Raw genomic sequence first — 57,010 nt, 5'->3', positions numbered from 1 at the left:
GCATAGTCTGAATAGATTTCAGGGAAATGATTTGGGAGGATAAATGAAGATTACTTTTATGGGTGCCGCCAAGACTGTTACCGGCTCCTGCTACATAATTGAGACTGATAATGTCAGATTCGCCGTGGATTGCGGCCTTCATCAGGGTAACGCGGAAGTTGAAAAACGCAACCGGGGGATAGCTGATTACGACCCCAAGAATCTTGACTTTATTCTGATCACCCATGCCCATATTGACCATACTGGTTTGCTTCCGGCTGCGGTACGGGCTGGCTTTGACGGCCCCATCTACATGACCATCCCCACCCGCGATTTGCTTGATATCATGTTGCTGGATAGTGCTTACATTCAAGAAATGGAAACAGAGTGGGCCAACCGTAAGAGACTGCGCAAGGGCATGGCTCCCATTTCTCCTATTTATCAGCAGGATGATGCACTTAAAACTGTGCCGCTCATGCGAACTGTGCAGTATGGAGCCAGTTTCGATCCTGCGGAAGGTGTTACAGTAAATTTTAAGGACGCGGGACACATTCTCGGGTCTGCATTTATTGAATTGTGGATTAAGGAAGGCGGCGAGACCACTAAAGTTGTATTTTCCGGGGATCTTGGTCATAAGGACCAGCTCATTGTGCGCAATCCCAGCATCATTGAAAAGGCCGATTACCTGCTCATGGAATCCACCTATGGAGACCGTAACCATAAGGATTCCTCCAACAGTCTTGATGAACTTGCCGAGGCTATCGCCTGGAGTTACGAGCAGGGCGGCAAGGTTGTTATCCCGGCCTTTGCGGTGGAGCGTTCACAGCAGCTCATCTACACTTTGCACCTGCTTTACAAGGATGGCAGACTTCCGGCGGACATGCCTGTATACTTGGACAGTCCGCTTGCTATCAAAGCTACTGAAATTTTTAGGAATCATCCGGAATTTTTCGACCTTGATACCAAGGAATTGATGCATAACGGTGATGATCCGCTTTCCCTGCCTAATTTAAAATTTACCCTTACAACTGAAGAGTCGCAGGCAATCAACGAGACAGAAGGTCCGGCAATCGTTATTTCCGCTAGCGGCATGGCTAACGCAGGGCGCATCAAACACCATTTGCGTCACAATATCTGGCGTAAAAACTCAAGTGTGGTATTTGTTGGTTATCAGGGCGTGGGTACTCCGGGCCGTAGATTGGTCAACGGTGCGGACAACATCACAATTTTTGGCGAAAAGCTGGCTGTGGAGGCGAAAATCTTCACTATCAACGGTTTTTCCGGCCATGCTGGGCAGGATGAGATGATTGACTGGCTGAAACACTTTGACAGCCCGTCCATGAAAGTCATATTGACCCACGGCGAACCTAAAGGTCAAAAAGTACTGGCCGGACGCATCAAGCAGGAACTCGGGTACAAGGTGCATATTGCCGATTACCAGGAAGAACTCATGCTTGTACCCGGTGGCGAAATGCAGCCCGTGGTCAAGGGCAAGCCCGCGAAGCCGGAAATCGATTGGGATTTTCTGCTTAATGATTCGGAAAAGCTTTTTACCGAATTCAGGGGCAGGCTGGATAAAGTGCAGTCACAATCTTTTCTCAGTCAGACTGAGTTGCGGGATAGGCTGCTTGAAATTAACCGTCAGGTTATTGAACTAATTTCGGAATTATAAAAGATATGAGACTTATAAGCGGCAAATACGGTGGCCGGGTAATCAAGACCGCCAGCGGTCCCGGTTACCGTCCGGCAACATCCAAGGTCAGGCAGGCCATTTTTTCCATGCTCGAATCAAGGGGCGTGGACTGGGATGGATTGCGCGTGGCAGATATGTTCGCCGGAAGCGGGAGCCTTGCCATTGAGGCCCTTAGCCGGGGTGCGGAATTCGCTTTTTTTGTGGAAAAAAACGTGCGCGCCGCTGCCTTGATCAGTACCAATTTAAAGGATCTGGGAGCTTCCCCCAAAGAGTACAAGGTTTTTAAAACGGATTTGTTCAAAGTACTCGGTAAAGCCCCGGATAAACCGTACGATATTATTTTCATCGACCCTCCTTACGGATACGATTTGCTGCCCAAGGCCCTTGATGCGGCTCTTGAGAACGGCTGGCTTTCCGAGGACGGGTTTGTGTTGGCGGAAGTGGAGGACAAGGTTGAACCTCCCGAGTCGGAACATGTGGACCGCCTCGATCTGCTGGTAAACAAACTCTATGGTCAGACAAGGATATTATTATGGCAGAAGTAAAGCCAGTTACAGCAGTATTTCCCGGAACTTTTGATCCTTTTACCCGTGGTCATTTTTCATTGGTCATGCGTGGGATCAAAACATTTCATAAAGTCATTGTTGCCGTGGCAGGCAGCACGTCCAAGAACTGTAAGTTCTCCCTTGAGGAAAGAGTGGACATGGCTGAGCGTATTTTTGCGCACCATCCGCAGGTGGAAGTGGATTCCTTTGACGGGCTGCTGGTCCATTATGTGGAACAGAGTCCTGCCAATGTGATCATGCGCGGATTGCGCGCGGTTTCTGATTTCGAGTACGAATTTCAGATGGCACTCATGAACCGCCGCCTTGATAATGATATCCAAACCATCTTTTTAATGACCGATTACAAGTGGATGTACCTGAGTTCTACCATAATCAAGGATGTGGCAGTGAACGGCGGGGACATCAAAGGTCTTGTGCCGCGTCAGATTTATGATGAAGTCCTCGAAAGGCTTGTTCCTTCGGAAAATAGATAATGGAAAAGCGTAGGCCAGTTGTATGCATCCTCGGTCCTACCGGGGCCGGAAAGACCGCCACTTCATTGGGGATGGCCCGGAAATTCCCGGTGCGGGTGATCAATTTTGATTCCCGGCAGGTCTATGCAGATTTTCCGGTGATTACCGCTCAGCCCAGCCCGGAAGAACGGGCTGTCTGTGCGCATGAACTGTACGGTTTTCTGCCCACCACTGAGAGCATCAATGCTGCCGGATTCGTTGATCTTGCCAAGGAGTGTATCGAAGCCGCTCCGCAGAACGAGCTTCCAGTGCTGGTTGGCGGGACAGGCATGTATCTGCAAAGTTTGACGTCCGGTCTCGCACCTATCCCTGATATCCCGGATGAGATTCGGGAACGCATCCGCAAACGTGCTGAGGAAGAAGGCGGGCCAGCCCTTTACGCCGAGCTGGAAAAAGTGGACCCGGAATATTGCAAGCGCACCCATCCCAACAACCGCCAACGTAATGCCCGTGCTCTTGAGGTTTACGAGGCCACTGGAAAGCCTTTTACTTGGTGGCATAACCGTGAAGTTCCGCCTTCTCCATATAATTTTTTGAAGATCGGCATCAAGGTTGATCTTGACGAGCTGACCCCGCTGCTGAGCTTGCGCATCGAAAAGATGCTGGAGGCCGGAGCAGTGGATGAGGCGCGCAGGGCATGGGAAATCTGCCCGGATGAAAATGCACCGGGCTGGACCGGGATCGGTTGTATTGAGCTGATGCGTTTTATCAAGGGCGAGATCGACATGGATGAGACCGTCCGTCTTTGGGCTAAGAATACCCGGGCTTATGCCAAACGACAGCTTACATGGTTCAAGCGGGAGCAGGATATTCATTGGTTTGCACCTGACGAGCATGATAAGGCTGTTAGATTTGTAGAGCAGTGGCTTGCGGATTGAGTCCGGGAAGGGTAAGTAATCCCAGAACAGATAATTACGCTAAAACGGAATACATATGAAAAAATATATACTTTTCACTCTACTTGTTCTGCTGGTTACGGTTTCTTCTGCGTCCGCGCAGACAGCAGATAATGGTAATGGTTTCGGCGGGTTGGTTGAAAAATCCGACGGGACCATCGTTAACTGGGGAGATGGTTTTATTGCCGCTTCCTCAGAAATCAAGTTGCTGCCGGATAGTATTGACCCGGTGCGCAGCAAGGCTCTTGCCGTACGGCAAGGAGCTGTTGACTCCCGCAAAGGGTTGCTGGATGTTGTCCTTTCCCTGCCGCTGGATAGCCGCCGTAAGGTTTCCTCAATTATCAAGAATGATCTTAAGGCCTTGAATTCCCTACGCGGGTATGTGCAGAATTCCCTGCTTGATACTGCCCTTGACGGCAACGCGACTGTGGTGGTTACTTCTTCCCTGAATCTGCGCAACGGCCTTTCTTCGATCATAATTCCGCCGACCCTTTCTTTTCAGACCGGAATTCCGCCGACCATTTCCGGTGAGCGCGGTGAAACCGGAGCAGAACTGCAAGCTCTTGAAAGTGAGGAAAACGGCTATATTGATAGCACCGTATATAGCGGTGTTGTTATCGACGCCAGAAGACTTAACTGCAAACCTGTGTTGCTTCCCCTTATTTATGACGGCAGGGGAGTGGGCGTGTACGGTCCCTTCGCGGTCAGCAGGGAATCTGTTCTCAAGCGCGGACTTGTGACCTATATGGTCGATGATAAATCTGAGAACCTGCGTTCGCGGGTTGGAAATTTCCCTTTGACGATCAAAGCCCTTAATACTCATGGTCCTTCCCGGAGCAATTTTGTGCTTTCTCTTGATGATGCGGCCAAAGTCAGAGCCGTTCTTAAGCGTAAGATCGTGAGTGAGAATTGCGCAGTGGTTATTCTTGTGGATGATCCTCATGCGGACATTAAGACTGCTGATGTTGATGAATCTGTTGACATGGAGCAGCCGCAGGAATCTCCTGCTAGAGCAGAAGAGAGCGACATTCAGGAAGGCTCTTTGGATGAAAATTCCGCAGTTCAGAATCAACAGCGATAAATTTACCGGAGCGATAAAGTTGAATTTTTCAGATAAGATAAAGCCGTTTGTTTTAGCCGCCTGCGTTGCTGTGCTGCTTTTTTCCGCCCTGCCTGCCCACGCTGTGAAGGTGCAGATTTTCAAGCCTGTTGATCCTGAAAAGGAAGTTTCACAGCGGACCTTGCGTCAGGAAGCTGTGACTGAAGCTTTTGCGCAAGCCTTGTTTGCTGAAGCCTCTCGGATGCTTCCCGGAACCATGCCCGCAGAAAGGACCGAGGCTGTTAAAAAAGCATTTGGCAAATACTATGAGGAATACATTAACGGCTACAAGGACATGAACGTCAAGCTGGCCGAAGACGGTGTTTCCGTATCCATCAACGTGAGTGTGAACCGCAAGAGCCTGCGTTCGGCCATGAAAAAGATGGGACTCTTCTCAGCTGCTGAAGTTCCTGTGCAAATTAATGTTTCCAACGAAAAGTATACTCTTAATGAGGAACGTCAATTAAAGCAGAATGAGCAAATCAACGAGCTGATTGCTCTTTATGGATTGGTTAATGCTACGGTGGCTGACAGCAATGGAACTGTGGCTGTTCTTTCTGTGCGCCATGCTTCCAAAAAACGCTGGTCCGGAGATCTGCAATCTTCCCGTGGAAAGTGGTTTGCTTCCGGAAGTAGTATGGAGCGGGTCTGGCGTGAACTTTTGGGTAAATATTTCGGTTCCGAGAATATCGAAGCCCTCATGAACCCCAAGGCTGTGCTGGTTGTCAGCGGCTGGTTCAATCCCGATGGAGTCCGCGAGTTCGGACGTAAGCTTAAATCATGGGATTCCGCTGTGCAGGAAGTAAACTTGCTTGATGTGGAAATGAAGCCCACTGCTGTTTCTGCAAGTTGGTCTCTTGAAGTTTCCGACCAGTGGGTGCTTCGGGGATACCTTAATGATTACCTGCCTCCCCGCGGGCTGACTTTCAGTCTGGAGGGACTTGAGGAGGCTAAATAAAAAGGAAGGACCGTGCAGAGTCGGAGAATCTGGACTATACCTAATCTCATAACCATTTTCAGGATATTGCTGACGCCGGGGTTTGTGATCGCTTACCTCGACAGTAATTTCCTTGCAGCATGGCTGTTGTTTATGGTTGCCGGGATTTCGGATGGTCTGGATGGTTTTCTGGCTCGGGTCATGAAACAGCGCACCGAATTCGGGGCCATGATTGATCCTCTTGCTGATAAAATCTTGCTGGTAACTTCCTTTCTTTGTCTTTCCGCGCAAGGATTCATTCCCGTCTGGCTGACCGTGCTTGCTGTCTCCCGTGATCTGATTATCGTCGGCGGTTTGTTTCTGCTTAAATTTTACGGTGTGGAAGTGGAGAAGAGGATTGATCCTCTTTGGACCAGTAAAATAACTACTGCGTTGCAATTGCTGGTCGTTTTTTCTGTGCTTTCGGGGTTGGCCTTCGGTCTGGATGTGAGTTTTATGCATCCTGAGCTGGTAATTCTCACCGCTGTATTCACTTTTATTTCCGGTGCCATTTATCTCAGACGGGGGCTGCTTATGTTTGCAGAAGAAGTGGAGAAAGGGGCATAATAAAACCCCGGCTCGCAAAGCAAACCGGGGATCTTGCAGGTATGGACCTGCTAAAAAATCAAGCTGACAGCAGAAGCTTAGGCTTCTTTATCTTTATCCTTATTTGACGGTGTTACGTCAATTTCTTCAGATTCGCTGCTTGCCTTTTTAAAATTCTGAATTGCGCGGCCCAGTCCACTTCCTACTTCAGGAAGTTTTTTAGCTCCGAAAATCAGGATGATGATACCCAAAATTAAAAGAATCTCTGTTATACCTAAACCGAACATTTTAATCCTCCAATGCTAGATAGTAGTGAACTTTTACACGGGCCTTGCTCTTTGGTCAAGAATGTCTTCTTATCTCGGAACGACACGTAAAATTTATATTTTTGATCTTTACAAAGCCGTGATGCGTACATAATTCTTCCTTTGAATGTTGAACAGTTTCAGGCCGCTGGCCGTGTATCCCGGAGGGAAGTCTTTTGGCTAAGGTAACTAAAATGCCGGGCCGCATGTGCCGGTTTTATAAGAATGGAAGGTGCCTCTTTGAGGAGAAGCTCAACCCCGGATATAATCGGCAGTACCGTTGCAGGGTCATGATTGATCTGGAAGGAGAGTATGATAAACTTCTGCTACAGGCCGAAAATTTCAATCTTGATGCAAAGGCTTTCGGGGATCTTTGGGAACAAAGGATAGAAGAACACTTGAAATTCACAGTGGTGTGTCGCAATATGGTCCCGTGCGAGGAAGAGGACGGTTCCTTTTGTTCCGCGATACATGATAGGGTCTGCCTGTTTGAGTTGCCTGAATGCGAGGGCGTATGCAGTCGTTTCAAGCCGCGTAAGGAATAGAATTTTAGATAAAAAGGAGTTCTGCCGTGTTGATATATTTTCCGCAAATGCATGAAGAATTGGTCGAAGAAAAGGTTGAGGGTGCTTTGATTTTCGATCCGGGTATCGACCGGGAGCAGGCTGGCGAAGTTCCTGCTTTTCGTCCAGAAGATCTTCCCGTGGAACCCGGGACCTGCAAGCGTATGGTTGATGATTTCATCAGCTACGGTGAAAGTCTTGGTGATATGTTCAAATTTATCGCTAATCCCCAGTCCAATGACAAAGACCAGTTCGGAGAGCGGACCTCCGCTATTCATACTGAACTAGCTTCCCGTATTGCCCCAGACGTAGAAGATAAGAGCGATGAAGAAGCACGGATTCAGAATCAGGTCGTGCTTGCTCTTTGTTATGCTTACGAAGAAAAACATATTGAGCTTGGTTCCCTCGAGCAGAACCTCAATGAGAAATGGGCCGGCTTCGGTGAGAGTCTCGGTCTGGATGTGGATAGCGAGGATGACCGCAAGGCCATGGCACTCGGTGGTTTGATGGCTAACCTGCCCGGTATGGGCGGTGGTGATTTGCAGTTGCCGTGGCAGAAAGTGCTTGAAGGGTTCGCTCTGCTGCTGCCGGAGAATTCCGTGCTGGTCACCGGGGATGTGGATGCTGTCTCCCTCTGGCGGGACCGCGATATCGAATTTTATGAAAAAGAAGGATTGTTGGCGGAAAAGGCTCTGGTGCTCCGCGAAAAGGCGTGGAAGCTGCTGGATCTTTCCGGACTGCCCGAAGACAAGCCGTGGCTTGACCGGGAGTTTACCGTAGTCCTTAATGCTAAAGAAGACGATTAAGGAGAAATCCGATGGAATCTATACATATCAGTCCGGTAACCCCTCCAGAGGTGTTTAAGAAAATTAAAGGCGTAATTTTTGATTGCGACGGAGTCTTGATCAATTCCTTTGAATCCAATAAGTGGTACTACAACAAGTTCAAGGAAAAATTCGGCCTTGAACCCCTGAGCGCTGACGAAGAGAAGTTCGTTCATGCCCACACCCATGCAGAATCATTAAAGCATATCCTGCCTGAAGAGACTCACGAACAGGCCTTTGAGTTCTGTTCCGATCCGTTGCTTAAAGAAGGCATCAATTACATTCAGGTTGAAGAAGGATTGACTCGTTTATTGGAGTGGCTGAGAACTCATAATATTCGTATGGGTATCAACACAAATCGCACTGATACCTTGCCTCTGGTTCTGAATATGTTTGATATAGAGGGCTTTTTCTCGCCCATGGTTACCTCGACCACACTACCCAACAGTAAGCCGCACCCTGAAGGCGTCCATTACATTCTTGATAAATGGAATATGAAGCCTGATGAAGTTGTATATATCGGCGATACCTGGGTTGATGAGAGTTGCGCCGAGCGTGCCGGGGTTGAATTTTGGGCTTACCGTAGTCCGACGCTTAGTGCCCGTTTTCATGTGGACAGCTACTGGACACTTTGTAATCTTTTGGAAAAGGCTCGTAATGATGTTTGGTCTGGCTGCGGTTGCGGTCAGCAAAAGTTTATTTAAATCAGTGTGAAGGAGCAGGGCGGCATGTCGTCAGGCCCTGCTTTCCCTGCTTTCCCCTGCGATTGGTGTTCTTATATTTAATAGAATTTAGGTAAATTTGGAAAAACAGTTGATTCTTGAATCCTGCTGTGCCAATTTATAGTCAAGATCGGAAGCCATCGCTTCTGATCCAGCCCGTTAGGAGTATGTTAAATGGATTACGTGATTCTTGCCGTGGCGAAGGTTCTTTCGCTTGTTCTTAATCTCTATATGTGGGTGGTTATCATTTCCGTCTTGATTACTTGGGTCAATCCTGATCCCTACAATCCCATTGTCAAATTTTTGCGCAGCGTAACAGAGCCTGTTTTCGCCAAAGTGCGGCAGTATCTTCCCTTTGTAAATATTGGTGGATTTGATCTTTCACCCATTGTTGTTCTTCTGGCTATCCAGATGATCGACATTGCTCTGGTGGGCAACCTCACCAGACTCGCTTATGGTATGTAGATGCCGGAGGTGGGCATGAGTCTTTCAAAAATCGACTTACTTAATAAGAAGTTCTCTAAATCCTTATTCGGGTACTCCAAGAGCGAAGTGGACCAACTGATGGCTGAGCTTGCGGATGTTCTGGGTACCGCTGCTGATGAAAAAAAGCAGCTTCAGAAAATGGTTTCCCGGAGAGAGAATACTATCATCGAGTTTCGCCAGAGGGAAGAAACCCTGCGCGATACCCTGATGACCACCCAGAAGATGGTGGACGACCTCAAAGCCACTGCAAGAAAAGAGGCCGAGCTTATCCTCAACGAAGCCCATTCAAGGGCGGAGGTGATTTTGCAGCAGGCCCATAACAGGCTGGCTCAGATCCACGAGGATATTAATGAGTTGAAAAGGCAGAGAACCCGTTTTGAGGTTGAGCTGAAAGCTCTCCTTGAATCACATCTCAAGACTTTGGAGATCGGTGATCCCGAAGTTGAGAAGGTTGAAGCCATCGAGTCTAAACTTAAATTCTTCAAAAAAGCCAAGTGAACGAAGTTATTACTGAACTCCCCTCTTACATCAGACCCTGCGGACGTGGTTCGTGGAGGGTCTCCGTATGGGTGCAGCCCGGTGCCAAAAATGAAGGTGTTACCGGAGAGTATCAGGACAGTGTGCGTGTGCGTATAAACGCGCCTGCTGTGGATAACAAAGCAAACAAGGCTCTTGCCACTTTTGTCGCGACCCGTCTGGGTCTCAAAAAGCGTAATATTTCCATTGCATCAGGACATACCAACCGTAAAAAGGTTTTACTGGTGGAGTCCGATGTTGAACCGCGCTGGGAAGGGATAATTCCCGCCAGCGCCTGAGTTGCAAACCATTGCAAAAAGGAGTTTCAAATGGAACAGAGAGACATTGATCTGATCGAGCAGCTAGTGGGCCAGGACAGCGAAATTAACGCTCTATGGAATCAGCACACCGAATTTAAGAAACTCATCGATAAAATGGAAGCTAAGAACTTCCTGAGTGAGACTGAAACTCAGGAAGTTAAAGAATTGAAGAAGAAAAAACTCGCTGGAAAGACAAAGCTGCAAGCTTTGCTCGACAAGCATAAATAAGGGAGGGTAGCCATGGAGCTCACCGGAGCTCAGATATTTCTTGAATGTCTGAAAAAGGAGGGTGTGGACGTCGTATTCGGATTCCCAGGTGGAGCCGTTATTGATATTTACGACGAATTGCCCAATTATCCGTTTAAGCACATACTTGTAAGGCACGAACAGGGTGCAATCCATGCTGCGGACGGCTATGCACGCGCCACCGGCGATGTAGGAGTCTGCCTCGTGACATCAGGTCCCGGAGCGACCAACACTGTTACCGGCATAGCAACGGCGTACATGGATTCAATTCCGGTGGTTATTTTCACCGGGCAGGTTCCCACCCCGCTTATCGGAAACGATGCGTTTCAGGAAGTGGATATTGTAGGAATTACCCGTCCCTGCACGAAGCATAATTACTTGGTAAAGGACATTAAAGACCTTGCCTATACTGTCCGACAGGCTTTTTATCTGGCCCGTACAGGACGTCCCGGCCCGGTTCTTGTTGACTTGCCCAAGGACATTATGCAGCAGAAATTCGAGTTCGAATGGCCTGAAGATGTGTCGCTACGGAGCTATAGCCCGAACCTGACACCGCATGCGCGTCAGATTAAAAAAGTCGCAAAATTGATCGAAGGCGCAGAAAGGCCCTTGATTTATGCTGGCGGAGGGGTTATCAGCTCTGGAGCTGAGGATGAATTGACATGGCTCGCCAAGAGCCTGAACATTCCGGTGACCGCTACCCTTATGGGGCTGGGCGCCTTTCCCGGAGATGATCCCCTTTGGTTGGGGATGCTGGGAATGCACGGCACCTACGCCGCAAACATGGCAATAAATAACGCGGACCTCGTCCTGGCAATCGGGGCGAGGTTCGATGACCGTGTTACCGGTAAGGTCAGCACATTTGCCCCTAAAGCCACTCTTGTTCACATCGATATTGACCCCACTTCAATTCAAAAGAACGTAGCCGTACACGTGCCTCTGGTCGCTGACTGTAAAAGCGCACTGTCTGCATTAAAGAGTGAAATGGAACCGAATCTTGATTCCATCGACTGGGAAGTAGCCCACGCCGTATGGGTCAGACAGGTTCAGGAATGGTCCGAAACTCATCCTCTGCGTTATAAAAAGAGCGATACCGATTACATCAAGCCTCAGCGTGTCGTGGAGAAAGTCTACGAGATCAGCAAGGGCGAAGCTATTGTCGCCACTGAAGTGGGTCAGAACCAGATGTGGGCCGCACAGTTTTATAAGTTTAAACGCTCCAAATCTTTCCTTTCATCAGGTGGTCTTGGTACCATGGGCTTCGGTTTTCCCGCAGCCATAGGTGCTCAGATGGCCTTCCCGGACAAACTAGTGGTGAATATTGCCGGTGACGGTTCTATTCAGATGAATATTCAGGAAATGATGACGGCTGTCTGCAACAACCTTCCCGTAAAAATTGTTATTTTGAATAACGGCTACCTCGGAATGGTCCGCCAGTGGCAGGAGCTTTTTTACAATTGCAACTACAGTGAAACTTGTATGGATGCCCAGCCGGACTTCGTAAAACTTGCCGAAGCATACGGAGCCGCCGGTTACAGGGTTACTGAAGAAAAAGACCTCGAACCGATACTCAAGGAAGCTTTCTCCAACGGAAAGCCCACCATCATCGATGTCCGTGTAGATCCGGAGGAGAACGTGTATCCCATGGTTCCCGCCGGTGCTTCATTAACCGAAATGCTGCTCGTTTAGGAGGAAGTAATGAGACATACTTTATCCGTGACAGTTGAAAACGAGCCCGGGGTTCTTTCCAGAGTTGCAGGACTGTTCAGTGGGCGAGGATTCAACATTGAGTCACTCAACGTTGCTCCCACCCTTGAGGAGGGAGTTTCCCACATGACCATCATAACCAACGGCGACGAACATATTGTGGAGCAGATTGTAAAGCAGCTTCGCAAACTGGTCACTGTTATCAAGGTTGTGGATCTCATCGAGCATAGCTCGGTGGAACGGGAAATGGTACTGATCAAGGTTAATGCCGAAGATGCCAAGCGTGCTGAAATTCTACGTATTGTAGATATTTTCCGCTGCAAGGTTGTTGATGTCAGCGTGGACGAACTGTCCATTGAAGTCACTGGCGATCACGGCAAAATTGAAGCTTTGATCAACCTGCTGGGTCGGTTCGGTATCAAGGAAGTCGCCCGCACAGGCACCGTAGCCATGAAGCGTGCTCTGCAAGTTTAGGTAAAAAAAATTTCATCAACATTTCGGCACAGGAGTGCTCTCCGGCTGGCTTTTTTTCAAGGCGAGCCGCCGGGAAACTATTCGCGAGTTTCGTGTCCGAATTAAAGATAAAAATCAGGAGAAAGCAATGAAAGTTTATTATGAAAATGACGCTGATCTGGGTCTGCTCAAAGACAAGACAGTTGCCATCATTGGTTACGGTAGCCAGGGCCACGCCCACGCACAGAACCTTCGTGATTCCGGTATTAAAGTTGTTGTAGGTCAGCGTCCCGGCGGCGCAAACTACGAGCTTGCCAAGGAACACGGTTTCGAACCTGTCAGTGCTGCTGAAGCTGCTGCTCAGGCCGACCTTATCATGATCCTTCTGCCCGATCAGGTTCAGGCGGACGTATACAAGAACGATATCGCACCCAACCTGAAGCCCGGCAACGTTCTTGCTTTCGGTCACGGTTTTAATATTCACTTCGAACAGATCGCCGCTCCTGCGGACGTTGATGTTATCATGGCTGCTCCCAAGGGCCCCGGTCATCTCGTACGCCGCACCTACACTGAAGGCGGAGCTGTTCCCGCAATCATCGCTGTTGATCAGGATGCTTCCGGTAAAGCTTTTGACATCGCTCTTGCTTACGCAAAAGGTATCGGCGCGACCCGTTCCGGCGTATTGCAGACCACTTTCCGTGAAGAAACTGAAACTGACCTTTTCGGTGAGCAGGCAGTTCTTTGCGGCGGTCTTTCCGAGCTGATCAAGGCCGGTTTTGAAACTCTCGTAGAAGCTGGTTACAAGCCTGAAATCGCTTACTTTGAGTGTCTGCATGAGTGCAAACTGATCATCGACCTTATTTATGAAGGTGGTCTTGCCAAGATGCGTGATTCCATCTCCGATACTGCTGAGTACGGTGACCTTACTCGCGGTCCTCGCGTTATCAATGAGGAAAGCCGCAAGGAAATGAAGAAGATCCTCAAGGAAATCCAGCAGGGTGAATTCGCAAAAGAATTTATTGTGGAAACCAAGTCCGGTAATGCGCACTTCAGTGCCATGCGCCGTATTGGCAGAGAACACCAGATTGAACAGGTTGGTGGTGAACTCCGCAAAATGATGAGCTGGCTTAAGAAATAGCAGTTCGCTTCATATAAGCACCTAATGGCCCGTGTCGAAAAGGATTTTTCTTTCCCCTTTTTTGCACGGGCCTATTGCTCTTTTATCTTTATCGGGTTATGGGGCTAATAGGTTACCGGATTTCAGCCGAATATCGTAGATTGTCTTTAAGGTATTTAGTTGATTGCTTGACTCTCAGCGGGTTTCTGAGTGCAGCGTTTGTCGTTACGAATTTTTGTTCGCGGGCGGCTAGTCTGGTTTGTTTTAAGTTTTAACGCTTTTATGGAGTTTTGAGAAATGTCGAAAAACATTTACGTGGGTAATCTTCCCTGGAGTGCTTCCGAGGAAGATGTTAGGGCAGCTTTTGAAGAGTTTGGTGAAGTAGTTTCTGTTAAACTCATCAATGATCGTGAAACAGGCCGCCCCCGCGGATTCGGTTTTGTTGAAATGGAAGACAATGGTGCAATTAAAGCTATTGAAAGCCTTGATGGTACTGACTTCGGTGGCCGTAACTTGAAAGTTAATGAAGCCCGTCCGAGGGAAGAGCGTCCCAGACGCTGGTAATTTGTAGCAATTTGGTATAAAGCCCCTTTGGGCAGGTGAAAACAGCTAGTTCTCACCAAAGCCATTTTGTACCTAAAGACAGTCTTGATATTTCCGTTATTCGGGAAAATCGAAAATTAAGCCCGCTGTCGCAGTTGCGTATGCGGGCTTTTTTTATGAACATACAATAGTAAGAGGAAAAATTTTGGCTAAAGAAGAAGGAATTGCAGTTAATGGCACCGTGGAAGAAGCTCTCCCTAACGCAATGTTTCGCGTAGAGCTTGAAAACGGTCATGAGGTTCTGGCTCACATCTCCGGCAAGATGCGTAAATTCCGCATCAGGGTTATGCCCGGCGACAAGGTGACAGTAGAGCTTTCCCCTTATGATCTTACTCGCGGCAGAATTACTTACCGTCCCCGGTAGTAATTACCCGAGATTTCACGATACCTGTATCGATGGAATACCCCATGCGGGGTCGGTCCTTCTGTAACCGGCCCCGTGGGATGGTGGTATATTCCATTTTTAACGCTGGGCTATTTTTATGTCCACCAGCGGTGTTCCGTCTATGGCTTCCATAGGACGGACTTTTATTTTGCAGCCGTCAATGGCGGTGATGGTTACCGGGTGCAACCCTATTGGATTGGGCCTGTCCGGGGAACGGGTGGAAAATACACCTCGTTTCGGCCGCGACTCATCGCCGCGCGGATGTACTCTCTGGCAGTTGCGGTCTGCTTCGTGCAACCATGTGAACAGCTGTATTTTTGCTCCTGTTTTCAGTCCATCTAGCGAATCTCTGTATTCTTCCCTGATTTCCACTGATGCTTCAACACCGCCTTCGTTGCCTTGCTTGGGGGCGTCGGCTCTGTCCTTGATGGTTGAGCGGATGTAGCCGATTATTTTTAAATCTGTTTTCATGGGCAATCTTCTGGTTGTTAAATGTTGATCCTGCGTATGTGTTAGTTTTTTTATTTTTCTATGTCCAGAGAGGACAAAAAGAAAAGCGGGTAACCTGACAATCAGGTTACCCGCTTTTTTAATACTATATATGTATGGCTTACAAGAACCAGTCTACAGCCAGCAGTCCGGTGATGGACATGGTGATGGTGTAGGGCAGTGCCAGCATAACCATTCTACCGTAAGAAAGCCTGATGACCGGGGCCACTGCGCTGGTCAGCAGGAAGAGGAATGCAGCCTGACCGTTAGGAGTGGCAACAGAAGGAATGTTGGTTCCGGTGTTGATGGCAACGGCAAGCTTATCGAACTGGTGCATGGCGGCCTGAACCTGAGCGCCTGCTGCCTGCGGCAGTGTGGCGATGATGTCCCCGCGTACAGCGTGGGGATCAGTCAGCTTATCCATAAGAGCCTGTCCGGTCATGCCGATACCGGGGATGGCATCAAGTACGTGTACAAAATGCATCTTGGTTTCGGAGATGTAGACAGTCGCTACGAATACGTTGTCAGAGATGGCAGAGAGTATGCCGTTTGCAGCGTAGTAGGCCATGAGCTGGGCCTGACCCTGCATGCTGAGCACGTACGATATAATCGGCTTGAAGAGCTCTTGAGAGTGGATAACAGCAACGACAGCGAAGAAGACCACCAGCAGTGCGGTGAAAGGCAGAGCCTCTTCAAATGCGGGGCCGATGCGGCTTTCTTCGATAACGCCGGTGAAAGCAGTCAGCAGTACAATAATTGAAAGTCCGACAATACCTACTGCGGCAAGGTGGAAGGCTAGAGCAAGAATCAGCCAGACGCCGATGAGGGCCTGAATTATCAGTTTAACTTTACCGGCCTGTCCCTGTTTTTCTTCCTGACGCATGGCTTCTTCAAAAAGAAAGGAGCGGATGTTGCCGGGGAGGGTGAATCCGTAACCGCAGATTTTGAACTGTTCAGTCAGAAGGCAGGTCAGCATGCCGATTACAAAAACAGGCATGGTTACAGGGGCTACTTTCACGGCGAAGGGGATGAAGTGCCAGCCCATTTCACTGCCGATAAGCAGGTTCTGGGGCTCACCAACGAGGGTACATACACCGCCCAGTGCAGTACCCACAGCGCCATGCATCATTAGGTTACGCAAGAACCCGCGGAATTCTTTGAGCTCTTCGCGGTTCTTTTCTTTGAGATGCAGGTCGGAATCAAGGCTGTGTGAACCTTTATCCGCGCCGCTTGAAACATACTTGTGGTAAACGCTGTAAAAGCCTAATGCCACAGCCATGATAACAGCTGTAACGGTTAACGCGTCAAGAAATGCGGATAAGAATGCTCCTGCAAAGCAAAACAGTAGGGATATAAGCTTTTTGGAGCGTACGTTGACCAGAATGCGGGTAAAGGTGAATTGCAGGAAGTCCTTCATAAAATAAATGCCGGCAACCATAAAGATTAGCAGCAGGATAACTTCGAAGTTATGATGCGCTTCGTGGTAGATGGTTTCCGGGGTGGTCAGTCCGATAAGCACAGCTTCCATAGCCAGCAGCCCGCCTGCCGGAAGAGGATAGCATTTAAGTGCCATGGTTAGGGTAAAGATAAATTCAGCAATGAGAACCCAGCCTGCAACGAAAGGTCCTAGGGTTGCCATGATTATCGGGTTGATGATCAGGAAGACCAGAATAGTCAGTTTGTACCACATCGGGGCATGGCCCAGAAAGGTATTCACAAATGTCTTTGCCAATGACTGTGTCATAACTTCTCTCCATTCGTTTAGATCTGTAAAACAATGAATACTGAAGTCTAAATCCCGGCAAATCCCGTATCTGTGGTGTAGTTTTATGGCTCTCGGGAAATGCGTAAAGCGTAAAGCCGGGCTGAGGCGCAGCGCGGGGCCTTTGTTGACGATAGGCCGGGCGGGGGCACAGGGCTCAGTATGTATAGGTGGACGTAATTCCACTATCCTTCGGCGGGTTTATATGCCTCTGTTGAATCGTTGTCCAGTTGTGAAGTGTTAAATCATAGTATTATATGATTTTTGGTTTATAATCGGGAAAAAATTCACATTCAATTGGAATGACAGACTTTGTTTCGCATTCAGGGTTCTGTAAGGAGAATGTATGTTTTGTACTTAATGCATGACACCTGCTTTTATAAGGTGTTAGGATCATAATCCGAACTATTCAATGTCGGGAGGTAGTATGGATTTTGAAAGTTTTTTGAGCCTTCTTGCTATTGTGGCAGTTATTTGGGTTGTGTTTAAATTTAAGAAAAAGAATTCTCGGAGAGGAGGTCGTAAAAATGGTTATGACGATGACTATTATGAGAACGACCAGGGTGATAATAATTCCGGGGATAGCGATTCAGGCAGTGATGATTGATTCTTTTGTGAATAGTTAGAGGTGGATTCAAGTGAGAGTTATTTGTTCTGTAGTTGTACTTGTATTTTGTTTTGTTACTTCTGCTCCGGCATCCTCCCTTGAGGAAGTCTGGGGTGAAGTTCATCCTCTGCTTTCAGATGCCGTATCTGAACTTGATATCCGGGCCGATGTGCCGGATTCATCGTGGAACCCTCTGGAAGCTGATAAAGAGAGTGTTGACGGTAAGATCAATGATTTGCTGGATGAATGTATTGAAGTGCTCGGTATTTCGGGTATGTCGGAAACAAAGGATGCTATCCGCAAATTGCAGGAGGATTCCAGTTATTGTCGTGAGCGGGTTGCAGAACTGAAGACCGAGCGTCTTGCCGCGCCCAAGAATGTGAAGAAGTGGGAAGTATGGAAAAAAGATGCTGATTCCATTGATGCGGAAATCAAAGAACTTGAAATCCGCGAAGAGGAAAATGATAAACGTATTGAAGGACTCGTCGATCAACTGCTTAGCGAAATGCAGGCTATGGGCATGAAGGTTGACCGGGAGCAGGTTGAAACTCTTGTCTACAGCGTTACCGGAGATGATGATGTTAGGCTTGTTTCCGTTTTCAACAATGTAAAGCTCATCACTACCGAATTGCAGCGGCTTACTGCCGAAGCTAACGAAAATATTGAAATGGCCAAACGTTATTACGGCATGCATACCTTGCTGCTGCGTATTCTACTCAACCTTTATGATAATTATGAGCAGAAGGTTGACGATGTCTATCAAGTCCGCATGGCTGAGATTATCGGCAAGCAGGAGGAGTTGATCCAAAGGACTATTGAGAAGATCAATAGCGAGCCTGCCAAGTACCGGGGGATATACAAGACAAATTTAGCTGCACAGGGACTGACTGTTAGGACTGCTAAGATGTACGCTGGCTATCTTCGCAAAAATAGGGAGCGCATCGCGGATGCTAAATCTGATATTTCAAATGAGTATGAGGTTGCCTTGAATACTTATGAGACCGTTCAGGGGGCACATAGCCTAATCTCGTTGATGCGGGACGCCAATGCCATGCTGGACCGTATATCGGAATTGCAAACACCTGAACTGATTGTTTTCCAGAATATTGAAATGAAGACTGAATTCAGGAAGCTTACGAACAAGCTTAATTCTTTGAATTGATTATGGCGAAGTAGAGATTAAAGTATATATTCGTTTTTATTCAAGAGTGTCCTTTAGAATTTCATAGCCGTCGGCCATCATTGTGGGGATGAACTGGATGATTTCGTATTCTGCTACTCCTTCTCGTTTGAAGGGATCTTCATTGATAGCTTTTTCAAGTTCTTCAAGGGTAATATTTCTCGCGAGAATTACTCCGCCAGTGCGTGGAACTTTGCGGCCTGAAGTGATGAAAACACCCTTTGCATAATATTTTTCAAGGAATTTGATGTGCTCTTCCAGTAAAGCGTCAATCTCTTCCAATGGTTTTATGTAACGCAAATTGAGTATGTACATAGCTATTGCTCTCTGTAGTTTGGGATGGTAGTAGTTAGATTTGTAATTGTTTTGATACTTTTTTGCAATTTTTTGGATTGATATTGTTTTTGCCGTAATGTTGCAATAGGGGAACGGGGTAATAGTGTAAGCTGTTCAGGAGCAGAGTATGATTTTGTCTCAGGAAAGGGTCGGGGACTTTGTCATTCTGCGTGTTGGTGAAAGCAGGGTTGATGCAACCAATTCTTCTGTGTTGCAGGAACGAGTTTCATCATTGGTTGGTGAAGGGGAGTACAAGTTTGTGCTGGACCTGTCATCTGTTCTTTTTATGGATTCCTGCGGTCTTGCCGGGTTGATCCCTGCTGCGCATGATGTCCCTGTAGGCGGGCGGTTTTTGCTTACAGGGCTGCATCCCAAAGTGGAGCAAGTCTTCAGACTTACCAAGCTCGATACCATTTTCGATATATACCCTTCCGTTGAAAAGGCCTTGATATCTTAAACCGCATGGGGTGCGGGGCTTGACTATGTCTTGCTGATTGTTAGATTACAGGGCGAAATCAAATTGCCAATAATTTTTTATATGGAGGATATACCATGCCGTCTTTTGATATTGTAAGCCAGATCGATGCACAGGAAGTCGATAACGCTGTGAACAATGTGCTCAAGGAAGTTGATACCCGCTACGATTTTCGCGGAGTGAATACTGAGATTACTCTTAGCAAGAAGACAAATACTATCAGTATCGTTACTGGTGATGAAATGAAAATCAAGGCCGTGAAGGACATGATGATCACTCATTTTACCAGACGTAAAGTCGATCCCAGATCTCTTGAGTTCGGTAAGTTTGAGCCTACTTCCAACGGACAGCTCAAGCAGGAGATCAAACTTAAAGAAGGTATCGATAAAGATACAGCCAAGAAGATCGTGAAGATGATTAAAGGCGCAAAAATGAAAGTGCAGGCAGCCATTCAGGACGATCAGGTCCGCGTCACCGGTAAAAAACTGGATGATTTGCAGTCTGTAATTTCTCTGGTCAAGGATTCCGACTTTGATATGCCGTTTCAGTTTGTGAACATGAAGAATTAAAAAAATATAGTCTGAAGAAAATTGAACTCAGAAACCCCATCCTGAAATTTATTTCAGGATGGGGTTTCTTTGTTAGTTCTTTTTACAATGCTCTTCATAGCTGGTCACTGTTTCCATGATTTCCCGGCAGGTGTGTTCCCCTTGCCTGCGGACCAGTTCGGGGGCTGAGTTGCTGGCGATAAGCCTGTCCAGCTCTACTTTTTCGGGGTAGTCATCAAGACATTCCTCTTCCACGGTTAACTTGTCGGGAATAACTTCAGGTTGTTCCTGAATTCTATAGCCCACTGAACTGCATAAGTGGTTCAGGGCAGCTATTACCAATTCCCTTTCACCTTCTTCCTCAAGTTTGCTGAAAAGCAGATGCAGCCTGTCCAGTGGATTGCGCTGATGGTCTTCATGCTGTGGGGATGAGCAATAGCGGTTGATTTGGCTCTGGCCTCTGGAAAAAATTTTTTGGATGCAGGTTGGGCCAAGTATTTCACGGGAACATTGCATCATTTCCCACGTTTTGGTGGCTGTATTTGTTTTCTTTGGTTTCATGCGAAAGACCTTTATTTTAGTTGGTTAGCTTGCGTTTGTTAGTAAAGATGTACTTAGGTCACTACGCGTGGGGTGAACGGGCTTCTTTTTCCCCTCGCTTTTACCAGACAATGATTTCATTATAAAAATCGTGGATAAATATTGTTTTCCTGTGGTATACATAAAACTAGGTGTTTTTCAATATGGATACGCGAAAGCAATCGTATCAGCAGGAGGGACGGCATGAAAAGTGACAAGTATAACTTCTGGGAATGTTTCTATTTTTTTAAAGAGGTTTGACTCCGTTTGGCGATTATCTTATTATTTCAGGGTTGTCCTATAAATAGATGCATATGTGCATGAAATGCGAAGATAAATTTTAAATTGTGTTGCATAAGTTGTGTAATATAATATAGTTAGTAACTATATAAGTTAAATAGAGTTGATTCAATTTTTTCCGGCATTGTCAGGAAAGGGTTGAGGGTTCTTTTTTCAGAAACTGCCCGGACATAGGGAATCGGGCAAAATGGTGTAACATACATTTTTTAAGGAGAGTGACATGAGGAAATCAATACTGCTTCTCATCGCCATGGTCTGCTTTTTTATTGCGCCTTCCATGGCTCTCGCTACCGACCTTCCAAGGGTCATGATTGTCGGGGAAGATGCTGATCCTGATACTGTTCCCCGTAATTCAAGGGTGTTCAAACGGGTTATTAATGCCATTTCTAACGAGATGGTTAATCTCGGTTTTGATGTGAAAGACGAAACCGCGCTGACTCACACTACTCATGCTCAGGGTCGAACCAGACGTAATGATGCTGAGCTTATCCAGATTGCCAAGGATGCCGGTATTGATGTTCTTTGTATTTTCAGCATCTACCCTAATGCCAAGGCCAATCAGAACAGTGTAAGGGTTACCGCCCGTATCGAAGGCCGTCTCCTTTCCGTATGGGACGGTTCCAGAATGGGTAACTTTGAATCCGAACCTCAGCAATACCAGCTTGTTCCCAGACCATACAGCCGCAATGATGTTCTTGAGGCAGTAGGTAAGCTTTCCAAAATCATCGGTTCTGACGTTGGCGCAGTGCTTGCCGATCGTCTTGACCAGTACCATCCTGAAGGTGGTGGCTCTGATTCCGGCGGCGGTTCGGGCAGCGGTTCCGGTATCGGCTCCAGCGGGCGTCTCCTTGAGTGGACTCTCGTTTTTGACGGTTTCAGTGATGACGACATGCTCGACGTTGAAGACTACATCACTATCTTTACCGGTTACGACAGCCACAGACCTAAGTCTAATGCTCTGAATACTTCTTCCCACCATGAAATGTGGTACAAGACCTCCATTGATTCTTCTCACCTGAAGCGCAATATGGTTCGCATGCTCAGAAAGCTGAACATGAAGGGACGTGTCTACATTTCCGGTAACGAAGTGAAGATCGTTAAGCAGCACCGCGTTAAGCAGCGCAGAAAGCAGAGCAATACTGATTGGTAGACTCTCTGTCATAAAAAAATGAGGTCTGTATGTCCTTAGCTAAACTGTACTCTCAGGTGGTTACCATTTCGCTTGCAATATTGCTGGCTGCCTCCTCGGCGTTTGCCGTGGAGGCTACCGGCGAGGGAATTGACCGTCATCAGGCGTTGAATTCCGCTTTACGTACTGCGGTTGAAATGCAGATCGGCACGGCTTTGGCTTCTGATTCCCTTGTGGAGTCCGGGGTGTTGGTTCGTGACGAGATTGCCAGCCATTCGAAAGGGTACATCTCCTCTTATAAGGTGTTGAAGGAAGGAACCACTGCTGACGGGTACAGCATCACTATTGATGCCGTGGTCGACAGCAAGCTCATGTATTCCGATTACACCACCCTTGCCATCCTGCAAAAAATGTCCGGCCTGCCGAGGCTGCTCATTTTCGGTTCCGGGACCGGATTTAATTCCGTTCCCCAGCAATCCATGAAAGAACTTGTGCATGCTGTTTCGCGTACTTTCGGGAATAAATTCCAGTTTGAGGTAATCGACTGGCCCCTTTCCCGTGCAAAGTTCGGTGAAATTGAAGGTTCCATGAACCTCAAAAAGGCTGCCAAGTTCAACAGCCTGCTTCAGGCCGATTATGTTGTCACTGTGGAGCTTGAGCTTCCCAGAGATGCTAACCCGGTCATGCATCTGACCTGCGTTAGAATCTCCGACGGTCTCAAGATCGGTGAAGTTCGTAGGCCTATTGAAAAGTATGTGAGTCTTTCCGGTAAACCTGCTGAAGTCTACAGCCGTGCTGTGGAAGCTGCCGAGCCTGAAACCTACTGGGCTTCGGTGCGGATTGCCCGGGAATTGCTTGAGCGTATGGAATCCGAACTGGATCGTGGTAAGGGGTTCCGTTACACCTTGACCTTTCTTGGTTTTCCCGAACTTTCTCATGTGGGCGCCGCCCTTGAGGATGTTCCCGGTTTTGTGCGTAAAGAAGTAAAGCGTCAGAGCGGGATGAACATGGAAGTGGTTTACTGGTCCACTTTGCGTTCTGAAAATCTGCTTAAGCGGGTTTCCACTGCACTTAAAAATGTAGGGGTGGAAAAGTTTCAGAGCAAGATGGACGGAAGAAACCTTAAATTCCGCTGGCAGAATCCTGAAGGGTTCTAATCGTATGCAAGGAGGATAACCGGATGAAAAGATATGTAATATTTCTAACGGGCCTGCTTTTAATTCTCTCCCTTGCGGGATGCGGAAAAAAAGTAAAACCCATGTCCATTGAAGACAACCCGGCCCATCACTATCTGATGGGTATGGAGCTTATAGATCAGGGCATGCCTGAGAAGGCGTTTGTCCGTTTTGAAAGAGCAGTTGCTCTTGATGATGAATATGCTCCTGCCATTGCCGGTAAGGCTCTTGTTTACGCTATGCGTGCCGAGAGTGAGAGTGATGATGAATACAGTGCTGTTGATGCTGAACGGGCCATTGACCAATTTGATAAGGCCGTGCGTGAAGCAAGACGCGATAAATCACATAAATTCAGCGCTTATGTGACCGGTATCCGGGTTTATACTCATATCGCCACCCGTGGCTGGTTGCAGAGGGCTGAAGATCTCTACGCAGACGCCAAGCTGATGATCAAATATGTAGTGGAAGAGGATCTTCCTTACTACAGACAGACCGAGGCCGTTCATTACTTTATGGGCGAGGCCTATTTTAAGGGTGGCGAGTTCCGCAAGTCCGAGGATGTACTTGGCGTAGTGCTTTCCGCTTCTCCGGGGAAGTGGCATGACAAGGCTAACGCACTTTACAACCGTGCCCAGAAAATCTTGCGGGCCATGAGTAATTACACTCTGACCGATGTAGCCAAGAAGATTGCGGTTAAGGAAGAAGTTGACCGTGCTGACGTAGCTGCATTGCTGGTGGATGAACTCCATCTGGACAGGCTTTTTGCCGGACGCATTCCCGTTCCCGGAAATGATAAGAAGGCTGAATTTACTCCTGCCGATGTTGTAGGCCATATGTTCGAGCCGGAAATTATGACCGTTCTCAAGTGGCATGTCCGGGGGCTTGAGCCTACTTATGATGAGCAGACACGGGCGTATCTCTTCCATCCCAAGAAGCCCATGACCCGCAAGGAATTGGCTTTTGTTCTGGAAGATGTACTCATCAAGCTGACCGGTGATGAAGCTATGTCCACCCAGCATATGGGGCAAAAAAGATCTCTCTACCCTGATGTGGAAGCCACTGACGCATGGTACAACGCTATTGTTACCGTGGTTAACCGCAACCTGATGGAGACCGATTTGTCCGGTGCTTTCCGTCCTGATTCCAATATGGATGGTGCGGATTTGATTCTTTCTCTGATGCGTCTGCGTAACATCATGAATATCTATTAACAGTGGAGGATAAAGTGAAAAAATTATTACTCGCCCTGACTGCGGTAGTGCTTTTTGCCGGCTCCGCTGTTGCCGGGGAAAAGGTTGTTGAGGTTGTTAATCAGGATGAAGTATTCCAGAAGGGATACATTCAGGTAATCGGTGAGTCCGAAGCAGGGCAGAGTCGTTACCGGGCTAAACGTGCTGCCGAAGTTGTGGCCCAGAGAAGGATGCTTGAAATCTTTCAGGGTTTGCGTCTTAGCGGTAAAACTACCGTTCGTGACGGCATGCTTGCCAGCGAACTGGTACGCACCACTGTTGACGGTACCCTGCGCGGTGCTGTTCCATGCGGAGAATCCTTTGACCGTACCGAAGGTTATGCAAGGGTTTGTCTGCGCTTGAATCTGCACGGCCATGATTCCGTATACAGTGCCTTTGATGAAATTATCCTCAAGGAACCTGCTGCATTGAAGGTTCGTGATATTCCGGCATTCAAGCCTGAAACCCTTCCTGAAATTGTCACGACTCCAGTCAAGAAAAAAGAAGAAGTGATAGATGAGGCCAAGGTTCCACCGCCGGGATCTGATATTATTGAAGATCAGGCAGCTTCTGCTGAAAAAGTCGAACCTCCGGTCCAGACTACTGAACCTGCATCACAGAAGATTCAGGAAGCCGTGGCTACTCCCGTTGACGGTATCATAGTTGATGTGCGTGATTTCGACTTCAAGCCTGCGCTGGTCAACCGTATTCTTACTGATAAAAATGAAGTTCTCTTCGATCCTTCCAAGGTCCTTAATCAGGTCCTGATTGAAAGAGGTTGCGGCGGCTACACTACCGATCTGCAAAAGGCCCGTGCCCTTCTTGAATCATGGGGAAGTAAGTCTCCCATGGTGCTCAAGGGCAAGACTGTGCAGAACGTTACTGACGCAGTTGTCAGCGTTGAAGATGCATCAACCGTATTTGCTTATGACCAGAAGTACAACCTGCTGGCACAGGCAAGGGTAGTATTCGTACTTAAGTAATTAAAAAAGGTGGTCTCCGTGGGTATGCACAAGAAAGGACTCCTCATTGGCGGAATTATTGCGGCCGTGGTTATGGTCGGTTCCATGGTGCTGGTCAGGGTTCATTTTGTGGATGCCGCACAGAAGCTGCTTTCTGATATGACCAACATGGGGGTGGTAATGGAAGACATTGAGCTTCATTACTCCCCCCTTCCTTCCCTGCGGGTTACCAACCTGCGCGTCCAGAGCGGTATGGATACCGTCCGTATTCCGCAACTGGAAATCTATCCCGACATTCCCAGTCTGCTCACCGGAGAAGTTAAGCTTCGCCATGTGGTTTTGCAGGACCCGGATGTGAAGGCTCTTGCCCATCGTGAAGGAACATCTTCCGGTTCGGGAGTGCTGGAACTGCCCGCTATTTTCCCCGATAAAATTGACGTTGTTTCCGGCAAAATTCAGCTGACTAACAGCTATAAAGCTGAGCCGCTCACTGTTTCCGCCAGCATGGAAAAGGAAAGTTCCGGGTTTGCTTTCAACGTTCGCAGTGCCTCTATTGCCGAATTGGGATTTAAGTTTTCAGGCCGATTGGACATGGTTTCCACCTCACCTCTTAAGCTTAATCTTCAGGCCACTGAATGTTCCATTGATCCGGCCTCTTTTCTGGGGTTTCTGACCGGGTTCGGCTACATGGCTAATTCCACCATTCCCGAGTTGGCTGAGGCCGGTAAGTTTGAAACTAATGATCTTGATTTCAGTTTGGACAATGCAGCCGGAACCATGAGCGTAAAGGCCGGGGGGCTGATCCTTGATTCTACCAGTGGTAAAGGACTTTCTTTGCAGATGGGACAGGGCGGAACTTTTCAGGTTTCTCTTGACGAAGCTCAGGTTGATGCCGGGGAACTCTACGCCATGGCTCAGAGGAGTGAACGGGGCCGCAACGCTACCCGTTCCATGTGTGAATCCGCCAAGCTGAAGTCTATCAAGCCGCAGGGGTCCTTAATTTTTAAGGCTGTTGCTCTTTCCTCTCCACCCAGCAGTGTTGCTAATAAGGGGCTTTCCGGCAGGATGACTGTAAGTGCCAAGGATCTTGTGTTGGTACTTGAATCTTTGGACGGAAAGAAGCAGGAACTCAGTATTTCCGATATTGATGCTGATGTTGAGCTTAAGGACGGCAAGCCCGTGGTTTCCGTTCGTAGTTTTAATGTTGCTTCCGCAACTGGCGGAAATTGCAACATGCAGGCATCCTTATCTTTTCCTTTTGATTTGAAACAGGCCCGGTTCAAGGCCGAGGCCCTTGATTTTTCCCTTTTCGATTACATAATCACTTGTGAGGCTGAAAAAAAAAATCCTTTGCGGACTGTGTTTGATACCCAGTTGAGCCATAAGGAAACACGTATTTCAGCTTCCGGGTATTTCAATGTTCCCCGCACAAAGAATTCCGGCTATGAAGCGCAGTTAAAATCTTTGAGTATCCGCAGCCCGGAGCAGAAAAAGAGTGCAGTTCCGAAAGAGGTTGCTAAGGCAGATAAAAAATTTGATTTCGGTCCCTTACTGGGCCGCAGTCTCAGTGGAAAGGCTTCAATTCGCCGTTTTTATTACAATGATTGGCCGTTCAGCGATGTCGCTATCTATCTGCAATCCGGTACTGACCGTGCCTTGCTCAAGGCCAGCGGTAAACTTTTTCATCTCAATTTGAATGCTGATGTTGTGCTGGCTCAGAATCAGTTGGCTGCCCAGTGTAATGTGAAGGGGCGCGGGACCAGTCTATCAAGTTTGATTGCCTGTTTTGCAAAGGATCTTTCGGTTTCCCTGCGCGGCAAAATTTATCTGAATGCTAATGTGTTCATGCAGGGCACTGATGGCGGCGAGCTCGCTGATTCCGTGCGCGGTGAGGCTTCCGCAAAGATTGACGGGCTGCATGTTTTTAACCTTGCCAACCTTGATCCCCGGTTGGGATTTTTTATTGATTTGCTGGATGCGATTTCTTTCAATCCCGAAGGGGGACAGGGGCTGAATTTCAGCACGGCCCGATTGCGGGCGGCTTTGAGTGGTAAAAAGCTGCTTATCAATTCTTTCAATCTTAGTGGGCGGCAATTGCAGGCCTGGGGAGGAGGGGTCTATTCCCTTGCTGACAAGCACTTGCAACTGGAGGGAAAGGTCCGGTCCGTTCTCGGCACGGTCAATTCCTTTAACGTAGACAGGAAGTTGAAGTCATAGCCATGATTAACAAGCATAAATCTATCGTCTTTTTATTGCTGGCAGTAATCGTGCTCGGTGGTTGTTTCGCTAAGAAAACCACGCAGGCCGTGCAGTATACCGAGGAAGAAGCAATTCCTTATAAGATTGCAATTTTGCCTGCGGAATACGTGAAACATTCTGAAAATTCCACAGAGCATAAATCCGTGCTGGTGCTGGATGATGATCGTCTTTTTGTGGCCGACATCACCCGTGCGGCTATCAGCAATCAACTGGCCGGGAAGGGGTTCATGCCGCTGCAAAAGAGCGTGGTGGACAATACCCTTGCGGAGTTGGGGCGTGATAACGGCTGGCGCAGTATGAGTGATGTGGAACTTTGCAAGCTCCTTAATGCGGACGGTATCGTCAAGACAGATATTTACAGCGCGGATATGATTAAAGCTTTGGCTTTTGATCTCTTCCAGTTAGATGCTGAAGTAATGATGTATAACGCTGCCGGGACCTTGGTCGGCAAGTGGCGGGATAGTGCTTCCAAGCGTAGGATTTCCGTGCCTACCGGGGTTATCGGTCTTGCCGGGACCATTGTGGAAGAAGTCTTTTCCGATCCTATCAGGCGGCAGATGCGTATGGTCGTTTACGACTGGGCATGGAACATGGCGCAGGTGCTGCCGGATTGCCCAAAGGGACCGAAGTTGCCGGAAGTAATCGCTGTGGATACCAATGTGGATAATCTCCTTTTCGGTGTAGGGCAGCGGGTCGCAGTGCGCGTAGATGCTGAACCGGGATTGAAATGCTCTTTCAGCATTGGTGATTTCAAGAAAAACATACCCTTACCTCAGACTTCGCAGGGTGTTTATGAAGGATTTTATGTAGTTGCTGAGGGAGACAAGGCAAACAATCAACCTTTGATGGTCAAAATGCGCAAGGCCAACGGTGTGGACAGGCTTTGGGTTGAGTCCGGTTCACTTCTTTCGTTGGATGGCGAGTTGCCGCCGGTTTTGGAGGCTGTTCAGTCTCAGGCCGGACGTGATGGTGTGCAGTTAAACTGGCTGGTTCCGGTTGCTGCCGACCTTGAAGAGTTTGTTGTTGAAAAGGGCAATGATCCAGTTGGTGAATTTGAAACTGTCGCCCAGACTCGGACTCCTGAATTTGTTGATCCCGATGTGATGCAGGGAACTACTGTTTTCTACCGCGTACGTATCAAAGATAAGGCCGGAAACCTTTCGTCCTTGAATGGAGTGACTAAGGTTATTATGCCTCAGTTTGATGAGCGGGAGCTTTTCGGTGAACTCTCCGGTGTTCTGGTCAAGGGTAATTACCGTATTGGTTTTCCGGTGACTGTTCCTGAAGGTTCGAAATTCACTATTCAGTCCGGGACAAAAATTCGTTTTGAAGACAAGGGGCGGGTTGATGTTTATGGCGAACTTGAGTCCGTCGGTGAGATAAGCGGACCTGTGCGGCTCGAGTCAAATTCTACTGAGGGTATTAAAATTTTACCCGGCGGCAAGGCTCTGTTTTCCCAGTGTGAGTTCAGCGGTTTCAGTAAGGCTGTAACTGCTGTCGGTGGATATATTGAGATTCGTTCTTCATCATTTGCAGGCGGCTCATATGCAGCGGCGGTGATGGAAACAGGTAATTATGATTTTAAGGGCTTGCGTATTTCAGGGGTAAGGCACGGACTGGTGCTCAGTGCCGGGAACGGTTCCGTGGTCCGGTCCAGCATTACCAATTGTACGCAGGGTATTGATTTCAATGGCGGCAGTGTTGAAATCAAGGATAACAATATTTTTGATAACGAGAGAAATATAGTCTCTGCTGCAAAGCTGGTGGTCAGCGATAATTATTTCGGCTCTGCTTCGGTTGAGAAATTGAGGCTTGACGGCGATGTTTTGGTTAAATCCATTCTCGATGCTCCTTATCCTCATGGCCGAAGGGTTATTTTGATTGATGACCGGGAAATTACACCCGAGTTGCGTGAGAAGAAGTTTGCTGAACTTAAGGAGCAGGGCGTGAATGCTTTTCATAGTCAGCACTATGGAGATGCTTATCAGTCTCTGAGTCAGGCAGTGAAGATGAAAGATGATCGCGATATCTATCTTTATCTTTCCTACACCCTGCTGGCACTTGGGGATGATGTGGCCCTTTCCGAGATATTGGATGAAGGTATTTCAAAGTTTCCGTATGACGTTCGGTTGCATCAGCTTAATGTGCGCTACCTGCTTAACAAGGGCGATATCAAGCAGGCAAGGCAGGTGCTTGATAAGGCTCTGTTGCTTAGCCCGGCGGATAGTAATTTACTTTATATGAAGGATTACCTTGATCATCTGGCTGTTCCGGCAGAGCCCGCACCAGCCCAGACAAGTGAAGATAAACCGAGCGAAGAAAAAGTGAAGGACAATAAAGATGAAGAATAAATCCAGTGTGATACAGAGTATTTTTCTTTCGGTTCTGGTTTTGATGCTTTTGATCCCGGCAACTGCACAGGCCCGGAAGTATTCGCCTATCGAGCTAGAGGATCAGGCGCAGGCCCAGTGGCATATTAATTATGCAAGCTACCTGATTGATATCGGTAAATATTTTGAGGCTCTTGAGCAGTACGATACAGCTGTGGACTATTCCCCCGTAGCAAAGACAAGGGTTAATGCCATGTTCGGTAAGGCCATGGTGCTGTCCACTTTTTTGGATGCCCCGGAAAAGGCAGCTGATCTTTACCGTATGGTCGGGCGTAATTACCCTGATTATGCGGATACGGCTCTCTATCGATTAGGATTTCTTTATTACCAGATGAACAGGTATGACCGGGCTAAATCCGTGTTTCAACAGTATTTGCGGTTTTTTCCAAAGGGGAAATTCAAGTATCAGGCTGAAGCGGTTGTCTCCTCCATGAAGGTTAAAGAGGAGCAGAAGCCGGACCAAAAGCCTGATGAGAAACTTGATGAGAAACCTGATGAGAAGCCCGATGAAAAAATTCCTGGAAAGATCAGCAAAGAGCCGACGCTTCGAGTTTGTTTGAGTCGAAAAGTGAAATCCATGACGGTGACTACCGGATCAGGGAAGGATAAAATTTGTACTGACGAACTTGGCTGCGGCCGCAAGTACAAGGTCGGCATGTCCGGCAATAAGTTGACCCTTGACGGCAAGGTGGTTTCAGCAAGTCGAATTAAATTCAAATCCAACGGCGTACTCAAGGTCAGTTATGGTTCTGAAACCAAGAAGGTGCGCGGAATTATTAATGTGAGTATCCGCAAAGGCAAATTGCTGATTCTTAATCAGGTAGAGATTGAAGATTACCTGCGTTCGGTAGTCCCTGCGGAATCATATGCTTCCTGGCCCGCTGAAACCTTGAAGGCTCAGGCTGTGGCAGCGCGGACTTATGCTTATTACCAGAAGAAGCACCGCACCCATCTTTTTTATGATGTATATGCCGATACCTACGACCAGATGTACGCTGGTGTGGCTCGTGAAGACAAGCGTACTGATAAGGCAGTAAAGCAGACTCGCGGTCAGGTGATGCTCTATAAGAAGAAGCCTATTCTTTCGCAGTATACGGCCAACAGCGGCGGTTTTACCGCAGATGCCAAGGCTATTTTTGGAGCAGGAAAGGCTTATCTCGTGGCACATAAAGATCCGGCCAGCCTAAAGGGCAAGATGGCATCATGGACTAAAAAGTACAGTAGAAAAGAGATTGAAGCCAAACTGAAGAAAATCGGTATTTCCGTGCCCGGAATCCGTTCCATCAAGGCTCTTGAAAAGGGTCCGTCCGGTAGGATTGTTAAGGTACGCATTAAATATAAATCCGGTTATCGCGACTTGCGTACCCGGACAACTCTGGGCAGTTCACGGGTATTGAAATTGCCTGATATTCTTTTGAAGATTGACAAGAAGGGAGATTATTATACATTTAAAGGCCGTGGCTGGGGTCATGGTGTTGGCTATTCGCAGTGGGGAGCTGCGGAACTTGGTAAAACCAAGAAGTACGATCACATTTTGAAATTTTATTATCCCGGCAGCAGCATCAAGCAGCTCTGGTAGTGCTATGCTGATTAAAATTAATTCTGGATGTCTGGTAGATAAATAAGGCCGTTAATGAATAAAGTAGAAAGAATTATCTGGCTGGTTTGTGTTATTCTGACCCTGACCGCCATGGTTGGCATTATCGAGTGCCGGGCGGAAACGACTTCTCCTTCAGGTCTTGAATCCGAACTTTCTTGCGGAAGAATGGGGCAGGAGTTGATTGACCGTGGTGATTATGAACTTGCGGTCTCCAGTCTTGAACAAGGTTTGAAAAAACACCCCCGCTCGGACTGGTTGTACAGCCTGCTCGGGCGGGCTTATTTTAAAATGGGCGATCTTGAACAGGCTGAGGCCCAGTTCCGCATGGCACTCGATATTGACAAGAACAACCCGGCTGCAAAGCGCATGGTCTATGAAATGCGCAAAACACAGGATTTGCTTCGGGATCGTGATTTTTACGAGTGGATAAATATTGCCAAGGAAAGAGCCGCCGACCTTGTAACTTTGGTCCTAGGTGTATGGCTGGGTACTCTTCTTACCGGGATTTCTGGTCGTTTCTATTCTCATTTTGTGCGTACTAATTTCAAAAAGGCTCTTGCCAAGAAAGATTTTGATTATGTTACCGATATTTTAGAAGATTTGCATATTAAACGGGAGAAAGCCCAATTACGCATGCGGTTACGTGAGCTTCTTAAAGAATATGACCTTGAAGAGGCCAAGGAAATGATCATCGAGTACGTGGATGACCGCGAGATCGAAGATAAATTGGTCCATTTTCTGGTTCAGATTCATAAGAAGTCACGGGTGAAGGACTGAGTCTTCTTTAGTTTTTATCCCAATCCCGAAATAAACCGCGCTGCTACCTGATCTGCATTTTCTCCTTCCTTAACCACCGGATGATGGGTGCCGATATGGGCGATCAAGTGTCCCGTTGTTGCCAGAAGTTTTTGAATTTCCGGTTCCCTTCCTCCTGTGAATCTCGCTTCAATCATATCTCCCTGATGGTTCGTGCTGAACCCTTGCGACTTTAAGGTCGTACTAATAAACCGGATTCGCGCGATGCGTTGGTCCGGGCTTCCGCTGCCGCCTTTGAAGCGGAAATGGATGTGATTGGACTGGGCATCTGGGTCGCAGACTGCGTCCACTTCAGTCAGGTCTTTTTCTGATTTCAGGGTAATATTCATGTAGGTTCGCGAAAGGATTGCGTAGCCTTCAATGCTGTTGTCTCCATCCCAGCCCGGACGGTCCGCGCCGAGTCCGAACCAGAGAGCCCACATGGGGGCTGATTTGATGTCATCCGGTGAAATATCCATTTTCCCCGCAGCTGTGCTGAACAGGCCGTCCGCAAGGTTGAGTACGGTGATGCCGATGGGCTGTCGGGCTTTCAGGTATTTGGCTCCGTCAATTCCCAGTCCTTTCTTGCTGACCAGCGAGAACATTTCTTCAATACCTTTTTCATTGGCAAAGCGCACCAGATCATACATGGAGCGGCTTTTTTCCGGCAGGAACATTTCCGTATTGCGCGGGGAGATGTTCAGGTTGGCGATGTAGGAAAGGGCCTGTTTGATACGTACCGTCTCTTTTTCCCCTTGAAAAGGGTATGAGCGGGCGGAGGTGATCATTACCCGGTTACGCAGGTCGGTGATCCAGTGGCATTTTTGCGGCGTATCGAATAATTCCTCTGCTTTTTTACCCAGAGAGGCGATTGTTTTTGCCGAATGGGTGGAAAGCGGAGATTTTTCAGGGCGGGAAATTATCCGCATTTTTTCCCGTCTGGAAAGTAAGAACGGGGTTGTGGAGTTGTAGCTGAATATTGCTGAACATCCGCCTTCCCGGTCTTTAGGCGGTAGATCCGATGATTCATGCAGGGTTTCGATTACACCTGAATCATGAATGTCTTTAAAAGGCTGAATGATAACCGAGGCCGGACTTTCGCGGTCCGCATAACCGGATTCAATGCGGGCTTTGATGGATTCTGCTGAAAATTTACAGGTGACCGCTTTTTTCCATGCCTCAACAATATCCTGTGCCGGGACAGGGCTGATGGTGCACCAGCTTTCCGGCAGGGCGTAGAGGCTTCCTTCCGGGGTGGAGGATGCGGTCAGGGTCAGGTTACCGCTTCCGCGCGAGGTTTCCAGTGCCGCTATTTCAATCTCGGTGGTGATTGTTTCGGGCATTACCCCCTGCATGAAACGGTCTATGATGGTCCGGGAAATGATGTTCAGGTCGGTTATCCCGGTTGTTACCGCAGATTCCAGAATTTCATCAATGGCAATGCGCAGGTTGTTGGCTTCAATGAAGTAATTGTAAACATCAGAGCCGATGACCATGCCGTCCAGAACTGGTACGCCAGCCTGTTTCAGTCTTGCGAGGTCCGCAGCGCAGGCTCCGGCCTTGAATTCGTAATCAATGGCGTCATCAAGAGCAAAAGTGAACGGCTTTGAAATTTCAGGATCGGGTACGGTTACAGCCATGCGTACATAAAAGTTGATCTTGTTATAATAGTCCATGATATCCATGAACCGCACCGGGTTCATGTCCTGAAGGTGTTCAAGCATGGTTCGGATATTGATGCCCAGATCGGCGGCCTGTTTTTCTACATAGGCCCAGTCGGTAACGGTCAGCCCGAAACCGATATCTTCGATGTGCGAGATGGATTTAAGGCACCGCTCTTCCAGTTCCATTAACTTTTTAAAAGAGTTGTACCTGCGTCTGAGTAATCGCCCGGGGGGGAAAGTCTCGTAAGTCCAGTGGCTGAATACGTGTCGGAATTTCATAATAAGGAACTATATCACAATAGGTTCGGATTAATAAACCCTAAGCTGGTTCTTCTTCTGATAGATCGTCGAGCGGCAGAGTCACTTCAAACATGGTGCCGGGACCAGCATTTTCCGGCAGCTCGAGAGTGCGGCGTAAGGAACGTGGTAGAGGGCTGACGGCTTTGATCGTTCCGCCGTGGTCTTTGATAATACCGAAGGAAACGGAAAGACCCAGCCCGGTTCCTTTACCCACAGGTTTTGTGGAGTAGAAGGGGTCGAAGATGGCATTGATGTTTTTGGGTTCAACTCCGTGTCCGGTGTCAGCAAAGACGGCGGTAATGGTCATTGTTTCAGTATCAAGTTGGGTTGAAATGTGGATGCGTCCTTTCTCATCAATGGCTTCCAATGCGTTGGAAAGCAGATTCAGCCAAACTTGTTTTAGCTTTTCAGGGTCGCCGTGGATGATGGGGAATCGATCATCAAGTTCTGTCGATATTTCAACCTGTTCCAGCTTGAAAGTGTGACTGACCAACTGCACAACTTCCAGAATGGAGTTGTTGAAGCACATGGTTATTTTTTCACTTTCATTCTGGCGTGAAAAACCCAGCAGGTCAGCAACAATCTTGCGGCAAACGCGGGCTTGTTTTTCAATAATTTCAATGTCTTTAGATATCTGTTCGTCAGGGTTGAGATCTTCCTGAAGTAACTGGGCGTAACCGAGGATTATTCCCAGTGGAGTGTTGATCTCGTGGGCCACGCCACCTGCCAGTTTACCGATTGATTCCATTTTCTGGGACTGAATAAGCTGGGCCTGATACCCTTTAAGTTCAGTTATTTCACGGGAAGTGGAAAGTACTCCGATGATGTTGTTGTTCTGGCCATGGACCGGAACGCGGATAGTATGAAACCAGCGGGCCGGGTGTTCGTCTGTTTCCGGTTCGCGTGTTTCCTTATTTACTGTTTTTCCGGTTTTAAGGATCATGCGTGCTTCCTCCATGCGGGTGGAAGCTGTTTCGGATGGATATAACTCTTCGTCGGTCAGGCCGATGATTTCGTCCTCTGTATGGCCTAAATGTTTGGCATAGGTCCTGTTTACCGCGAGATAAGTTAACTGCGGGCCCAGTAAGGATACGAAATCCGGGGAGACGTTGATGATGGTCTTGAGCAATTCTTTCTGGCGGGTCAGGTCCGCCTCGGTAATCTGGAGGTCTTCAATGTGACAGGCAAGGCTCATGCCCATGGCATCAAAAGTATTGCTCAGTTCTTGGATCTCATCACCTTTAAGAGGATGAGTGATGGCTCGTTTAAATCTGTCGGTGAATTTCTCGTTTTTGTTCTCTTCTTTGCGCAGGCTAGGTCCCAGATGGGTGGTCACAATGTCTTCGGCATGTTTTTGCAGAGAGCCGAGACGGAAGGTTAAGTGCCTGGCAAACTGAGTAGATATTAGCACCGCAAGCAATAAAACCGCTCCGGTGAGGGCGAAAATGGCGAAGATCAGATTTTGGACTACGGCTTGGATTCCGCCCCGCGAAAGGCCGACACGAACGGTCCCCAGTTTTTTGTCATTGAGGAAAATAGGTGCGGCAAAGTCAAATATACGTTTTTTGCCGGTATTAATGGTGACTATGCTGATTTTGTTGTTTTCGCTCTGATTAGCGTCCTTAAGCTGGACCGGAAAACCATCGCTGAAAGTGTTGGCGAGGACCCGGTTCTGATCATCCATGATAAAAGCGTAAACGATTTCATCATCGGCTTTTTTCAGCTCGTTGACCATGGACCCCAGATTGAGCAGGTCCACTGAAAGTAGAGGGTTTTCCGCGCGTAGGGCCAGATTACCGGCCAGAACTTCACCCCGTTTGCGGGATTGCTCAATGAGCGCGTCCGAGGACATGCGGATAACGAAAATTGCAATGATCAGTGAGGTGAAGGCAACAATTAAGGTTATTCCAAGATTGATTTTTGTCCGGAATCTCAGCCGGGAGAAAATTTCAGTCATTTCAGCCTCCCTGTTGTCCGTAATCAATGTTCAGTCCAAGCTCTTTGGTGAGCCTTCTTACCGCATCGTAGTCACTATCTTGGGCGGGAAGAATTCCTCTCATGCCCGCCTGATACAGAATGGCGGCCTGTTCCGGGTTCTCCATGGACATGCGGAACATGCAGTATTTAATTTTATTAACAACATTTTCTGAGAGCCCTTTACGTGCGGCGTAGACCCAGCCGGGGAAAGGTTCGGTTTCAGCAACAATCCTGATCTTATCGATATTTATTTTGTCGCGGACAACATTGAGAGTTCCTTCCCGGATTGAAGCAAAGTCATATTTACCCGCGTATACCGCAAGCACGGCCTTTTCCTGCTTACCTCCCGGTCCGGGGGCAAATGAAATTTCCTTGAAGTCCGATTCCTTGATCCCATGTTTGAGAAACAAGCCCAGCGGAAAGAGATAACCGCCTGCGGAAAGTGGATCTACTGCGATCCATGTTTTACCGATGCAGTCTTCAAGCCTTGTTATGGCCCGGTTATCTTTGCGGGTGATGATTTGGCCCCTGAAGGTAGGACTGCCGGAAGGTTCGATGATCCGGGCAAAGGCTCGTGCACCGTTTTTGGCAATGCTGACGTAGGTCATGGGGTTGGAGAATGAAATGTCAATTTCGCCATTTTCCACCATGCGGCGGTGTTCCTCAAAGGTATCCGGGAAGACCTGCCGGATTGTGAAGCCGGATTCGCGGGAAAGGTAATCAATAAGTTTACTGTGTCTCAGGTATGAAACCCGGTGTGAATATTGAGGCAGGTAGGCGTATGTAATGGCCGGACGCGGCTCGGGTACACGTACTTCTTCGCGGATGGACATATCCACACGTACAATTTTTCCCTCTGGTTGTGATCCGAAGAAATAAATTGCTGCTCCGGCTAACAGGAGTATGGCCGGAAGGGTATATTTTAGTTTGAACATGAATTCTCCGCTGTGAGGGGCGCGTTTTTCCCGGAGAGAATTCAGTTCATGATTAGGCCTTGCTTTCAAGACTGTTGCCGTCAACAGTTTCCTTGTTTTTTTCAGGAATCTGCGCAAGTTCGTTCCATGATGTCATCTCACCTGCTTTTTTTGCGTCTTCCGCTCTCAGGTCATCTATCTTTTTGAGTACAGGTATGTATGGTTTTATTTTAGAGAAACCGTAGCGTACAATAATATATGATAAAATAAAAACAAAAGGATAGCCGAGAGAAAATTCGGTAAAGGGGACGGTGTGGATGGTGATACCTGTGAATCTGGATTGCAGCCAAGCCATGGCAAAAGGAACAGGCCAGAGGGAAACCGCAAAAAGTGCGGCATGGGAAAAGAACACTTTCCCGAAATATTCATTGGCCCATTTGTTAGCGGACTTGAAGGTGTCCTTTTGCTTATGGCGAATTGCTTCAATGGAAATATTGTTCATGCGGGTCATCTTGCGGTTCAAGTCTGTGTAGTATTCCCTGTTCCAGATATAAATCAGGCTCATGGAGATTTCTCCGGCAATAGTACACCACAAAGCGACAACCGCAGTGCCGATCCAAAAAGCAGCAAGAGCAGGCAAACCAATGCGGTAGGGTGCGATAAGCAGTGAATCTATTACCGGATATATTGACTCAAACATAATTAAAACCTCATTTTAAAATACGAAGTGGCGAAGCCAAATAAAAGGTTTTGAAAGGGGAGTCCAGAGGGGAAAACTTTTGTAAAAGTTTTCCCCTCTGGACGTCGGAGACAATTCTTAGAACGGAGGCAGCAGGCTGTAGCCGAGGAATCCCTTGGACGAGTAACGGATACCTACGTACAGAGCCAGTACGACGAAGAGTCGCTTGAGCCATACGTCCGGGATGTACTTGGAAGTACGGGGGCCGATGAAGGAACCCACGAGGATACCGAGCAGTTCCACGCCGATGAGCGGCCAGAATACCGGAGTATCTTTAACAACCATGTAGGTGAAGACGGAGGTGGTCATACCTACGAGTACAGCCAGTGCGGAAGTACCTGCAACAAGGTACATGGGCAGGCCTGCAACACTGGTCAGGAAAGGAACGAGCAAGAAGCCGCCGCCAACACCGAGGAAGGATGCGAGTGCTGCGATGATGAAACCACCAACAACCGGAATCAGAGGGTTGAAGGAAAATTCAACACCGTAGAAGGTGAAGATGCATTTGCTCAGAGAGAAGCTGACAACTTTAACACCCATTGCTGCGGTATCAACCTGTGCACCTTCTTTTTCATCTTTGATGGAAGCTTCGAAAGCCTTTGCTGCTTCTTTAGCCTGCTTTTTGCCAGCCTGTCCTTTGGGAGTGGTTTCGTAGAACAGGTAGCAGCCCAAAGCGAGAACAAAGAGACCGAAGAATCCGATATAGGATTTCAGGGAAACTTTACCAGCGGTGAGCCAGGGTACGAGATAGGAACCGGCAATGGAACCTGCGGCAAGGCAAAGACCCAACGGCAGAACCAGACGGCCCATCTTGTAGTAGTTAAAGGAGGACATCGCCGCGGAAGTACCAACCAGCCACTGGTTAGATACGCGGATGGAGTCGGTTACCAGCTTGTTCATGACCGGAGAGGTCTTTTTGAAGGTAGAAGCATAGTTACCGAAACCGAAAATGGTGATGTGACCAACACCGGCCATGATGCCGCCGAATGCGCCGACTGTAGAGAAAATCCAACCAACCCAGATCGCCCATGCAAAGCCGATTACGAGGTTAACGCTGGGGCCGCCGGGGATTCCGAGGAAGCCGGGAGCGAGTTCTGTGTTGATTTGGCCTGCTTCAGCACCCTTGGGGGTTGCGCTGATAGCATCTGCCAGACGGTCTGCAAAGGCAGGCTGGATGTAAGCCACCACTGCCAGTGCCGCGAGAGCCATGATCAAAAGGCTTTTGCGTGATTTAAACATAGTGTATCTCCTTGATCGAAAGTTGGTTTTGCTGTGTCTGTTTTCTGCTTCCATCCCGGCTGTTGCAGCAGCCGGAGACCCTGTCAGATTCAGATTTAACAGGAACAGCGCCTTCATTCCTATTTGTACAATTCCCGGACATTGTCGTGTCCGGGAATTGTTTTTTTATTTCTTTTCTTTCTTGAAAATAATCAGCGGACAGTTCTTGCAGATATCCTGACCGGGGAAGCCGTCGCCGGGTTTGGTGATGGCGGAGCTTGCCAGTTCAATACGGTCACAGAGTCTCTGTACAACTTTTTTGAACTTTTTGCCGGGGATCATGACGTTAATTTCGCCACGCTCGGTTTTACCTGCATTGTAGCTACCGGAACATGCAGGAACCATGTTGAATTCCTGTTCCATGTAGGAAAATACGTTACCTGCACAGGCGGAGGAGTTCATGGTGATGTTCGGGCGGATGGGGTGGGTGTCAGTTGCTGCTGCGTAATCAACTGCAAGGTGGTAGGCCTGCATGTTGTCGCAATAGAAGTGAACGGTATCAGGCTCAAAAATTCCATCAATGGAACCGAGAGGAGCAACGGCAATGCCGAGCAGTCCTTCGGGAAGGCGGGGTTTGCTTTTTACGAATTTTTCGGCCTGCTCCATGTCTACAACATATTTAGCATGGCCTTTGATTTCGTTCTCATCCAGTTCCTTCCACGCAAAAGCGTAGACAGCATTACCGCATCCAAGTCCATCACGGTCGGAGTAAACGGTCTGACCTTTCATACGCGCAGCGATTTCCCACTGGCAGAAAGTCATGGCTTTAAGGGGAACGTGGAATTCTGCATTTTCTTTGAAGTGGTCAACTTCAGCCTGATCGAAGAAATATTTAACGGCTACAGGGTAATGATAAAGTCTCATTTCCTTCATCAGCAGTTCTTGCATCTCTTTGTAAGTCATGGCGACCTCCTCGGTTCCTTTATTAGGTTAAAATAATTGTGCTATGGTTTTTCGTTGGTTTTTCAACTTACACCTTTTTATGGGTCTGTGAAAAAAGAGACAATCTTTTTTGGGATAAAGAAAAAAATAACTTTTTTTCACATTTAATGCTCTATGATTTCCTCTGAAAAGCACCAAGTTGTGTGAAATAAATCACAACCATTTATGCAATCTGTTTTATTTTAGTCAGTTATGTGTGTTTATCTCGTTTTGATCTAATTTGTGTTGAGCCCATTTTTGTTGCGAAATAAGCTCAATCAACGATGTTTGTTTATCTTTTCACGTTTCACTGATCGGCAGGGAGTGGGCCGCTGTTTTAGAAAATTAGTTGACAGGGAAACCATATTGAGAGATTTTGAAATTAGTTGACTAGGAAACTAAATGGAGAAGTGATGTCCAACGCAAATAGAATGGTGATTGAATTGCTCCGCCTGGGGGCTTACCTACAGCGGGAGGGGGGGCGTATTACACGTGAATTCGGGCTGGCGCAGCAGCAGTTTGTGGTGCTGGTAGCTATTAAAGAGCAGGGGCCTGTTTCGCAAAAAGCGATTCTCTCGGACCTTCTTTACGAGAAATCCAACGTATCAAAATCAATTTCGCGTCTTTCCGCTCTTGGACTGATCCAGACTTCCAGATCCGAGAAGGACTCCCGTGTTGTTCTGTGTGAGGTTACAGACGAAGGACGGGAGATTGTTGAGCGGTGCATGATTATAATGAAGGCTTCAAATGAAAAATGGCTGCAACATATTCCTGAAGATGAACTGGAGCAGGTGGTGAAGGTTCTAAGCACCATCCGCCCCACGGACTAAAGGAGGACTTATGAAATGGTTTTTCTTGGTTTTTCTGGTGATGTTTTCAGTAACCCCGGCGTTTGGAGGCGATATGGAAAAGAATTCAAAGGGAACGTTTGTCTACTATTATTTAATGAAGGGTAGCCCGGAGGCGATAGGCAAGGCTGTACCTGAGCACGTTGAGTACTGGACGTCCTTGAAGTTGAGTGGATATCAGGGCGGACCTTTTGCGGATCATTCCGGAGGCATGATTATCTTTGAGGCTGAAGGTGAAACTTCGGCAGGTAAAATCGTAGGCGCTGATCCTTTTGTGATTGAGGGGTTCATCTCTGAGTCACGGTTAAAGGAATGGATACTGAAGTAAATCAGTGCTATGTTGCAGCCTATTAAGTGTATAAAGCCGCTGGCGGGTGGCAGTCCGTACTGGAGGAAATATGTCCAAATATAAAATTCATCCCATTGTTATGGGAACCAAACGATTCGACAAAGGTATGATGACCTATCAGCATGATTACGGTCAGCCTTACATTATTCCCATTTACTGCTGGTATCTGGAAGGTGGGGATAAAAAGATTCTGGTAGATACCGGTGAAATGCAGCCTATCATTTCAGATGACCGCGAAGCTGATCTGGGTGGCAAAATTTATACTTTTGAAGATGGGCTGGCGAAGTACGGGCTCAAGCCTGAAGATATCGATATCGTCATTCATACCCATCTACACAACGACCATTGCGAGAATGATTACAAGTGCGTGAATGCTAAATTTTACGTGCATCGCAAAGAGCTTGATCATGTTCATGATCCGCATCCGCTGGATTTCCGTTATCTGGAGGATTACGTCGAAGACGTGGAAGACGCCGGGCAGGTGGTCGCTGTTGACGGCGATTACGAAGTTGTGCCCGGTATCCGCATGATGCATACCCCGGCCCACACACCGGGAGGTATGACTATCCTAATTGATACTGAGGGTGGTCTTGCTGCCATTACCGGATTCTGCGTAATCATGGAGAATTTTAATCCTCCGCCGGAAGTACGGGGCATGGAAATGGAAGTGATTCCTCCGGGAACTTCGGTCAATACTTATGAAGCCTACAACATCATGCTCAAGGTTAAAGAGCTGGCGGATATCCTGATCCCGTTGCATGAGCCTGTCTTTGCTAAAATGGACGTGGTGGAGGGAACTTAAGCATACTTTCGGAATAAATTCACAATTAATTTGCACTGCTATTATTTGCGGAAAAACGATTTTCGGTGACAGTGTTGCAGGTGAAACGTTTAATCCCGGTGGTGTTATTTTGAATTGTGAAATTGTAAGCTGTTGTTGTTACGGATTATTTAATAGTGAACTGGTAATTTGGGCTGAAATAATTTAGGTAGAAATACCTTAAATTATTATGAGTACCCACTGCTGTCCCGAGGGGGCCGTATTCAGTGTTCTTAATTGTGTTGCTTCAAGGCAACGGGCGGGCTGAATTCGGAACGGGTGTAAACACAGGGGGCTTGTAGAAGTGTGTGGTTGCGGAAAGTTTTAAGCTTTCCCGTTTGTATCAGTTTTTTACTGGAGGTGTTGAGGTGAACTCACTTATTGTCGCCGTTCTTTGCTTTGTGGGGTATATTGTTGCGTACCATACCTACGGCAAATTCTTGGCAAAAAAGATTTTTCAGGTTGATGAGAGCAAGGTTTGTCCCAGTTGCGAATTTGAGGATGGAAAAGACTTTGTTCCTACCAAAAAAGAAGTGCTTTTCGGGCACCATTTTACTTCCATTGCCGGACTTGGACCTATTGTCGGTCCTGCAATTGCCATTATCTGGGGTTGGGTACCTGCCGTACTCTGGGTTTTCTTTGGTGCTATTTTCATGGGCGCGGTGCATGACTTCGGTTCACTCGTAGTCAGCCTGCGCAATCAGGGCCGCTCTGTGGGTGACCTTGCTGCCGGACTGCTTAACCATCGCGTGCGTTCACTGTTCCTGATCATCATTTTCTTTGAATTGCTGATCGTTATTGCCGTTTTCGCGCTGGTTATTGCTATCCTTTTTAATATGTACCCCGCAGCAGTCATTCCTGTTTGGAGTGAGGTGCCCATCGCTATCGGACTGGGCTGGCTCATGTACAAGAAAGGTGCGAACCACACTGTCTGGTCCATCCTTGCTCTGCTGGCAATGTACGCATTTGTTGTGGTCGGTGTTTACCTGCCCTTCAAGATGCCCGCCATCGCAGGCATGAACCCCATCGTAGTCTGGACTGTGATCATGCTGATCTACGCATTTATCGCATCCATTCTTCCGGTTACCACGCTGTTGCAGCCTCGTGACTACATCAACGGTCACCAGCTTTTCGTAGCACTTATCCTGCTGGTAATCGGTGCTGTTGTGGCTCATCCCACATTTGTGGCTCCGGCCCTGGACCTTGCTCCGCAAGGTGCTCCGCCGATGTTGCCATTCTTGTTTGTTATCATCGCCTGCGGTGCGATTTCAGGTTTTCACTCGCTAGTAAGTTCCGGTACTTCCGCCAAACAGTGCGAAACCGAGCGCGATTCTCGCATGATCGGTTACGGTTCCATGCTTATGGAAGCTGCTCTGTCTATTCTCGTTATCGTTGCTGTCGGTGCCGGTATCGGTCTGGGTAAACATACTGCTGACGGTCAGATCCTGACCGGAGCCGCCGCCTTCACTAACCACTACGCATCATGGGCTTCCGCTGCCGGACTCGGCGCCAAGCTCGGTGCGTTTGTTGAAGGTTCCGCAAACCTTATGGCCAGCTACGGCATCCCCGGCAATATCGCCCTTGCAATCATGGGCGTATTTCTGGTCAGCTTCGCAGCCACCACCCTTGATAGTGCAACCCGTATTCAGCGTTACGTTGTAGGCGAACTGGCACAGGCTTACAAAATGCCTGCTCTGTCCGGCGCAATTCCAGCAACTCTGATTGCGGTAGGTACCGCTGCTGTGCTTTGCTTTAACGGTGGTTTCTCCATTACCGCATTGAAGCAGGGAGCACTGTCTCTCTGGCCTTTGTTCGGTACCGTAAACCAGCTGTTGGCCGCATTGGCACTGCTGATCATTACCGTTTACCTTGCCCGCAAGAAGGTTAAAGCTGTCTACACCGGTATCCCCATGGTCTTCATGATCGCCATGACCGGTTGGGCTATGGTCTACAACCTCCAGAAATTCTACACAGGCGGCAAATGGCTGCTCTTCGTAGTCGGTCTGATCGTCTTCGTACTCGAAATCTGGATGATCGCTGAAACCTATCTCATCATGAAGAAGGTTTACGGCGGAGAAGATGACGCGCAAGGAGCGACTGAAAACGCCTAGCATTTAGTTCCAGCGCATAATTGAATGAAGAAGCCCCCGGCAGCCTGATGGTTGTCGGGGGTGTTTTTGTTTTGGTATTTTTCGTCATATAGACGGTTCTCGCTTTGTTTGTAAAAAAACAGTTTTTAACTTGTGATTAAGTTTTTCTATGTGATATTGTGATATAAATTTATGATTGGAATGTTTATAAGTTGTTACTAAATAGCCCAGGTCTGGGTGGTGCAGTCTAGAGAGTCCTAAAAATATCAGGGCCGATTCCAAAAAGCCGGATGAATAGGAGTAAACCAGAGGAGGTATTTAATGACTTGTATTTCAGGTTCGGTTCAGGATGTTATAGTGAGTACTGCCTCAGCAAGAGATTCTATCATGGAATTGGAGAATCAGCTTGTTGATTCTGCTGCTGATACTAAGAAGGCGTTTTATTCACTGATTGACAGTCACTTGCAGGATGCTGGGATTGGTGATGCCACTGAAGTAGAATATAATTCGGCCATTAAGGTGGAGTATACGAGTGAATTCAGCTTGGCCAAAATTGCAGGTGTCGTGACCTCTTCTCTGAAAGCTCTCATGATAAGTATTGCTCTGTCTGCAGGATATCCTGTGACAACCCCTGCGGCAATTGCCGCTTATGTTGATGTCGTCAACGCAGTTGCAGAAGCAGCCAAATCCTCATCGAACGCTGCGGCCAGTCTTTCATTTTCAATGAACAGGCTTTCTAAGGGGATGTTCGCATTTCTATATGCAAGATCGGTTAGTATTAATGATGTGGATGTGTTTGGTTCTGAGGCCGTCACATCCACTGCCATCTATTACCGTTTTATGCAGAGTATTGATGCAATAAAGGTTAGTGCTAAATATGATGCGGCCATTATTGATGCGAATAATCTTTTGAAAATGAAGACACTGCAGGCGGCCCTTATTGATGATGTTGCAGAGGGAAAGTTGTCGCTTGAAGAATGGGTGAAAAAAGACACATTGTATTCAAAAGTGATTGACACTATTATGAAGCGGCTTGACGCTGCTGATTTCAGCAGGGTTCAACCCTTTAATCTTACGGCAGATCAGGGTTTTGGTAGGGTTCTGGTCCATTCATTTGACAAGGGGGCTTCCGCTGATCAGGTTCTGGTGGAAACTTCCATGAGAAAGTTGGCCTCTATGGGTAGCAAGTATGGAATTATTATAGAAACATCCCAAAAGCGGTTGGCTGAGACGTATTTTTAGGTCTCTTTAACTTTGTGATTATCTTTTTAGTTTTTGTGAAAGTGCAGTTCCCCCGGCAGCCTGATGGTTGTCGGGGGTGTTTTTTTGCTGTGCTGTGTACATATTTTTCATGAGGAGGTATAATCGTAACCGCTAGCGTCTAAATACTTTTTATACAAAGGAGAACCCCATGAAACTCCAAGACAGAGCCACAAATATAACCATTAATGAATCCGGGATTATCTGGAACTGGAATGCCAAGCACATTCTTGCGGATAAATTTAGGCTTATGGAGTTCATTAAAATGCTGCTGGCTGTTTTGGTGATGTTTACTGTTTTGATGGTCATTATCGTGGTTAGTGTTGATGGAGGGATGAGGGAAATTCAGACAGCACTTTATATTTCTGTTGCCGCTATTGGGGGATTCGCGGTGCTGATTTTTGTGGCTCTTGGCTTGGTGGGGCATGTCTTTAGTTACCAGTTCGGAGTGTCGGATAAGTCTGTTTATTCTCGGATGTTCACAGGAAAGATGAAAGATGCCGCATCAGCTATAGTCGTTCTGGCTGCCATAATGGAAACCCCCCAAGCCATGGGAGCGGGGATGCTGGCTAAATCTGATGAGTATATTGAAATCAGTTTTGCGGATATGAAGAAAGTGAGTTGGTATCCTGATGATTATGTCATAAAATTTAAGGGGCCGTGGTACAGCAAGCCTTTTTATATGGATTGTCCTCCTCAGCACTATGAGGAAATTGCAGCAAAAATTAGGTCCGGGCTTAAGAGTGTATATGAAAATGATTCTGAATAGGCTGATGGTGACTAAAAGCAGGGAGTGTAAAAAAAATCGGCAACCTACATAGTTGTCGAATGTTTTGTCTTTAAATTCAAAGGTATAACAATTCTTTACAATTCCCGGCTTGACACAACTCCCTCCTTCATTCATCTCTGCAAGCGCAGGCACGGCTTTCTCTTCTTGTGTTTCCTGCCAGTTTCAAGTCTCCTTATGAAAGCCGACTAGGTCCAGTATAATATTTCATATCAATACCTTACCAATAAACAACCAAATATATCATGACCATAATGATCACCGGTGCAACCGGATTGATTGGGTCCCGGCTTGTCAGAATTCTTGCTGAAAAGGGATTCTCTATTAAAGCCCTTGTTCGCGATAAATGTAGAGCGCGACAACTTGTCAAAGAGCCTGTTGAATTCGTCAGCGGAGACCTTAATAATGAGGCTGCCCTTGAAGAAGCATTGCAAGGCTGCAAATACCTTTTTCATTTAGCTGCGGATTACCGCCTCTGGGTTCCTGACCCGGAAGCCATGACCCGTACTAACGTTGAGGGCACCCGTCTGCTTATGCAGAAGGCTCTTGAGGCCGGGGTGGAACGTATTGTTTACACTTCCAGCGTTTGTGTGCTGGGTTGCAATTCTGACGGCAGTCCTGCGGATGAAGATGCATCTTCTTCAGTTACCGATATGATCAGTCCGTATAAGAAATCCAAGTTTCTGGCTGAGAAGGTCGTTATGGATATGGTCCGCAATGAAGGGCTTCCGGCTGTGATTGTTAATCCCTCAACTCCTGTTGGGCCTGGTGATTCACGTCCTACTCCTACCGGAACCATGGTGCTTAATGCCGCTCGCGACGGTGGAATGTTCTATGCTGACACCGGACTGAATGTGGCACACGTGGATGATATCGCCCTCGGGCATTTGCTGGCTTTGGAGAAAGGTAAGGTCGGGCGCAGGTACATCTTGGGTGGTGATAATATCAGCCTTAAGGATTTGTTTGCCATGACCGCCCGGATTACGCACAAGCCCGGACCAAAATTTAAGGTCCCACAGGCTGTGATGTATTCCGCAGGATTTTTCGGAGAGATGCTGGCAAGACTGGGTTTAATTAAAAATCCCGTGGCGACCATGGACAGCGTGCGTATGGCATCTAAAAAAATGTATTACAGTTCGGACCGGGCGGAAAAGGAGTTGGGTTATACCCATCGTCCGGCTGTGGAAGCTGTTCAGGATGCAGTGGACTGGTTTAAAGAGCAACAGATGCTTAGTTAACTGTATAGAAATGAATATGTTTTGATGCCCCGGCAGCCTGTAGGTTGCCGGGGTTTTTATGTTTCATCCCTTGGCGTTGGCTGAACTTGCTGCTAGAAGCGATAGTGATAGGAATCAAAGGAGAAATTATGCGCGCAATATATTTTGAAGACGGGAAAATTGATTTTGTGGAGCGGGATAAACCTCAGCTTGGCGAGGGCGAGGCCCTACTCAAGGTACGGCTGGCTGGAATCTGCAACACAGATATTGAATTGCATAAGGGATATTACGGTTTTGCTGGTGTGCCGGGGCACGAATTTGTAGCTGAAGTAGAAGAATGTCCCGGCAGGCCGGAGCTGTTTGGTAAGCGTGTTGTGGCGGATATTAATTGTCCGGTAGGGCCGTATGTGGGAGATCGCAGACATGCAGCAAACCGTACCGTTATTGGTATTGTTAATCATGACGGGGCCTTTGCCGAGTATCTGAAAGTTCCTGCGGAGAACCTTTACGTGGTTGCGGATAATGTTGAGGACCGTGCTGCTGTATTTGCCGAACCGCTTGCTGCCGGATTGGAAGTTAGTCAGCAGATTCATGTGACCGGAGGTATGCGGGTTATGGTGCTCGGTGATGGTAAGCTGGGACTGCTTACGGCGTTGGCACTGAAAATTTATAATCCGCATGTGCTACTTGTGGGTAAGCATGAAGATAAACTTGCTATTGCAGGGAATCAGGGCGTGAAGACCCATTGCATCAATGACCCGGCGGATCTCACTGCGCTGGCAGGAGAGTTGGATAAATTTGATCTGGTGGTGGAAGCTACAGGCAGTGAGCAGGGTATCAATTATGCTCTTGATTTCGTGCGCCCGGAAGGAACCATAGTAGCCAAAACTACTTCACATCTGCCAAGTTCCATCAACCTTGCCAAGCTGGTAGTGGATGAAATTTCAATAGTCGGTTCCCGTTGCGGCGATATCGGTCTGGCCCTGAATGTGCTGGAGCAGGGCATGATTGACGTGAGCGGTTTGATAGAAGCGGAATTCGATTTTACTGATTTTAAGCAAGCCTTCGAGTTAGCCATGAGTAAGGGAGCTAAGAAGGTTTTGGTGCGGATGTAGAGAATGGCCCGCAATATCATGAGATATTGCGGGCTGTTGTGTCTGTTATTTGGAAACTGCTAATTGTTGCACTACTGAGTTTAGTCTTTCAACGTTGTCACTAATTTCCTGTAAAGCGTCAGCGGAAGTGTTCATTCCTTGAGCTGTTTCAGAAGCCACTGTGGATATATCGCCCAGTGCGCGGTTTATCTCTTCGGATGTCGCTGATTGCTGTTCGCTGGCAGCGGCAATTGATTGAATAAGGCCTGCTGTCTCGTCAACGATGTCAACAATTTCATCCATAAATTTACCGGATTCAGAGGCCGCATCAGTACTTTCAGTAATATCTTCGGCAGTGAGTTCTACTGCGTTGATATTTTCTTTAGCGTTCGTCTGAATGTTTGAAATGGCCTCTCCTACTTCCCTTGTAGCGTCCATTGTTTTTTCAGCCAGTTTGCGGACTTCATCGGCAACGACAGCAAAGCCGCGTCCTGCGTCACCTGCGCGGGCTGCTTCAATTGCGGCATTCAAGGCCAGCAGGTTTGTCTGATCGGCAATATCAGTGATTACGTCCATGATATGACCAATGCTGTCAGCTTGTTGGCCTAAGTTATTCATAGTTTCTTTTAAGCCTGTAATACGGTTTTGGATCTGGTGAATGGATGAGACCGCTCTGGATACTCCCTGTGCCCCTGTTTCAGCGTTTTTGCGTGATTGATCCGCACTTTCAGCTGCATTTGATGCGTTGTGGGCCACTTCGAGCACAGTGCTGTTCATTTCTTCCATGGCGGTTGCTGTTTCGGTCAGCCGGTCACGTTGTACATCGACACCTCTGTTGACCTGCTCAACCTGTGCGGCTAATTCTCCTAATGATTCGAAAACTTCATTGGAAATGCTGCCTGCTTTTTCAGCTCCACTCTCCATTGAGGCCAGCAGTTCTTCAACTTCTTTTTGTTTTTGCTGAACCTCGATGAGTGTTTGTTCTGCTTTTTGGGAGGCAGCCTCAGCAAGTTCTCCCTTTTCGACAGCTTCGGCAATAGTTTTCGTGATTGTCTGGACCATGCCACTAATGGCTTCTTTCAATTCCAGAAGTTCAGATTCGTAATTGCCTGAAATCTTGGCATCAAGTTTACCGCCTGCCACAGCCAGTGCGTAGTTTCTCAAACGTTCCAGCGGGCCGGAAATCCTTTTGCGTAGCATGAGCAGCACAGCCAATACGCAAATGACAGCGAGAACTGTAAAGCCCACTTGCATTAAAACCAGCATTCGAGTGTTGTTTTCGGCATTCTTTTGCAACATGACCACAGCTGCATTCATCTCTTTCAAGAGGCTTAAACTCTTACCGGAAAGGGCATCAGGGGAAATCTGCTTTGAGCCGTTGATAATGCTTTCGACCATTTCGGAGTATTCATTCCATACGGAATCCACTTTTCTGAGTTGAGTTGCTACTGTTGTTTCCGGTTCGGGAATGGAGGCAGTCGGACCATTGACGTTGAGCGTTAATGGAGCTTGACCAGAATTGGTTAGTGCAGTCAGCGTTTTTGAAAAGACCTGTTCTGTTTTATGGATAAGTTTTCTGTGTTCTTCACTGCTGTCCAGCATGTAGAGCATTACTTCTTTAGAAATCTTCTGGGAGAGCATGCGCTGTCTGCCAGCAAGGTTTATTACGAGGCCGTCATCTTTCTGTTTGAAAGCAACGTATGTAGTCCCGACAAACATACATAAAATTATTGCAAACATGGCTATGACGGATAACGTAAGACGAATTTTTAAGCTCATTAGTTTTCCTTACTTAGTTTATGGCTTGAGATAGAATTGATAACACTTCTCATTCTTGATATTGATTTTTGCCATAAATTATACCTGAAGGCTATGATAATATTCAGGTTGAGTTGATTTAAGGATAAAATGGTTGTGGCCTTTTGTAGTGTCTTTGAGCATAATTTCCGGTATTGTTAAGTCATATGTGATTTTATTTTAATTTGCGGTTCTCTTCGACTTTTTATGAAAGGGGAGATTCTTATGCGCCGTGTTTTGTTGTTTTCACTCATTTGGCTGGCCTGGATAATTGCCTCATCTACAGCATATGCCGCTTCACTTGAGAAGCTTACCGGCACAGTTGAACTGCGCCGTTCCAATCAGGATTTTTTCGTCCAGGTTCAGGTCGGTCAGGAAATCAGTGTCGGTGATGTGTTGCGTACCGGGCCGGACGGCAAAGCCGTTTTGCGTCTTGATGCCGAATCAACCATGAGTTTTGGTGAGGACAGTGAATTTATGCTCGGCGGGGAAATCGAGGGTGTGAAACAGAGTCTTATCGGTACTTTCTTTCGCGGGGTGTTAAGAGGGGTGCTCAGTAAGCGTGAAGGTTCGTTTATTGCCACTCCCCGCACAAGGATCGGCATCCGGGGTACTGATATTTCCCTGACCCAGAAAGGGAATGCAGGATTTTATTTTCTGGATGAAGGGAGTGTCGGCGTTCGGGGCGAACATACGACAGCCATTCTTGATGTTGGGCAGATGACCGCCACCTATGCGGGTCGCAAACCACTGCCGGTTTTTTCTTTCATCAAGTCCTCAGGATTATCCCAAGCCCGGGACAGACTGTCCTTGCTTACTTCGATTGAGATTCCCCCGTCTCTGAAGGAACAGGCACAGCTCAATGAAATTCTTGCCCGCTGGATTATAAATTACGCCCATTATCTTGCTGATGCCGGAAAAGCCGAAGATGCAGAAACAGCATTGCTTATTGCTGAAGAGCTTACCTCACGCCAAAATGTGAAAGGTGAAGTCCTGCTCCAGATCGGGGGATTATATTTTTATCATCTGAATGATGTGTACGGGGCTTTGCGTTCTTACCGCAGGATTATCCGCGAATATCACGATACATCGTATTACGAGAATGCCCTTTACGGTGCCATTCGTTGTTTCCTACAGTTGGATCAGCAGGAGAAGGCCGCGGAATACGCACGTCGCTATAAGGACGTTTTTCCTCATGGAAAGTATGTGCAGGTGCTGGACTTACTGTTGCGCTAGGTTAGGAGCAGGATTATTGCGGTTGATGATCTCCAGTGAGACATCCCTAATGTTCTAAATATTTTACTTTTTTAGATGTCATCCTTTTATTGTATGAATTATTCGTGTGCTTGACTTGCCTTTTATTTGGCAATATTACCAAATTCATGTTTTAAATTTGGTGATTTTGCCAAATAACCATATTCATACAATTGGAGTCTGAAATGAAAGCTCTTAATGATGCTGTTGCTGAAATGGATTTCGAATTTCTTAGTTCCGGTGAACATACTATGAGCGTTGAAGGGATGCGTAAGTGTCTTGGTAACGAGAACGTAATTTTTCTTGATGTGCGTACTGATAAGGAAATGGGCTATCTGGTGTTGCCTTTTGCCAAGCATATTCCTTTACATGAACTGCCTGCTCGCATGGTCGAACTACCCAAGGAGAAGCTTGTGGTGGCTTTCTGCTCTTCTGTGTTCCGTTCAGCTGTTGCTTATACTTTTTTGCGTGCGCATGGTTTTGATCAGGTCAAAGGGATGGGAGCTTCCATGGAAGATATCATTAAGGCTTTCAAGCCCGGTCCGTTGGGTAAAATGTAATCATGGATATGTTGACTGTTGGCATTACCTTAGCCTCATTTGTGCTGAGCTTCATTTTCGCGCTCGGCGGAGTGGGGTCGGCGGTGGTGCTTATTCCCACGCTGACATGGATGGGAGTTCCTTTTAATCTGGCACGGCCTACCGGGCTTTTTGTTAATGCCGTCAGCATGCTCGGAGCTACCTACTCCAATGTTAAAGAAAAGCGTCTCGATTTTAAGCTGGGTGTTCCAATTGTGGCAGCTTCGGTGGTCATGGCTCCGGTGGGGGCTTGGATCGGGCATTTCCTGCCGTTAAAGTCTTTAATGATATTATTTGTCTGTTTCCTATGTTTTTCGGGGACGATGATGCTGTTCTTCAAGACTTCCAAGTATAAGGATCAGTTCCGCGAGGATCGTCCTTTTAGTGGTCCTTTTCTAGTCGGCGTACTGGCCGGGTTTGTTTCTGGGCTGCTTGGTGTCGGCGGCGGGGGAGTCATTTCTCCATTGATGGTTATGCAAGGATTTAATCCCAAGAAAGTAGCGACAGTTACAGCTTTTGCTGTGCCTTTTTCGTCCATTACCGCTTTTGCGGCTTATGCCTTGATGGGGTCGGTTTCCATCAAGCTACTGATCTTTGCCGGACTGGCTGCCTGGGGAGGCGGTTATCTTGGTACAAAGGTCATGCATGCGCGGATGAAGCCTGCCACTGTTAAGAAATTTCTCGGCGGGGTACTTATCTTGCTGGGTATAAAATTACTATGGTCTGTTGTTTTGAATTAATAATCTAAACATTAATTCCATAGGATTTGTGTTTCCTCCTCGATTTTGGTCGAGGAGGATTTTTTTTGCCGAAATTTCACAAAAGTCCCGAGGGCGGACCTGAGTCACCTACTTCAGGTCCGCCCTGCCAATTATCTTATAGGTATAGGAGGACGAAATAATGAAAGAAATCAAGGCAGAAACACTTGCCGCGCTTTATCCGCTGGAGACGCGGCGAACAATCAAAAATTATGCATCCTTTATTGATGAGCATCCCGAATGGTTAGAATTCGGAAATTCATTGCTCGATTACAAGAGGCAGAAAGTGCGCCCTACCTACTCAAGTCCGGTACGTCGGGGAAGTAGTGGCGGAGTGGAGGTGGTGGAATGATCGGTTCAATTCTTGATCTCGGTTCGACCATCATCGATAAAATCTGGCCCGATGCCGGGGAACGCGAAAAGGCGAAGCTTCGGCTCATGGAAATGCAGAACCGGGGCGAACTGGCAGACCTTGAATCTCGGGTCAAGATCATGCTCGCGGAGATGTCCGGCAACTGGTTGCAACGTTCATGGCGGCCTATCTTGATGCTAACCATCGTTGCCATTGTGGCTAACAATTACCTTCTTTATCCGTACCTTGCCTTGTTTTGGGCAAAGGCTCCGCACCTTGAGCTGCCAACGCAACTCTGGTCGCTTATGGAACTTGGGCTTGGAGGATACGTGGTCGGGCGCAGTGCTGAGAAGGTTGTAAAAACATGGAGGGAGAAAAATGGTTGAGGAAAGGAGTGAATTACAGGATCTGCTCATCCGCATTGATGAACGGGTTAAGTCCATTCAAGAGGATATCTCGGAAATTAACGGGGCACGGCGTTGTCACACCCATGCGGAGAAGTTCCGTAATCTGGAAAGGGCTGTCTGGGGAACAGCTGCTGTTGTTGCCGGGGTCGCAGGACGTGTGGCTTACGAGGCTTTCAAATGACCGGGACAGCAATACTGGCTGAAGCTTCGGCATGGATCGGCGGGATGTTTGACGGAGATCGATGTGAGCGTTGTGGACGCACTGATGTGCTGGAGCCGTTCAGGATCGAGATTAACTTCGGCGGACGCAAGGTCGTGCGCGAGGCAAGGCTCTGCCGCAAATGCATGAAACGGGCGGAAGCGGAAATTTCATGTCTGCCTGAAAATAAATGGACTCAATAGCACAGATGGTCGCCTTTGCACTGCTGAAAAAAAGGAGTCCCGTTCTAACTATATGGGAGTCCAGAGGGCCGCGGGCCTTCTGGCCGCCGGAGGCGAAATCATCTGGAAAAGCGCGAAGCGCATCAAATTTAATGATTTAACCAAGGAAATATCAAGAATGACAAAAAGTGAAGTCATTAAAAAACAGAAAGAGGAGCTGGATCGGTTCCGAGAGGTGTTCGCACTGGCGGTGGAGGGCGATGATTCTGACATGGTCAAAGACCTGAAAGCCAAACTCGACATCATGCATAAACGGCACGACATGGAACGCAAGGCATGGGGCATCGGAGATACGAAAAAGGAGGCAGTAAACGCCACGAAAAAGAGCCGCGCTATCAGCCCGGAACTGAGGGAGAAGCTTGATGAAGTTTACGGATTTGGACAGCGCCAGTAAATGGTATGCCGAAATTTTGCGCGAGGCGGAGCAGCAGAAGCAGCCCATGCAGGTTATGGCTGAATTGGGGCTCAATGATCTGTTTTTCCTGCTGACCCGCTTGCTGGGCCGTGCGGATGCCAACAATGAATGGGTTTTTGAGCGTTGCCGCGAAGTGCAGGCTAACCCGGACGGACATCTCGATCTCTGGTCCCGCGAGCATTACAAATCGACCATTATCACTTTTGCCCTGACAGTGCAGGACATTTTGCGCGACCCGGAAGTTTCCGTTGGAATTTTCAGCCACACCCGGCCTGTTGCCAAGGGGTTTCTGCGCCAGATCAAGCAGGAATTCGAACGCAACGAATTGCTCAAGCAGTGTTACCCGGATGTGCTCTGGGCCAATCCCAAAAAGGATTCCCCCAAATGGTCGGAAGAGGACGGGATTATCGTCAAACGTAAATCAAATCCCAAAGAAGCCACGGTGGAGGCTTGGGGACTGGTGGACGGACAGCCCACAGGCAAACATTTTTCCCGGCTCATCTATGATGATGTGGTGACCCGCGAGTCGGTTTCATCGCCGGATATGATTTTTAAAACCACCGAAGCATGGGCTCTTTCCATCAATCTCGGTACCCGTGAGGGTATCAAACGGTATATCGGAACCCGTTATCATTTTAACGATACCTATCGGGAAATGATGAAGCGTGAAGCGGCAATTCCCCGTGTTTATCCGGCAACTGCGGACGGCACCATGGACGGTGAACCTATGCTGCTGACCAAAGAGCAACTCCAGACCAAGCGGCGGGAGATGGGGCCTTATGTGTTCGGTTGCCAGATGATGCAGGACCCGCGTGCGGATGATGTGCAGGGCTTTCGTGAGGAATGGCTCTGTCGTTGGGACCCGCGTGACAGAAGCGGCAAAACGCGCTGGCAGAATTTTAATCGCTATCTGCTGGTGGACCCGGCCAGTGAAAAGAAATCCGGCAGTGATTACACGGTCATGCTGGTTATCGGGCTGGGTCCGGACCGTAATTATTACTTAGTTGATGGAATTCGCGACCGGCTTAATTTGACCGAACGGGCGCGGGCTTTGTTTCGATTGCACCGTGCATATTCCCCACTGGCTGTGGGGTACGAAAAGTACGGGCAGCAGGCGGATGTAGAGCACATGCAATACGTCATGAACGAGCAAAATTACCGTTTTCCCATTGATCCGCTGGGCGGGAATGTGCCCAAGGTTGACCGCATCCGCAAACTGGTCCCGCTCTTTGAACAATCCCGTTTCTATCTGCCGTGGCAGGGGCGCTTCATGGATCATCAGGGCAGGGAGCGTGATCTTGTGCGCGAGTTTATCGATGACGAATACCTTGCTTTTCCGGTTGCATCCCATGACGACATGCTTGACTGCATGGCCCGTATTCTGGACCCGGCACTGGGCGCAGTTTTTCCCAAACAGGCGCACGTGCTTGAACAGCAGGAGGAGATGCAGGGGCTGATGGATTACGACATTTTTACAGGAGCAGGCTGATGTACGGATTTGAAGTGGAGGGTGGTTTTACCTTCTACAAGTTCAGAGATTTCGACGGCACGGAATCGCTTACAGACGGGCATTTGCGCTGGTTCTGGGAAATCATGGGCGAGGCGGGGCAGCTTTCGGTTATCTTTTACGATGGAACCGTGGAATCATTCAGAGATTTTCAGAGGCTGGTACGTATGAGTGATCAGCATTTCTTTTTCGGATTTAAGAATCAACAACCCGCCGGGCTGTTCTGGTTGAACGGTTTTAGCCCGAAATCGTGCTTTGTGCATATTGCTATCATGCCCGTATTTCACGGCAAAGGAACTTTGCAGATGGGGCGCGGGGTACTGCGTCATCTATTGTCAGCAAATGACGTAGCGGATGAATATATGTTTGACTGTATAAAAGGATTGATACCTGTGACTAATCCGTTGGCCTGCCGCATGGCGGAAAGGTCCGGTTTCAGGAAAGTGGGAATACTCCCGCAGGCTGCATATCTGGCGGCTGAAGACAAAAGCGTGGATGCCGCAATTTTATGTGCGGTCAGGAATAATATGGACGATACGTCCGCAGGAAAAATTTCTAAACAAGGAGAATGATTATGGGAGGCGGAGGAGGAAAAGCACCTTCATCACCAGTTTCACCGCCACCGGCACCCCCGGTGGCCCCGGCCCCTGAGCCGCCGAAGATGGATGCCATCAGCAAAAGCGAACAGGAACTGAAGGCCAAGAAAATGCGCGAGATGGCGCGTATGAAAAAAGGGCGCAGTGCCACCGTACTGACAGGCGGGCAGGGTGATATCGGGCAGCTGACAACGGCTACTCAGAATTTACAGGCCCAAAAAACCAAACTCGGCCAGTAGGAGGAAATGATGCCAAATTACTACAGGCCGGATTTGCCCGCAGCCAATAAAGGGCAATCCAACGTCTGGTTCGACAACG

63 protein-coding genes (1 of these 63 running past the window's edge) are annotated in these 57,010 nt (G+C 47.8%); 51 read left to right on the top strand and 12 right to left on the bottom strand.

Annotated elements, in window-relative coordinates; all coding sequences use genetic code 11:
• Window positions 1-43: 43 nt before the first annotated feature.
• The 7 genes from D0S45_04945 to D0S45_04915 are packed head-to-tail and all read left to right on the top strand — an operon-like array spanning window position 44 to window position 6,288.
• Window positions 44-1,651, top strand: a complete 1,608-nt coding sequence (locus tag D0S45_04945) for an MBL fold metallo-hydrolase (protein ID TIH18566.1) — start codon at window positions 44-46, stop codon at window positions 1,649-1,651.
• Between the two features lie 5 nt (window positions 1,652-1,656).
• On the top strand, window positions 1,657-2,217 hold the full coding sequence (rsmD, locus tag D0S45_04940) for a 16S rRNA (guanine(966)-N(2))-methyltransferase RsmD (protein ID TIH18565.1): 561 nt from the start codon (window positions 1,657-1,659) through the stop codon (window positions 2,215-2,217).
• On the top strand, window positions 2,205-2,711 hold the full coding sequence (locus tag D0S45_04935; protein TIH18564.1) for a pantetheine-phosphate adenylyltransferase: 507 nt from the start codon (window positions 2,205-2,207) through the stop codon (window positions 2,709-2,711). The genes rsmD and D0S45_04935 overlap by 13 nt, the downstream gene beginning before the upstream one ends.
• Complete coding sequence (gene miaA, locus D0S45_04930; GenBank protein ID TIH18563.1) at window positions 2,708-3,628, top strand: tRNA (adenosine(37)-N6)-dimethylallyltransferase MiaA; 921 nt, start codon at window positions 2,708-2,710, stop codon at window positions 3,626-3,628. Before D0S45_04935 ends, miaA begins: the two co-directional genes overlap by 4 nt.
• A gap of 55 nt (window positions 3,629-3,683) precedes the next feature.
• Window positions 3,684-4,727: a hypothetical protein gene (locus D0S45_04925; GenBank protein TIH18562.1), complete on the top strand. Its 1,044-nt coding sequence runs from the start codon at window positions 3,684-3,686 to the stop codon at window positions 4,725-4,727.
• Between the two features lie 19 nt (window positions 4,728-4,746).
• Entirely contained in the window at window positions 4,747-5,703 is a 957-nt protein-coding gene (locus D0S45_04920) for a hypothetical protein (protein TIH18642.1), read from the top strand.
• A 12-nt stretch (window positions 5,704-5,715) separates the two neighbouring features.
• Window positions 5,716-6,288 (top strand): CDP-diacylglycerol--glycerol-3-phosphate 3-phosphatidyltransferase, encoded by a 573-nt coding sequence (locus D0S45_04915; protein ID TIH18561.1) that lies wholly within the window; start codon window positions 5,716-5,718, stop codon window positions 6,286-6,288.
• A gap of 77 nt (window positions 6,289-6,365) precedes the next feature.
• On the opposite strand, the gene D0S45_04910 is transcribed toward D0S45_04915, so the two are convergent.
• Entirely contained in the window at window positions 6,366-6,554 is a 189-nt protein-coding gene (locus D0S45_04910; GenBank protein ID TIH18560.1) for a twin-arginine translocase TatA/TatE family subunit, read from the bottom strand.
• 194 nt (window positions 6,555-6,748) lie between these two features.
• Between D0S45_04910 and D0S45_04905 the strand changes: the two genes are divergently transcribed.
• From D0S45_04905 to D0S45_04850, 12 genes are all read left to right on the top strand, one after another.
• On the top strand, window positions 6,749-7,117 hold the full coding sequence (locus D0S45_04905) for a hypothetical protein (GenBank protein ID TIH18559.1): 369 nt from the start codon (window positions 6,749-6,751) through the stop codon (window positions 7,115-7,117).
• 26 nt (window positions 7,118-7,143) lie between these two features.
• Complete coding sequence (locus D0S45_04900) at window positions 7,144-7,941, top strand: hypothetical protein (protein TIH18558.1); 798 nt, start codon at window positions 7,144-7,146, stop codon at window positions 7,939-7,941.
• Window positions 7,942-7,952: 11 nt separating this feature from the next.
• Window positions 7,953-8,663, top strand: coding sequence for an HAD family hydrolase (locus D0S45_04895; GenBank protein TIH18557.1), 711 nt, complete (start codon window positions 7,953-7,955; stop codon window positions 8,661-8,663).
• Between the two features lie 192 nt (window positions 8,664-8,855).
• Window positions 8,856-9,146 carry a YggT family protein gene (locus tag D0S45_04890; GenBank protein ID TIH18556.1) on the top strand — a complete coding sequence of 97 codons (291 nt, stop codon included), beginning with the start codon at window positions 8,856-8,858 and terminating at the stop codon, window positions 9,144-9,146.
• Window positions 9,147-9,161: 15 nt separating this feature from the next.
• Window positions 9,162-9,665, top strand: coding sequence for a DivIVA domain-containing protein (locus D0S45_04885; protein ID TIH18555.1), 504 nt, complete (start codon window positions 9,162-9,164; stop codon window positions 9,663-9,665).
• The gene (locus D0S45_04880) at window positions 9,662-9,982 is read left to right on the top strand and encodes a DUF167 domain-containing protein (GenBank protein TIH18554.1); all 321 of its coding nucleotides are present in this window, start codon (window positions 9,662-9,664) and stop codon (window positions 9,980-9,982) included. The genes D0S45_04885 and D0S45_04880 overlap by 4 nt, the downstream gene beginning before the upstream one ends.
• Before the next feature lie 30 nt (window positions 9,983-10,012).
• Window positions 10,013-10,231, top strand: a complete 219-nt coding sequence (locus D0S45_04875; GenBank protein TIH18553.1) for a DUF465 domain-containing protein — start codon at window positions 10,013-10,015, stop codon at window positions 10,229-10,231.
• A 12-nt stretch (window positions 10,232-10,243) separates the two neighbouring features.
• Window positions 10,244-11,938, top strand: coding sequence for a biosynthetic-type acetolactate synthase large subunit (ilvB, locus tag D0S45_04870; GenBank protein TIH18552.1), 1,695 nt, complete (start codon window positions 10,244-10,246; stop codon window positions 11,936-11,938).
• Between the two features lie 9 nt (window positions 11,939-11,947).
• Window positions 11,948-12,430 carry an acetolactate synthase small subunit gene (gene ilvN, locus D0S45_04865; GenBank protein TIH18551.1) on the top strand — a complete coding sequence of 161 codons (483 nt, stop codon included), beginning with the start codon at window positions 11,948-11,950 and terminating at the stop codon, window positions 12,428-12,430.
• 127 nt (window positions 12,431-12,557) lie between these two features.
• Window positions 12,558-13,547 (top strand): ketol-acid reductoisomerase, encoded by a 990-nt coding sequence (ilvC, locus tag D0S45_04860; protein TIH18550.1) that lies wholly within the window; start codon window positions 12,558-12,560, stop codon window positions 13,545-13,547.
• Window positions 13,548-13,823: 276 nt separating this feature from the next.
• Window positions 13,824-14,090, top strand: a complete 267-nt coding sequence (locus D0S45_04855) for an RNA-binding protein (protein ID TIH18549.1) — start codon at window positions 13,824-13,826, stop codon at window positions 14,088-14,090.
• 184 nt (window positions 14,091-14,274) lie between these two features.
• Window positions 14,275-14,493 carry a translation initiation factor IF-1 gene (locus tag D0S45_04850; GenBank protein TIH18548.1) on the top strand — a complete coding sequence of 73 codons (219 nt, stop codon included), beginning with the start codon at window positions 14,275-14,277 and terminating at the stop codon, window positions 14,491-14,493.
• Window positions 14,494-14,592: 99 nt separating this feature from the next.
• On the opposite strand, the gene tsaA is transcribed toward D0S45_04850, so the two are convergent.
• Together tsaA and nhaB are read right to left on the bottom strand one after the other, a co-directional pair.
• Complete coding sequence (tsaA, locus tag D0S45_04845; GenBank protein ID TIH18547.1) at window positions 14,593-14,985, bottom strand: tRNA (N6-threonylcarbamoyladenosine(37)-N6)-methyltransferase TrmO; 393 nt, start codon at window positions 14,983-14,985, stop codon at window positions 14,593-14,595.
• A 139-nt stretch (window positions 14,986-15,124) separates the two neighbouring features.
• Entirely contained in the window at window positions 15,125-16,747 is a 1,623-nt protein-coding gene (gene nhaB, locus D0S45_04840) for a sodium/proton antiporter NhaB (protein TIH18546.1), read from the bottom strand.
• Between the two features lie 445 nt (window positions 16,748-17,192).
• Here nhaB and D0S45_04835 point away from each other — a divergent pair, with 445 nt between their 5' ends.
• The gene (locus D0S45_04835; protein TIH18545.1) at window positions 17,193-17,372 is read left to right on the top strand and encodes a hypothetical protein; all 180 of its coding nucleotides are present in this window, start codon (window positions 17,193-17,195) and stop codon (window positions 17,370-17,372) included.
• Window positions 17,373-17,403: 31 nt separating this feature from the next.
• Window positions 17,404-18,534, top strand: a complete 1,131-nt coding sequence (locus tag D0S45_04830; GenBank protein TIH18544.1) for a hypothetical protein — start codon at window positions 17,404-17,406, stop codon at window positions 18,532-18,534.
• A gap of 36 nt (window positions 18,535-18,570) precedes the next feature.
• Here the strand turns inward: D0S45_04830 and D0S45_04825 are convergent, their stop codons facing one another.
• Entirely contained in the window at window positions 18,571-18,867 is a 297-nt protein-coding gene (locus D0S45_04825; GenBank protein TIH18543.1) for a GTP cyclohydrolase, read from the bottom strand.
• 148 nt (window positions 18,868-19,015) lie between these two features.
• Here D0S45_04825 and D0S45_04820 point away from each other — a divergent pair, with 148 nt between their 5' ends.
• Entirely contained in the window at window positions 19,016-19,345 is a 330-nt protein-coding gene (locus tag D0S45_04820; protein TIH18542.1) for an anti-sigma factor antagonist, read from the top strand.
• 95 nt (window positions 19,346-19,440) lie between these two features.
• On the top strand, window positions 19,441-19,932 hold the full coding sequence (locus D0S45_04815; protein ID TIH18541.1) for a YajQ family cyclic di-GMP-binding protein: 492 nt from the start codon (window positions 19,441-19,443) through the stop codon (window positions 19,930-19,932).
• 72 nt (window positions 19,933-20,004) lie between these two features.
• On the opposite strand, the gene D0S45_04810 is transcribed toward D0S45_04815, so the two are convergent.
• Window positions 20,005-20,472, bottom strand: a complete 468-nt coding sequence (locus D0S45_04810) for a hypothetical protein (GenBank protein TIH18540.1) — start codon at window positions 20,470-20,472, stop codon at window positions 20,005-20,007.
• Between the two features lie 538 nt (window positions 20,473-21,010).
• On the opposite strand from D0S45_04810, the gene D0S45_04805 reads away from it, so the two are divergent.
• Genes D0S45_04805 through D0S45_04770 form a run of 8 tightly spaced genes read left to right on the top strand, consistent with a single transcriptional unit; the run spans window position 21,011 to window position 32,311 of the window.
• Window positions 21,011-21,940 carry a hypothetical protein gene (locus D0S45_04805; protein ID TIH18539.1) on the top strand — a complete coding sequence of 310 codons (930 nt, stop codon included), beginning with the start codon at window positions 21,011-21,013 and terminating at the stop codon, window positions 21,938-21,940.
• Between the two features lie 29 nt (window positions 21,941-21,969).
• Window positions 21,970-23,076, top strand: coding sequence for a hypothetical protein (locus tag D0S45_04800; GenBank protein ID TIH18538.1), 1,107 nt, complete (start codon window positions 21,970-21,972; stop codon window positions 23,074-23,076).
• Between the two features lie 23 nt (window positions 23,077-23,099).
• On the top strand, window positions 23,100-24,305 hold the full coding sequence (locus D0S45_04795) for an S-layer homology domain-containing protein (GenBank protein TIH18537.1): 1,206 nt from the start codon (window positions 23,100-23,102) through the stop codon (window positions 24,303-24,305).
• A gap of 14 nt (window positions 24,306-24,319) precedes the next feature.
• Window positions 24,320-25,306, top strand: a complete 987-nt coding sequence (locus D0S45_04790) for a hypothetical protein (protein TIH18536.1) — start codon at window positions 24,320-24,322, stop codon at window positions 25,304-25,306.
• A 24-nt stretch (window positions 25,307-25,330) separates the two neighbouring features.
• Window positions 25,331-27,502 carry a hypothetical protein gene (locus tag D0S45_04785; protein ID TIH18641.1) on the top strand — a complete coding sequence of 724 codons (2,172 nt, stop codon included), beginning with the start codon at window positions 25,331-25,333 and terminating at the stop codon, window positions 27,500-27,502.
• 2 nt (window positions 27,503-27,504) lie between these two features.
• A complete protein-coding gene (locus D0S45_04780; GenBank protein TIH18535.1) occupies window positions 27,505-29,895 on the top strand; it encodes a hypothetical protein in 2,391 nt (796 codons plus the stop codon).
• Complete coding sequence (locus D0S45_04775; GenBank protein ID TIH18534.1) at window positions 29,885-31,513, top strand: SpoIID/LytB domain-containing protein; 1,629 nt, start codon at window positions 29,885-29,887, stop codon at window positions 31,511-31,513. The genes D0S45_04780 and D0S45_04775 overlap by 11 nt, the downstream gene beginning before the upstream one ends.
• A 54-nt stretch (window positions 31,514-31,567) precedes the next feature.
• Entirely contained in the window at window positions 31,568-32,311 is a 744-nt protein-coding gene (locus D0S45_04770) for a tetratricopeptide repeat protein (GenBank protein TIH18533.1), read from the top strand.
• A 14-nt stretch (window positions 32,312-32,325) separates the two neighbouring features.
• Here the strand turns inward: D0S45_04770 and D0S45_04765 are convergent, their stop codons facing one another.
• The 6 genes from D0S45_04765 to D0S45_04740 all read right to left on the bottom strand — a co-directional run bounded on the left by D0S45_04765 (window position 32,326) and on the right by D0S45_04740 (window position 40,104).
• Window positions 32,326-34,272, bottom strand: coding sequence for a pyruvate, phosphate dikinase (locus D0S45_04765; GenBank protein TIH18532.1), 1,947 nt, complete (start codon window positions 34,270-34,272; stop codon window positions 32,326-32,328).
• Between the two features lie 40 nt (window positions 34,273-34,312).
• Window positions 34,313-36,250, bottom strand: coding sequence for a PAS domain S-box protein (locus D0S45_04760; GenBank protein ID TIH18531.1), 1,938 nt, complete (start codon window positions 36,248-36,250; stop codon window positions 34,313-34,315).
• A 1-nt stretch (window position 36,251) separates the two neighbouring features.
• Window positions 36,252-37,205 (bottom strand): phosphate/phosphite/phosphonate ABC transporter substrate-binding protein, encoded by a 954-nt coding sequence (locus tag D0S45_04755; GenBank protein ID TIH18530.1) that lies wholly within the window; start codon window positions 37,203-37,205, stop codon window positions 36,252-36,254.
• Between the two features lie 52 nt (window positions 37,206-37,257).
• Entirely contained in the window at window positions 37,258-37,884 is a 627-nt protein-coding gene (locus tag D0S45_04750) for a hypothetical protein (protein TIH18529.1), read from the bottom strand.
• 117 nt (window positions 37,885-38,001) lie between these two features.
• Window positions 38,002-39,162 (bottom strand): sulfite exporter TauE/SafE family protein, encoded by a 1,161-nt coding sequence (locus D0S45_04745; GenBank protein TIH18528.1) that lies wholly within the window; start codon window positions 39,160-39,162, stop codon window positions 38,002-38,004.
• A gap of 165 nt (window positions 39,163-39,327) precedes the next feature.
• Entirely contained in the window at window positions 39,328-40,104 is a 777-nt protein-coding gene (locus D0S45_04740) for a hypothetical protein (GenBank protein TIH18527.1), read from the bottom strand.
• 431 nt (window positions 40,105-40,535) lie between these two features.
• Here D0S45_04740 and D0S45_04735 point away from each other — a divergent pair, with 431 nt between their 5' ends.
• The 8 genes from D0S45_04735 (at window position 40,536) to D0S45_04700 (ending at window position 48,608) form a co-directional block, all read left to right on the top strand.
• A complete protein-coding gene (locus tag D0S45_04735; GenBank protein ID TIH18526.1) occupies window positions 40,536-40,952 on the top strand; it encodes a MarR family transcriptional regulator in 417 nt (138 codons plus the stop codon).
• 10 nt (window positions 40,953-40,962) lie between these two features.
• Window positions 40,963-41,298, top strand: coding sequence for a hypothetical protein (locus D0S45_04730; GenBank protein TIH18525.1), 336 nt, complete (start codon window positions 40,963-40,965; stop codon window positions 41,296-41,298).
• A gap of 70 nt (window positions 41,299-41,368) precedes the next feature.
• On the top strand, window positions 41,369-42,121 hold the full coding sequence (locus D0S45_04725) for an N-acyl homoserine lactonase family protein (protein ID TIH18524.1): 753 nt from the start codon (window positions 41,369-41,371) through the stop codon (window positions 42,119-42,121).
• Between the two features lie 386 nt (window positions 42,122-42,507).
• Window positions 42,508-44,250, top strand: coding sequence for a carbon starvation protein A (locus D0S45_04720; GenBank protein TIH18640.1), 1,743 nt, complete (start codon window positions 42,508-42,510; stop codon window positions 44,248-44,250).
• A gap of 300 nt (window positions 44,251-44,550) precedes the next feature.
• On the top strand, window positions 44,551-45,471 hold the full coding sequence (locus D0S45_04715) for a hypothetical protein (GenBank protein ID TIH18523.1): 921 nt from the start codon (window positions 44,551-44,553) through the stop codon (window positions 45,469-45,471).
• A gap of 169 nt (window positions 45,472-45,640) precedes the next feature.
• Window positions 45,641-46,258 (top strand): hypothetical protein, encoded by a 618-nt coding sequence (locus D0S45_04710; GenBank protein ID TIH18522.1) that lies wholly within the window; start codon window positions 45,641-45,643, stop codon window positions 46,256-46,258.
• Between the two features lie 263 nt (window positions 46,259-46,521).
• A complete protein-coding gene (locus D0S45_04705) occupies window positions 46,522-47,514 on the top strand; it encodes an NAD-dependent epimerase/dehydratase family protein (GenBank protein ID TIH18521.1) in 993 nt (330 codons plus the stop codon).
• Window positions 47,515-47,642: 128 nt separating this feature from the next.
• A complete protein-coding gene (locus D0S45_04700; protein TIH18520.1) occupies window positions 47,643-48,608 on the top strand; it encodes a dehydrogenase in 966 nt (321 codons plus the stop codon).
• 45 nt (window positions 48,609-48,653) lie between these two features.
• On the opposite strand, the gene D0S45_04695 is transcribed toward D0S45_04700, so the two are convergent.
• The gene (locus D0S45_04695; GenBank protein ID TIH18519.1) at window positions 48,654-50,366 is read right to left on the bottom strand and encodes a HAMP domain-containing protein; all 1,713 of its coding nucleotides are present in this window, start codon (window positions 50,364-50,366) and stop codon (window positions 48,654-48,656) included.
• A 225-nt stretch (window positions 50,367-50,591) separates the two neighbouring features.
• Between D0S45_04695 and D0S45_04690 the strand changes: the two genes are divergently transcribed.
• The 12 genes from D0S45_04690 to D0S45_04635 form a co-directional block, all read left to right on the top strand.
• Complete coding sequence (locus D0S45_04690; protein ID TIH18518.1) at window positions 50,592-51,620, top strand: hypothetical protein; 1,029 nt, start codon at window positions 50,592-50,594, stop codon at window positions 51,618-51,620.
• Between the two features lie 203 nt (window positions 51,621-51,823).
• A complete protein-coding gene (locus tag D0S45_04685) occupies window positions 51,824-52,198 on the top strand; it encodes a rhodanese-like domain-containing protein (GenBank protein ID TIH18517.1) in 375 nt (124 codons plus the stop codon).
• Between the two features lie 2 nt (window positions 52,199-52,200).
• Window positions 52,201-52,956 (top strand): sulfite exporter TauE/SafE family protein, encoded by a 756-nt coding sequence (locus tag D0S45_04680; protein ID TIH18516.1) that lies wholly within the window; start codon window positions 52,201-52,203, stop codon window positions 52,954-52,956.
• A gap of 160 nt (window positions 52,957-53,116) precedes the next feature.
• A complete protein-coding gene (locus D0S45_04675; GenBank protein TIH18515.1) occupies window positions 53,117-53,326 on the top strand; it encodes a hypothetical protein in 210 nt (69 codons plus the stop codon).
• The gene (locus tag D0S45_04670; GenBank protein ID TIH18514.1) at window positions 53,323-53,712 is read left to right on the top strand and encodes a hypothetical protein; all 390 of its coding nucleotides are present in this window, start codon (window positions 53,323-53,325) and stop codon (window positions 53,710-53,712) included. Before D0S45_04675 ends, D0S45_04670 begins: the two co-directional genes overlap by 4 nt.
• On the top strand, window positions 53,705-53,914 hold the full coding sequence (locus D0S45_04665; GenBank protein ID TIH18513.1) for a hypothetical protein: 210 nt from the start codon (window positions 53,705-53,707) through the stop codon (window positions 53,912-53,914). Before D0S45_04670 ends, D0S45_04665 begins: the two co-directional genes overlap by 8 nt.
• Window positions 53,911-54,135: a hypothetical protein gene (locus D0S45_04660; protein TIH18512.1), complete on the top strand. Its 225-nt coding sequence runs from the start codon at window positions 53,911-53,913 to the stop codon at window positions 54,133-54,135. The genes D0S45_04665 and D0S45_04660 overlap by 4 nt, the downstream gene beginning before the upstream one ends.
• A 157-nt stretch (window positions 54,136-54,292) precedes the next feature.
• Complete coding sequence (locus D0S45_04655) at window positions 54,293-54,568, top strand: hypothetical protein (GenBank protein ID TIH18639.1); 276 nt, start codon at window positions 54,293-54,295, stop codon at window positions 54,566-54,568.
• A complete protein-coding gene (locus D0S45_04650) occupies window positions 54,537-56,078 on the top strand; it encodes a hypothetical protein (GenBank protein ID TIH18511.1) in 1,542 nt (513 codons plus the stop codon). Before D0S45_04655 ends, D0S45_04650 begins: the two co-directional genes overlap by 32 nt.
• Complete coding sequence (locus D0S45_04645) at window positions 56,078-56,668, top strand: GNAT family N-acetyltransferase (protein ID TIH18510.1); 591 nt, start codon at window positions 56,078-56,080, stop codon at window positions 56,666-56,668. The genes D0S45_04650 and D0S45_04645 overlap by 1 nt, the downstream gene beginning before the upstream one ends.
• A gap of 2 nt (window positions 56,669-56,670) precedes the next feature.
• Window positions 56,671-56,931: a hypothetical protein gene (locus D0S45_04640; GenBank protein ID TIH18509.1), complete on the top strand. Its 261-nt coding sequence runs from the start codon at window positions 56,671-56,673 to the stop codon at window positions 56,929-56,931.
• Between the two features lie 9 nt (window positions 56,932-56,940).
• Window positions 56,941-57,010: the 5' portion of an aminobutyrate aminotransferase gene (locus D0S45_04635; GenBank protein ID TIH18508.1), read on the top strand. The gene runs 410 nt beyond the window's last position; 70 of the gene's 480 nt are visible here — the first part of the coding sequence; it begins with the start codon at window positions 56,941-56,943; its stop codon lies off the right edge, out of view.

It is taken from the genome of Marinifilum sp. JC120, from assembly GCA_004923195.1.
GTDB lineage: Bacteria > Desulfobacterota > Desulfovibrionia > Desulfovibrionales > Desulfovibrionaceae > Maridesulfovibrio.
Note: the sequence above shows the minus strand (reverse complement) of the source record. Positions and strands in the feature narration are given on the sequence as shown.

Coding starts and splice junctions, on each gene's coding strand:
- D0S45_04945 (TIH18566.1), top strand. CDS start 44: ATGAAGATTACTTTTATGGGTGCCGCCAAGACTGTTACCGGCTCCTGC.
- rsmD (TIH18565.1), top strand. CDS start 1,657: ATGAGACTTATAAGCGGCAAATACGGTGGCCGGGTAATCAAGACCGCC.
- D0S45_04935 (TIH18564.1), top strand. CDS start 2,205: ATGGCAGAAGTAAAGCCAGTTACAGCAGTATTTCCCGGAACTTTTGAT.
- D0S45_04925 (TIH18562.1), top strand. CDS start 3,684: ATGAAAAAATATATACTTTTCACTCTACTTGTTCTGCTGGTTACGGTT.
- D0S45_04910 (TIH18560.1), bottom strand. CDS start 6,554: ATGTTCGGTTTAGGTATAACAGAGATTCTTTTAATTTTGGGTATCATC.
- D0S45_04895 (TIH18557.1), top strand. CDS start 7,953: ATGGAATCTATACATATCAGTCCGGTAACCCCTCCAGAGGTGTTTAAG.
- D0S45_04890 (TIH18556.1), top strand. CDS start 8,856: ATGGATTACGTGATTCTTGCCGTGGCGAAGGTTCTTTCGCTTGTTCTT.
- D0S45_04885 (TIH18555.1), top strand. CDS start 9,162: ATGAGTCTTTCAAAAATCGACTTACTTAATAAGAAGTTCTCTAAATCC.
- D0S45_04875 (TIH18553.1), top strand. CDS start 10,013: ATGGAACAGAGAGACATTGATCTGATCGAGCAGCTAGTGGGCCAGGAC.
- ilvB (TIH18552.1), top strand. CDS start 10,244: ATGGAGCTCACCGGAGCTCAGATATTTCTTGAATGTCTGAAAAAGGAG.
- ilvN (TIH18551.1), top strand. CDS start 11,948: ATGAGACATACTTTATCCGTGACAGTTGAAAACGAGCCCGGGGTTCTT.
- ilvC (TIH18550.1), top strand. CDS start 12,558: ATGAAAGTTTATTATGAAAATGACGCTGATCTGGGTCTGCTCAAAGAC.
- D0S45_04855 (TIH18549.1), top strand. CDS start 13,824: ATGTCGAAAAACATTTACGTGGGTAATCTTCCCTGGAGTGCTTCCGAG.
- tsaA (TIH18547.1), bottom strand. CDS start 14,985: ATGAAAACAGATTTAAAAATAATCGGCTACATCCGCTCAACCATCAAG.
- nhaB (TIH18546.1), bottom strand. CDS start 16,747: ATGACACAGTCATTGGCAAAGACATTTGTGAATACCTTTCTGGGCCAT.
- D0S45_04835 (TIH18545.1), top strand. CDS start 17,193: ATGGATTTTGAAAGTTTTTTGAGCCTTCTTGCTATTGTGGCAGTTATT.
- D0S45_04825 (TIH18543.1), bottom strand. CDS start 18,867: ATGTACATACTCAATTTGCGTTACATAAAACCATTGGAAGAGATTGAC.
- D0S45_04820 (TIH18542.1), top strand. CDS start 19,016: ATGATTTTGTCTCAGGAAAGGGTCGGGGACTTTGTCATTCTGCGTGTT.
- D0S45_04815 (TIH18541.1), top strand. CDS start 19,441: ATGCCGTCTTTTGATATTGTAAGCCAGATCGATGCACAGGAAGTCGAT.
- D0S45_04810 (TIH18540.1), bottom strand. CDS start 20,472: ATGAAACCAAAGAAAACAAATACAGCCACCAAAACGTGGGAAATGATG.
- D0S45_04805 (TIH18539.1), top strand. CDS start 21,011: ATGAGGAAATCAATACTGCTTCTCATCGCCATGGTCTGCTTTTTTATT.
- D0S45_04800 (TIH18538.1), top strand. CDS start 21,970: ATGTCCTTAGCTAAACTGTACTCTCAGGTGGTTACCATTTCGCTTGCA.
- D0S45_04795 (TIH18537.1), top strand. CDS start 23,100: ATGAAAAGATATGTAATATTTCTAACGGGCCTGCTTTTAATTCTCTCC.
- D0S45_04785 (TIH18641.1), top strand. CDS start 25,331: ATGCACAAGAAAGGACTCCTCATTGGCGGAATTATTGCGGCCGTGGTT.
- D0S45_04780 (TIH18535.1), top strand. CDS start 27,505: ATGATTAACAAGCATAAATCTATCGTCTTTTTATTGCTGGCAGTAATC.
- D0S45_04775 (TIH18534.1), top strand. CDS start 29,885: ATGAAGAATAAATCCAGTGTGATACAGAGTATTTTTCTTTCGGTTCTG.
- D0S45_04770 (TIH18533.1), top strand. CDS start 31,568: ATGAATAAAGTAGAAAGAATTATCTGGCTGGTTTGTGTTATTCTGACC.
- D0S45_04765 (TIH18532.1), bottom strand. CDS start 34,272: ATGAAATTCCGACACGTATTCAGCCACTGGACTTACGAGACTTTCCCC.
- D0S45_04760 (TIH18531.1), bottom strand. CDS start 36,250: ATGACTGAAATTTTCTCCCGGCTGAGATTCCGGACAAAAATCAATCTT.
- D0S45_04755 (TIH18530.1), bottom strand. CDS start 37,205: ATGTTCAAACTAAAATATACCCTTCCGGCCATACTCCTGTTAGCCGGA.
- D0S45_04750 (TIH18529.1), bottom strand. CDS start 37,884: ATGTTTGAGTCAATATATCCGGTAATAGATTCACTGCTTATCGCACCC.
- D0S45_04745 (TIH18528.1), bottom strand. CDS start 39,162: ATGTTTAAATCACGCAAAAGCCTTTTGATCATGGCTCTCGCGGCACTG.
- D0S45_04740 (TIH18527.1), bottom strand. CDS start 40,104: ATGACTTACAAAGAGATGCAAGAACTGCTGATGAAGGAAATGAGACTT.
- D0S45_04735 (TIH18526.1), top strand. CDS start 40,536: ATGTCCAACGCAAATAGAATGGTGATTGAATTGCTCCGCCTGGGGGCT.
- D0S45_04730 (TIH18525.1), top strand. CDS start 40,963: ATGAAATGGTTTTTCTTGGTTTTTCTGGTGATGTTTTCAGTAACCCCG.
- D0S45_04725 (TIH18524.1), top strand. CDS start 41,369: ATGTCCAAATATAAAATTCATCCCATTGTTATGGGAACCAAACGATTC.
- D0S45_04715 (TIH18523.1), top strand. CDS start 44,551: ATGACTTGTATTTCAGGTTCGGTTCAGGATGTTATAGTGAGTACTGCC.
- D0S45_04710 (TIH18522.1), top strand. CDS start 45,641: ATGAAACTCCAAGACAGAGCCACAAATATAACCATTAATGAATCCGGG.
- D0S45_04705 (TIH18521.1), top strand. CDS start 46,522: ATGACCATAATGATCACCGGTGCAACCGGATTGATTGGGTCCCGGCTT.
- D0S45_04700 (TIH18520.1), top strand. CDS start 47,643: ATGCGCGCAATATATTTTGAAGACGGGAAAATTGATTTTGTGGAGCGG.
- D0S45_04695 (TIH18519.1), bottom strand. CDS start 50,366: ATGAGCTTAAAAATTCGTCTTACGTTATCCGTCATAGCCATGTTTGCA.
- D0S45_04690 (TIH18518.1), top strand. CDS start 50,592: ATGAAAGGGGAGATTCTTATGCGCCGTGTTTTGTTGTTTTCACTCATT.
- D0S45_04685 (TIH18517.1), top strand. CDS start 51,824: ATGAAAGCTCTTAATGATGCTGTTGCTGAAATGGATTTCGAATTTCTT.
- D0S45_04680 (TIH18516.1), top strand. CDS start 52,201: ATGGATATGTTGACTGTTGGCATTACCTTAGCCTCATTTGTGCTGAGC.
- D0S45_04675 (TIH18515.1), top strand. CDS start 53,117: ATGAAAGAAATCAAGGCAGAAACACTTGCCGCGCTTTATCCGCTGGAG.
- D0S45_04670 (TIH18514.1), top strand. CDS start 53,323: ATGATCGGTTCAATTCTTGATCTCGGTTCGACCATCATCGATAAAATC.
- D0S45_04665 (TIH18513.1), top strand. CDS start 53,705: ATGGTTGAGGAAAGGAGTGAATTACAGGATCTGCTCATCCGCATTGAT.
- D0S45_04660 (TIH18512.1), top strand. CDS start 53,911: ATGACCGGGACAGCAATACTGGCTGAAGCTTCGGCATGGATCGGCGGG.
- D0S45_04655 (TIH18639.1), top strand. CDS start 54,293: ATGACAAAAAGTGAAGTCATTAAAAAACAGAAAGAGGAGCTGGATCGG.
- D0S45_04650 (TIH18511.1), top strand. CDS start 54,537: ATGAAGTTTACGGATTTGGACAGCGCCAGTAAATGGTATGCCGAAATT.
- D0S45_04645 (TIH18510.1), top strand. CDS start 56,078: ATGTACGGATTTGAAGTGGAGGGTGGTTTTACCTTCTACAAGTTCAGA.
- D0S45_04640 (TIH18509.1), top strand. CDS start 56,671: ATGGGAGGCGGAGGAGGAAAAGCACCTTCATCACCAGTTTCACCGCCA.